Genomic DNA, 57,008 nt, shown 5'->3' on the forward strand with positions numbered 1-57,008 from the left:
GTGGCCCTGTACCGGGGCAACGAGCTGCCGTTCCACCTCAGGACCGCGCTCGGCAACGGTCTGACGGTCGAGGAGCTGAAGCAGGCGATCACCCATCTGGCGTTCTACGCCGGCTGGCCCAACGCCATGACCGCGATGACCGCCCTGAAGCAGATCGTCGAGAACGCCGGGACGGAAGAAGGCTGATCATGGAGGTACTGAAGCGGCCGCCGACGGCCAAGGGCCCGGCCGAGTGGTTCACCGGGGACGTGTGGTTCGACGTGATCCACCGCGGAGAGGAGCCGTCGCGGGCGCGGGCGAACACGGTGAAGTTCGCGCCCGGCGCCCGCACCGCCTGGCATTCGCACGGCCTCGGCCAGACCCTTCTCATCGTGGAGGGTGTCGCCCTGATCCAGTCCCGCGGCGCGAAGCTCGTCGAGGCCCACCCGGGCGATGTGGTGTGGACGCCGCCGGGCGAGGAGCACTGGCACGGCGCGGCCCCCGGCCAGTTCATGATCCACCTGGCGTTGTGGGAGGGCGACGACACCTCCTGGCTGGAGCACGTCACCGACGCCGAATACGGCGCCGCCCCCTCCAGCACCCGCGCCTGACCGACGCATACCGAAGACGACGAGGAGAACCGACCCATGCGTGGAGTAGTGCTGAACGGTCCCGGCGACGTCGCCGTCGTCGACCGCGACGACCCGAGGATCGAAAAGCCGACCGATGCGATCATCAAGATGGCGGCGGCGTGTGTGTGCGGGTCGGACCTGTGGCCCTATCGCGGTATCGAGAAGACCGGCGGCCCGGCGGTGATGGGGCATGAGTACGTCGGCGTGGTCGAGCAGATCGGCGCTGAGGTGAAGAACGTCAAAGCCGGGGACTTCGTCGTCGGGTCGTTCTTCGCCTCCGACAACACCTGCGAAATCTGCCGGGCCGGCTACCAGTCCCGCTGCGTGCACGCCGAACTCATGGGCGCGATCGGCACCCAGGCCGAATACGCCCGCATCCCGCTCGCGGACGGCACCCTGGTCGCCACGCCCGGCATGCCGGACGATGACCTGATCCCGTCGCTCCTGGCGGCCTCTGACGTGCTCGGGACGGGCTGGTTCGCCGCGGTGGCCGCCGAGGCGGGCCCGGGCAGGACGGTGGCGGTCGTCGGTGACGGCGCGGTCGGTCTGCTCGGCGTCCTGGCCGCCAAGCAGCTGGGCGCGGAAAGGATCGTGGTGTTCAGCCGGCACTCCGACCGGCAGAAACTCGCCATCGAGTTCGGCGCCACCGACATCATCACCGAACGCGGCGACGACGGCGTCACGGCGCTGAAGGACCTGCTGGGCGGGCTCGGCGCGCACAGCGTGATCGAGGCGGTCGGCACACAGGAGTCGATGATGCAGGCCATCCGCGCCACCCGGCCCGGCGGCCATGTCGGCTACGTCGGCGTCTCCCACGACGTTCGGCTCCCGGGCGATGAGCTGTTCTTCTCCGCCGTCCACCTGCACGGCGGGCCCGCCCCCGTCCGGCGTTTCCTGCCCGAACTCATCGACCTGATCTGGAACCGGCGAATCGACCCCGGCAAGGTCTTCGACCGGACCCTGCCACTGGAGGACGCCGCCGAGGGATACAAGGCCATGGACGAACGCCGCGCCATCAAGACCCTGCTGCGTCCCTGACCGGCGCAGCCAGGAGCGCGGCCTGACGCCGTTGCAGACCGGGCTGGCGTTCGTGCCGATGACCGTGCTGTCGGCGTTCGTCAATCCGCTGTCGGCCCGCCTGGCCGAACGCCACGGGCCCCGCGTTCCCATCTGCACCGGCCGTGATCTCGGAGGCCGCCGGTCAGGCGATCCAGGGAGGTGTGACCTTGTTGCCGGTGTCGCCGGGGATCCAGGCGTGAGCGTCGGCGGGAGCCGTGACGATGGCGGTGTAGCCCTGAGGGCCGGCGGTGAGCCGGCGGGTGGCGTGGGCGGGCAGGACGGCCGTGTCGCCGGGGCCCGCGGTGGAGATTTCGCCGTCGAGTTCGATGGTCGCCTCCCCTTCGAGGAAGGTCCAGATCTGTTCGGCGTCGAGGATGTGGACGGGGCCCTTCACGTCGGGCTTGCCCTCCGTGCGCCAGACGGAGGATCGCGCACCGCCCAGGGTCGGCGAGGCGAGAGTGGTCATGACCCCGGTCGGGGTCTCGGATCGGCGGCTTTCGGCATGACGGACGAGCGTCACGGTTCACATCCCTAGTATGGACAAGATGGTTGTCTATATAGTTAATGAGGTTGTCCATCTTGTCAAGCGATCTACAGGGTTTCGAACTGCCGCTGCGGCTGCTGCTGGGGTTCCGGGTGCTCATCGACGAACTGCACGAGGAGCTCGCCAGGCAGGGCCATCCGCGGATGCGGCCCATGCACGGGTTCGTCTTCCAGGCCATCATGCGGGCCGGCGGCCGGTACGGGACCACGGCCGCCGACCTGGGCCGGGCACTGGGCGTCTCCAAGCAAGCGGCGGGCAAGACCATCGACATGCTGGAGGGTCTCGGCTATCTGCGGCCCGGGCACGACCCCGGCGATGCGCGCCGCAAGACCTACACGCTTACCCCGCACGCCCACGACGCGCTCGAGCGGTCGGAGCAGATCTTCGAGGACCTGCGCGACCAGTGGGCCGAGACCATCGGCGAGGACCGGTTGCGGGCCATGGTGGAGGACCTGCGCAAGGTCACACCACCCGACGCGTTCCGCCTCGACACCCCGCAGTGGTTCAACGCACCGTAACGAGGCCCTTTGAACGGCACCGGTCCGGTCCCCGACCGGGACTTCCCCGACCACGACCGAGCGGGCTCGGTGATCCTCGGGGCCGTTCCGGTGTGGGTCAGCGGTCAGGATGACTCGCTTTCGGAGGACGTCGAGAATGGTGCGTCCGTACACTCGCCGTCCAAGGGCCTTCAAGCGTCGGACGGCGCGGCCGCCCAGATCCCCTGTCGCAAGAACGGCCTGTCCGATGACCGCGGGACCGCGGACCACATGGCCGTGCACCTGGAGAACCGCTGTCCGCGGAACAGCATGCCCATGCCCTTCCACCAGCGGTTCCTCATGTCTGTTCACACCAGGTCGCGGTACTCGATGCCTATCTTCATGTCGGTCCCGGACGCCGGGCCCCGCTCGTTCGGGCCCGGTGGCACGAGTCCCACCGACACCCCTACGCGGCTGAGTCCGGCGAGACGATGTCCCAGGTCCCGAATCGGGTCAGGCCGGCCGATCCGGCCGCCGCCACCGAGGCGTGGTTGTCGAGCTGGCAGCGGTACTGCGGCTCGTGTCCCCGCGCCAGGGCGTGCCGGGAGATCGCGCGCACGAGGCGCCGGGCGTGGCCCCTGCCCCGGTACGGCGGGAGCGTCAGCACACCGAGGTCGGCCAGCGGCGCGTCGCGCCACGGGTACATGCTCACCACGCACACCAGCCGTCCGTCTTCGAACGCGCCGTAGACCGCCCAGTGGTCCAGCTCGACGGATGCGTCGTCGCGATCCTGCTCCGGCGCCGCCTCCTCGAACTGCCCGAACACGCCCGCGTCGGCCTCGGTGAGCGGGCGGACCGAGGGGTCGTCCGGTTCACCGAGCAACGTCTCCCGGGCCTCGTCGGTGAAGTAGAACAGGTTGTCGGCTCCGTGCAGCGAGATGCCTGACCTCTCCAGCCGCTGCCGGAAGCCCGCCTCGTCGACCGGCTGCCCGTCTTCCAGGCCCATCGTCCCGGCGACCGCCGGGGTGAGCAGAACGCGTGTCTCTCCGTCGGTCGTCGTGAGGATGGTGAGCCGTTCGTCCTCGTCGAGGGCGGCGTCGGCGAAAACCCTGAAGGAGTCGTCACCGTAGAGGAGCCGGCTCGTCGGGGAGGAGGTCAGCCAGAAGTCGGTGATGGCGGGAGGGAACATGTCGGGTGCTTTCTGCTCGTCGTCGTCAGGCTGCTAGGTGATATACCGCAGGTTGCTGGATTCTCCGCCATCACTACCGGAGCCCCCGAGCTGAGACCGCGGCGAGAGTGATGTTCCCGCCGCGCAGGGCGGCGACCTTCGGCGCGGCGCTCATACCGGTCGCCGGGCGAAGCGCGCGTGCTGAGTCCTTGGCCTACACCGGTAGCCGTGATCAGACTGGGCCCTTGGCCTGGCACCGGTAGCCGTGATCAGGCTGGGTCGTTGCCGCCTGCGTCGCGGACGAGCAGCGCGATCTGCACCCGGCTGGCCAGGCCCAGCTTGGCCAGTGAACGGCTGACGTGCGCCTTCACCGTGGTCTCGGTCATGCCCGGTTCGCAGGCGATCTCGGCGTTGGACAGCCCTCGAGCCACCGCCCGCGCGATCTGGCGCTCGCGCTCGGTGAGCCTGGCCAGGCGCTTCCTGGCGGCAGCCGAGTCGGGGGACTCCCACCTGGCGAAGACATCGAGCATGCGCTTGGTCACCGTCGGTGAGAGCATGGCACTGCCCTGAGCCACCACGCGCACGGCGGCGATGAGGTCGCGGGGCGCGGTGTCCTTCAGCAGGAAACCCGATGCCTGGGCTCGCAGGGCGCTGTAGACGTACTCGTCGCGGTCGAAGGTGGTGAGCATGACCACCTTGGGCGGCTGAGGTGAGCGGTTGATCTCCCTGAGCGCCGTCACGCCGTCCATGACGGGCATCCGCACGTCCATGAGAACGACGTGCGGCCGGTAGCGGGCGGCCTCGATCACCGCCTCCGATCCGTTCTGCGCCTCGGCGACCACCTCGATGTCGCCGGCGGCCTCCAGGATCGCGCGCAGGCCCGTACGCACCAGCGCCTCGTCGTCCGCGATGAGCACTTTGATCATGTCGGTAGCCTGACGCTGACCACGAATCCGCCGTCGGGTTCCGTCCCGGCCGTGAATTCACCGCCCAGCAGTTCCACGCGCTCACGCAGCCCCAGCAGCCCGGACCCGCCGCTGGGTAGATCCAGGGCCGGATCCGGCGGGGCGGCGTTGCGCACGTCGACCTGCAACGCGGCGGGCAGGTGACGCAGGACGACCTGGGTCGCGGCTCGTCCCGCGTGTTTGTGGATGTTGGTGAGGGCTTCCTGGACGACGCGGTAGGCAGTGTGCTGGACCATGACGGGCAACGCGCCCGGATCGCCCTCCTCGTGCCGTTCCACCGGTACGCCCGCCGAGCGGGATTGCTCCAGGAGCCCGTCGAGATCGGCCAGTGTCGGCCGCGGATGGTAGTCCCCGCCCTCTTCGCCCAGGACCCCCAGCACCGCTCTGAGCTCGGTGAGCGCGTCCTTACCCGTTGCGCGAATCAGTTCCGCCTCCGCTGCGGTCTTTTCGTCGGTCGCGTTGATCTCCAGCGCTCCCGCCCGCAGGACCATGAGCGAGACCCGGTGTGTCACGACGTCGTGCATCTCGCGTGCGATCCGGGCGCGCTCCTGCGCGCGCCTGCTCGGTTCGCACCTCCTGCTCGCGCTCCAGCCGCCGGGCACGCTCGCGCAGCCCCGCGACCACTTCCTGCCGAGCACCGGCCCACAGCCCGAGCGCCAGGGGGAGCCAGGCGAACAGGGGTGCGCCGCCGAGTGCGGAGACCAGTCCGGCACCGGGCTGCGGGATGACCGCGACCAGACTGGCCGGCACCGCGTACAGCGCGAACGGGGTCGGGCGGCGCAGGGCGGTCGCGGCGACGTACGAGGCCACGGCCAGCAGCAGCCCCGGTGCGCGGAGTACGGCATCAGCCAGCGCGAGCACCAGCAGCGGCCATGGCCGGCCGGGCACCGCCCTGGCCGCCGCCGCGGCCAGCAGCCCCACCACAGCGGCGGGAACGTACGCGGCCGGCCCGCCGGCGGCCGGCAGGTGTGCGGGCGGCCCGGCCAGCGTGGCCGCGTACCCGTACGCCTGCGCGCCGGACAACGCCGCCGGTGCAAAGGCCCCGCAGAAGGCGGCTGCGGGCAGCACCCACGGCAAGAGCCCGGCCCGCACATCCTTCACCCACCACAGAGTAGACACCGCCAAGCGGTGTCCGGAACGACGTGTCACCAGCTGAGCACCCGCAACGGCGTCCTGTCCCCGGCCGGCTGAGTTTGCGTGCGCAGCTCCGGCACGGCATCGCGCAGCACCTTGATCCCGAGCGGCACGAGCACCAGGCACAGCGCAGCGCCCGACAGTACCCCGTCGATCGGCTCGCTCCTCTTCAGCACTCCGGTCCACAGCCAGCCCGAGAACAGGAACAGGACCAGCCGCCCGGTGCCGAACGTGCCCGAGCGGAAGGCGGCCAGGCCGAGGAGCAGTGTCCCGACATAGAGACCGAAGGCCGCCGAGACCGGCACTCGCCAGGGCCCGTAGGAGATGTCCACGTACAGGTCCATCACGATCTCGGTCGTCCGCTCCAGCCCGAGCGTCCCGATGAGCTGCAGGGCCGTCTCGTCCACACCCGCCCAGTACAGGCGCGAGAACAGCCCGACGACCACCATCGCGCCGCCCAGGCGGGCCGGCCAGAGGGAGCGCGTGGCAGCCATCCGGGCCAGGACGACGATGGCCGGGCACAGCACGATGGCTCCCGCCGTGTAAAGGGCGTACCCGGCCGTGGCCGGTTCCGGGTTCACGGTGTAAGCGGCCAGTTGCTCGGGCGCGGCGAACGGCTGCGTGGCGAAATACGCCCGCTGCCGCGACGTGAAGTCCGCCGTGCTCTGCGCCAGGTGGCGCAGAGCACGGCGGACCACAGGAGCGGCCCGAGCACCAGGGCGCCACCTCCGATGAATCGCCCGGGAAACCAGGCGTTGTGGTGAACCGACGCAGGAGTGATGTTGATCGGTGACATGCCATCACCCTGGCGTGCAGAAGAAGGCCACCACACCTGCCGTTCGGCACGTACGGATGTCTCTTTAGTTGCGATGCCGCAGGTCGCTGAGCATGTGATCGCCTTGTGGCGGCCGCCGGCGTTGCGGCGGCCTCGTCATGTGCGCGAAGCATGCTCAGGCGACGCTCACCGCGTCCCGCTCCGACCTGTGGGGTTCCTGCCCACCGCTCACGGCTGCGTCCCGGTGACCCGTGAGGGCCGCCGGCAGATCTGCGCACCCGACCACATCCCGCCCGCCTTGAAGGAGAGCGACTGATGGAAGACACCTCGTTCGACCCGCCCGCGATCGGTGCCGTCGGGCTTGATCATGACGCTGTCGGAGGCGGTGGTCGACGAGCGTGGCCATGTCGAGCGCGTCCTCGTACGGGTTGTGCGCACCGGTGGCGCTGCGTAAGGCGATCCGGCGCCGCGAGATCTGGGTGGAGGGCGTCCCCGCCCCCGCATCCAGTGGCGAGAACACCTGGCCGTCAAGCGAGCTCATCGGGGAGCAGGGCAGCTCTGACGGTACGGCTCATGCTCATACGGAATGAACCGCCGCCATTCCCGCTGGTCGAACGACCGGCCCGCGACGGCGCAGACCGCCCCGACCAGGTCACCGGGCAACTCCACGTCCCAGATCCGCACCATCGTCCCCGCGGTGACGAGCCGGGACCCGTCCGAGCTGAACGCGGCCGAGTGGACCGGCCCTTCATGAGCGGTCAGCGAGTCGCCGATCTGCCGGTGGGTGTCCACGTCCCAGACCCGGGCCGTGCCGTCGCCTCCGGCGGTGGCCAGGCGGGTCCCGTCCGGGCTGAAGGCCACGGTCTGCACCGGGCCTTCGTGCCCGGTCAGCGGGGCTCCGAGCTGCCGGCGGGTGGCCACGTCCCAGAGCCGGACCGTGCCGTCGAAGCCGGCGCCGGCAAGCCGGGATCCGCGTGGATCGAAGGCGACAGAGAAGACCGGGCCTTTGTGCCCGGTGAGCGGGTCGCCCAGCTGCCGGCGCGTTGCCGGATCCCACACACGAATGGTCCCGTCGCCCCCCGCGATGGCCAGGCGCGATCCATCCGGGCTGAAGACGGCCGAGAAGAGCGGGCCTTGGTCTTCACTGACCGGCTTGCCGAGCTGCCGGTAGGTGGTCAGATCCCAGAGCCGGGCGGTCCCGTCGTCACCGGTGGTGGCGAGCCGGGAGCCGTCCGGGCTGAACGCCACGGACTCCACCGGGCCCGCATGGCCGGTCAGCGGCTCTCCGAGCTGCCGATGATTGAGCATGTCCCACACGCGGACGGTCCCGTCGCCTCCGGCGGTGGCCAGGCGGGTCCCGTCCGGGCTGAGGGTGACCGAGAAGAGCTCGCCCACATGGCCGGCCAGCGGGCCTCCCAGGGGACGGCGGGTGGCCAGGTCCCAGAGCCGTGCCGTGCCGTTGCCTCCCGTGGTGACCAGCCGGGTCCCGTCCGGACTGAAGATCGCCTTGCGTACCGAGCCGTCGAGTCTCGCCATCGGGGCGCCGGCCTGTCTATGGACGGTGACGTCCCACAGTCGCGCACCGTCGTTCCCAGAGGTGGCCAACCGCGCCCCGTCGGGGCTGAAAGCCACCGAGGACGGGTGCCGGTGGCTGCTCATCGGGGCGCCGATCTGCCTATGGGCGGCAAGATCCCACACGCGCGCCGTCCCGTCGTCGCCGACCGTGGCGAGATGGGCTCCGTCCGGGCTGAAGGCCACGGAGCGTACGGCCCCTTTGTGGCCGGCCATCGGGCTGCCTGCCTGTTCACGGGTGGCGGTGTCCCAGACGCGTACGGTGCCGTCGAATCCGGCGCTGGCGATACGTGACCCGTCCGGGCTGAAGGCGACCGACCATACCGCGCCATCGTGGCCTTTCATGGGGGCTCCGATCCGCGCGTGAGTGCGGGTGTTCCACAGGTGTACGGCGCCGTCGTCGCCCGCGGTGGCCAGGCGCGCCCCGTCCGGGCTGAAGGCGACCGACCACGTTCCGACCATCGGGGCGCCGACCCGTTCGCGGGTCGCGAGGTCCCACACGTGTGTCTTCCCGCCGCCAGTGGTGGCGAGGCGGGAGCCATCCGGGCTGAAGGCCACGGACTGTACCTCGTCGTCGTGGCCCTTCACGGGGGCGCCAAGCCGTTCGTGCGCGATGAGATCCCACACCCGCGTCGTCCCGTCGCTGCCCGCGGTGGCGAGCCGGGTTCCGTCCGGGCTGAAGGCCACGGACCGTACGGCTCCCTCATGGCCGGTCATGGGGGAGCCCACCTGCTCGTGGGTGGCGGTGTCCCAAAGACGTACGGCGCCGTCGGCTTCCGCGGTGGCGAGCCGAGAGCCGTCCGGGCTGAAGGCCACGGACTTGACCGCGCCCGCGCGACTTGCCAGGACCGCACGTTCGGGCCTGCTGAGAACCGACACCAGGCTCGCCCGCGCCTCGCCGGTCCCCGCGATGGCCCATGCCGCCACGGCCAGCCGGGCCGACGTCACGGGATCGGCGGACAGCGTCTCGCTGTGAGCGGCCAACTGGCGGGACAGGATCTCGTTGCCCCGCTGCTGCACCGTATCGCGCTGTCGGCCGACTTCCTGGTTGGAGCGGATCAGAGACACCGAGACGCCGCTCAATCCCACGACCAGGACGCACAGCACCACGATCACCCTCCGCCACCGGCGCCGGCTCTGCATGGCGGCGGCAGCACCGGCGCGGAGGAACTCCTCGGCCACGGAGGTCAGCCGGAGGCCACGCCGGGGGCCGGCACGCCAGCGCGCCACGGCCGACCCGGCGTTCTCCAGCCGTACGCCGCGATAGAGAAAAGAGGCCTCGCGCTCTTCCGCGTCCCACTTGGCGGCGGCCTTCTCGATCTCTCCGTGCAGAACCCGGTCGGCGCGGTCGTCGTCCAGCCAGTCACGCAGACGACCCCACGCCGTCGTCAGCACGTCATGGGCGAGCTCGACGGTCCCGGCGGTGACCATGAGCCGGGCGTCGGTGAAAGTCGTGACCACCTCTCTGACGGCTTCGGGCCGCTCCGCGCAGAGGGCGGTCAACTCGCCGACACCCAAGCGGCGGCGGGTGACCTGCCCGTCGTCGCTCAGGAGCACGAGCGCCGTGATGACGCGCCTGGATATCTCCTGCTGCTCGGGGCTCAAGCGGGCGTAAACGGCCTCGGCGGCGTCGTGGACGGCGGAGGCCACACCTCCGGAACGGTCGTATCCCTGCCGGGTCAGCCGATCGCCGTCGCGGTTCTCCCAGGTCCGCACCATCGCCATCGACAGCAGAGGCAGCGCCCCCACGTCTGCCGGAGCTCGCAGATGTCCCGCCAGCTCCCGTACCACCTGCTCGGCCAGGCCCTTCTCCACTTCGAGCCCGGCCGCGGCGGCGGGCCCGGTGATGGCCCGCAGCAACTCCGCCTCACTCATCGGCTCGAGCACGAACATGCGCTCTTCCAGGGCCCGCGCCAGCGCTCGGTGGGTGGCGCAACGATCCACGAAATCGCCACGTACGGCCACCACGACCACTCCGGGCCCTCCCATGGTGATCGCGTGCAGCGCGTCCACGAAAGCGGCCCTCTCGGCGGACCCCTCAGCGGACAGGGTGAACAGCTCCTCGAACTGATCGACCACCATCACCACTCTCCGCGGCACCTCGCCGTTCCCGCCCTGCTGCCGCCGGCGGATCACCTCGGCGGACAGCATCTGCCGGGCCCAGACGGCGGCCTGCGCGGGATCTTCTCGCAGCTCGCCGAGGACCGCGCCGGCGTCGGCGCCGCACGGGAGCGCGAGCTGCAGCGCCAGGTGCCGCAAGGGGTTCGTCCCCGGGGTGAAGGTGATCTGAGGCGCGTCGTCAAGATCATGTTGGGGAGACGGAGTCGTGAGCGCGGGCAGCAGTCCGGCATGCAGGAGCGAGGACTTCCCCGCACCGGACGCCCCGGTCACCACGATGAGGCCCCCACCGTTGACCATGGCGACCAGCCGGGAGGTGGCCTGCCCGCGCCCGTGGAAGACCGCCGCCTGCGCCGGTCCGAACGGCGCCAGCCCTTGATAAGGACAACCGCCGATCCACTGCGGTTCCGGCGCCGAGGACGCCCCCGCCGTGAGACGGCGCTCCAGAACGCTCAGCCGATCGCGCACCGTGACCAGCAACGCGGTCTGGTGGCGGCGTTCGGCGTCCTGCCGGTAAAGAATCTCCTGGACCTCCCCCGCCGCCGCATCGAGCCGCTCCAGCATCGGCACCAGCGCCGCGTTCTGCCGGCCCAGTTCGGCGAAGCCCGACGCCATCCGTTCCAGCAGCTCCGCATGCCCACCGGCGAGCGCCTCGCCGAGGGCCGCGCGGGTGGCGTCCACCGCCTCCAGCGTCGCCGCCAGCGTCTTGGTCAGCGCGTCGGCGCGGGCATCCCCCGGCCGCAGGGCCTCTTCCAGCCGTACGGCCAGTTCCTCCTCCAGGTGCGCGGCACGCTCCTCCTCGGTGCCGCCGGTACGGGCGCGGGCGGCGTCCAGGGCGGAGCTGATGACGGTGGCCAGCACGTTACCGCCGACCGATCCGATGACGTTCATCCCGGCCAGCAGCACCGCCGCCCCCGGATCGGCCAGGGCCAGCGGAGTCAGCGCACTGGCGCACAGAGTCGCCAGGAGCGCTCGCGGCGTTGTCCATGCCACCGCACGCCCGGCTGCCCGGCGTACCCAGCTCTGGGCCCCCTGCTGGGCGGCCGCGATCTGCTCCGGAGACAGGGACACTCCGCCCGGTGCCTCCTGGTGCTCCACCTGTCGCTCCTGACCTGAATGCGTGGCTCCCTGCGGGAAAGCAGATCCTCTCTACGGTGTCATCGATACGGAGGGGGCCGGCGCTACTGATCACGACGGATGTTTCAAGAACAGCGCCGTCGCCGGCCTCCACACCGTCCAGGCCCACCCCGACCGCTGCACATCCGGCTGCATCCCCCACGCCGACCCCGACACCATCTGGCACCAGATCCAGGCCCGCCTGAGCGAACTGCCGGCCCGCCACGGCCTGGGCCACGTTTCCATCGAACGCGCCAGCGAGCCACCGCGTCGGAGCGCCGGCGGCACGTACCGCGCCGTCATCCCCGCCACCGCGGCCGCACCTTCGCCTGGCTGCATCAGTTCAAGCGGCTGCGCATCCGCTACGAGCGCCGAGCCGACCTTCATCAAGGTCTGCTTGGGCCGGCATGCGGCATCATCTGCCTTCGCCGACTCCAGACGTCATTCTGAGGTGCTCGACAAGGGATCTCGGCGAGCAGTGCGCAGGTGAGCCATGGCGATCTGCACGTTGCCGGTCAGCGAAGCGGTGGAGTCGAGGACGAGGCGGTCCTCGCGCCAGGCGCCGAAGTTCGCGCGTCGCGCCTCCACTGACGCCCAGGTCGGCTCGACGAAGCCGTCGATGTCGCGCCGGCGACCTTCGAGCCGTCGCCGGTGCAAGGCACGATCGGAGCAGATCACTTCGATGTGGCGCAGCGCCGCACCCCGGCGGCGGGCAAGACCGCGCCACTGCTCCCGTGCCTCCGGCGCATCGTTCACCGCATCGACGATGACGGTCTGCCCGAGCGCGAGGACATCGGAGGCCAGCGCCTCCACCACGACGTAGGCCGCCAGTCCGGTCGGCCGGCCGCGGTCGATTCCCGCTCGCCACATCGCGGCCTCCACCGGATCGACCGACAGCACCGGGGCCGGAAGCAAACGGCCCAGCTCCTGGGCGATGGAGCTTTTGCCGGCACCAGGCAAGCCGCTCATCACGATCAGCATGCCCCGAACACTGTCATACGGGACCGACCGACCATCCGATGCCGAGCAAGGTCTCTCAGCGGTTGTCAGCCTGCGGCGCGATGGTCAACTGGTCCATGTTGCCGTCACGCCGACTTCGTTGTGAAACGCTCAGTAAAAGCCGGAGCTCACGGCGCCAGGCCGGACATCATCGGGCAGCACGGGCGTTCGCCAGTCCTCGATGGGCAGAGGCGTCCAGTCGTGGGCGAAGGGGCCCTGTCGTGATTCGATCAGCCCGACCACTTCCTCGCGCGCCGCGAGGACGCCTTGATGCGACCGATCATCGATCAGCCCAAGCCGGCGACCGTGCTCGTACTCCTCCACATCCTTCCACCGGATGTGTGACAGGTCGGGGTCGGCGACCAGATCCAGCAGAAGGTCGTAGGTGTCGATACCCATGGCAGTGCGCTGCTTCGGCAGGTCGAAGTCGACGTACCAGGCGATTGGGCGTCGATCGGCGTCGAAGTACTGCCGCACCGTGAAGTAGGCGTCCAGGCCGTACCAGCTGCGTACCGTGGTGTCCTGCCACGTCCACCACCCCAGCTGCCACGTGCCCGATGCCAGTTCCTGGATGATCCGATCCCGGCCGCGCCCGTCGTGCAGGAACGCTGTGATCCATGTGGTCGACACCAGAGCACGCAAGCCCGGCCAGCCGGCCACCGTCAGATAGTCCCCGGCGTCCTCCAGCACCCGATACGGTATCGCCGACCACACTTTGCCGCCCCACATATGGCGGCGTACCACGGTCGTCCCCGCCTCGAAGCGTCCCAGCGTGTTGATCGTCATTCGGCGATCTTCCACCATCCGGGACCCGGAACCGGATACGGGCGCGGGGTCCTACAGGATCAGCCGTTGACGAGACCGGGGCGCGGTCGGATGCCTCTCTGAAAGAGCTCTCGCCGACTCCTCACCCCACCGGAACGGGTCTTTCTCACTTCGAGACTCGGGCCAGGAGAGCGCGCACCTCCTTCACGATGACCTCGGGTGCCTCTACCGGCGCCATGTGCCCGCTGCCCTCGGCCCACACGTGCCTGCCCTGGGGGAGCGACCGGGCCAGCCGCCGGTGACTGGCGGCGATCTGGGCCTGCCTGCCGCCGGAGCGCTTCTTGCCGGTGGCCGCGGAGATGAGAGTGACGGGCACATCGGGCAACGGCTTGTTCTCGGTCAGCTGCCGCAGCGCGCGGAAACCCTCCGCCAGGTGCCGCGCCTCGGCCCCGCGGACCCCGCAGCGCGCCGGCGGGCGGTTCGACCTCCTCGGCACCCTGACGGTCACGCTGGCCCTGACAGCCCTGGTGTGGGGCCTGACCACCGCACGCGAGCAGGGCTGGAGCGGCGGGCCGGTCCTGGGAGCGTTCGCCGCCGCCACCGTGTTCGGGGCGCTGTTCGTCCTCGCCGAACGCCGTCACCCTGATCCGCTGATACCGCCGCGGCTGCTGCGAGGCGGCCGGGTGGCCGCGGCCAACACGCTGATGGCCCTGTTCGGGTCGGTGTGGATCGCGCTGTTCTTCTTTCTGCCGCTCTACCAGCAGCAGGTACTCGGGCAAGGGCCTCTGGTCACCGGCCTCGGCCAGCTTCCGCTCGCCGGCGCGGTCATGCTCGGCTCCGCGCCGGCCCGCCGCCTCACCGCGCGGATCGGCACCCCCAGGGCGTTGCCGGCCGCCCTGATCGCGGAGGCCGCCGGACCACTGTGGCTGTCGCGGATCAGCGCCGACGGCTCATACCTCACGGACGTGATCGGCCCGAGCGTCATGATCGGGCTCGGCCTGAGCATCGCCTTCGTCCAGCTCACCGGCCTGTCGATGGACGGTGTCGCCAAGCAGGACGCCGGCACGGCGGGTGGGCTGGTGAACACCACCCGCCAGGTCGGCGGGGCCGTGGGTCCGGCAGTCCTGGCCACCCTGGCAGGCTCCCTCACCGCCCGCTCCTCCCAGCCGTCCTTGCGAGCCCTCACCGACGGCTACCGCGCCGCGTTCGTCGCCTCGGCCGCCGTCCTCATCCTCATGACCCTCCTCGCCGCCTACCTGACCCGCGCCGCCCGTACAACCGAAAGGAAGCTCGCCACGCGCACCGTCGACGAGACCGTCCCGTGATCGTCCGCCTGTCCACCACCATCGACAGCGGCGTTCAGGACGGCTTGGCCTTCCACCGTCCGTGTCGAGGCGTCGTGGGCCGGGGCACCCGTCGCCCAGCTCGGCCAGGCCCTCCGGCAGCCTCTCGAATCCCGGCGCGCGACCCCGAGGCACCGCGCCGAACAGCCCGTCCGATCCCCACACCGCAAGCCCAAGGCATCAATGAAGAGGAATCCGTCATGACCGCCAAGCCCTACCTGACCGGTCACTACACACCCGCCGTCGACGAGATCAGCGCGACCGGCCTCACCGTCGAAGGCCACCTGCCACCGGAGCTGAACGGCGGACTGATCCACAACAGCCACAACCCGAAGCCGGGTGTCACCCCGACCCACTGGTTCAAGGGCAGCGGCATGGTCCACGGGATCAGGCTGCGAAACGGCCGCGCGGAGTGGTACCGCAACCGGTGGGTTCGCACTCCCGCCCTCGAAGACGCCCCCTACATGACCGGCCGCGGGGTGGACCTGACCGCGAGCGTCGCCGGCACCCACGTCATCGAGCACGCCGGACGCCTGCTGGCCCTGTGCGAGACGAACTTCCCGTTCGAACTCGACGCCGAACTGGAGACCGTCGGCGCCTACGACTTCGACGGCAAGCTGCGCAGCGCCATGACCGCGCACCCCAAGACCGACCCCGTCACCGGCGAACTGCACTTCTTCGGCTCCTCGCCGTTCCCGCCCTACCTGATCCACTACATCGCCGGCGCCAAGGGCAGATCATCCACAGCGCCGAGATCCCCGGCGCGACCGTGTCACTCAAGCACGACTTCGCGATCACCCGCCGGCACATCGTCTTCATCGAAGGCTCCGTCACCTTCGACCCGGCGCGTGCACCAGGTCGGCGACGCCCGCCTGCCCAGCGAGGCCGTGTTCGTCCCCGCCGAAGGCGCCACAGGCGAAGAAGGCGGCTACCTCCTCACCGTCATCTCCGACCTCAAGCAGGACTCCTCCCGCCTGCTGGTCCTGGACGCCTCCGGCCTCGAGCAGATCGCCGCGGTTCACCTGCCCCGCCGCGTCACCGGCGGCATCCACGGCTCCTGGATCCCCGACACCGACCTGTAGCCCGCTCCCTCCGGGGCGGCCCCACGAGGGCCGCCCCGCGCCCCGTGCCCCGCGCCTCCAGCACGGCCCCGCCACGCCCCTTCGCCCCGCTCCCGCGAGAAAGGCCACCCGGCATGTCCCTCGACGGAGCTGAAGCGCACCGCCGGCCGCGGTTACGACTACCCCGGCCACCGTCGCCACCTGCGCATACGCGGGATCAGCCCGGTCATCGCCCGCCGCGGCACCCCGCACGGCTCCGGGCTGGGCGCCATCCGGTGGGTGGTCGGGCGCACCTTCGTCTGGCTGCACCGGTTCAAACGGCTACGCATCCGCTACGAACACCGCGCCGATCTCCATCGGGGCCTGCTCGACCTGGAATGCAGCATCATCTGCCTGCGCCGGCTCCGAGCCTCATTCTGAAACCCTCGGTAAGGGGCGCACCCTGGTTGAGCGGTGTTCCGCAGTGGCGGGCCGTGGCCACCCGCTTCGACAAGCTCGCCGGCCGCCATCTCGCAGGTGCCGTCATCGCGTCTCTGATGCTCTGGATCCGCCACGCGGAATTGTCAGACACGGCCTAGGAGTGCCGGGCCGCGACCTGGTCGAGGAGGGCGGCGAGGTGGCCGGGGGCCGAGACCATGGGCCAGTGGCCGGTGTCGATGGTGCGGAAGTCCCAGTTCGGCGCGGTGCGCATGGCCGAGACGTCGGCGGACACCCGGCCGCCGAAGTGCTCCATCGAGCACATGACGTAGGTGGCCCGCTGCTGGGCCAGCGGGCGCGTCAGGACGGCGGACTCGGCGACGGTGCGCCCGGGGTGGCCGACGAAGCGCCTGGCGAGCCAGCCGGCCTGGCGGCGGGAGAGCCCCTGGCCGTCGGCCACGACCGACGCGTCGGGAGCCGGCCAGCGGCCGTTGTTGGCGGCGATGAGCCGCAGTTCCTCGGCGCGCAGGCGCTCGGGGAAGGCGTGCAGCATCGACTTGCCGTCGTGGGGCAGGAACGCCTCGACGAACACCGTGTGCGCCACCCGGTCGCGGGCCCGGTCGGCCACCAGGCCGGCCACGATGCCCGAGTAGCTGTGCCCCACGACGATGACGTCGCGCAGGTCGTCCCTCTCGATGGTCGCCAGGACGTGGCCGACGTGCGTCTCCAGGCCGACGTCGGCGACGTCGGTCTCGGCGGTGGTCAGTCCCGGCAGCGTGACCGCGTGGGCCCGATGGCCGTGGCCGCGCAGGCGCCGCGCCACCGGCTCCCAGGCCCAGGCGCCCATCCACGGGCCGGGGATGAGAACGAAGTTCTTCATGAGGAGTCCGTTTCCCCTGCTTCCGGCCGGTCCGCGCCCCATGGGAGGCGCGTTCCGGCGGTGGGACATCGTCGTTGTCGAAGGTCCGGCGATGGCGACGCCCATCGCCATTCAGCAATCCGGCACCGGGCCCCGTCAAGCTTTCGTCAGGCGGCCTTACCGGATGCCCGCACGAGGGAGGCCCGGTTGAGGACGGCGGCGTCGGACTCCACGACCCGGACGTCGGGGTTCCCGGTGAGGATCGCCACCACCCCGACGTAGCCGTGTCCGGGGTCGAGCGGCAGGAGCCGCACCCCGTCCACGGGGACGTCCAGCGGCCAGCTCAGCAGCGCGGGCCTCTCGTCCGGGCCACTGACCTCGACCCGGTCCGGAGAGATCCGCAGTCCGTGCCCGGTGGCCTTCAGGGCCGCCTCCTTGCGCACCCACGTCCGGGCGAAGGCCTCGTACCGCTCGTCACCGGGAAGCGCCTCCAGGGTCCTGCGCTCGGCCGGCGTCAGCGCGCACCGCGCGAGCTCGTCGACCGAGGTCGTCGGCACCGCCTCCACGTCCACGCCCAGCGGCCCCTCGGCCGTCAGCGCGACCCCGACCCGGTCGCCCGAGTGGGAGATCGAGACGTGCAGCGGGGGCCCGCCGGTGTGGATCCGCGGTTTTCCGTGGTTCCTGGCGCAGTCCGAGCACGACCTGTCGACCGCCACGTCCTCGGGGCGGAGGCCGAGCTGGGCGCCGGCCGTGACCCGCAGCAGCCAGGCCCCGGTGAGGAAGCGGCGCAGGTCCGGCTCGCGCCGGAAGCGCGCCGCCCGCTCCAGCTCGGTGGGGCTCAACACCCCGGTCAGGCCCTCGATCGTCCCCTGTCGCGGATCGGCCCACCACACGTGGCACTCGCCCGCCGACAGAACAGAAGTGATCATCGATCTTCTCCTTGTCGCAGCGTTCTACTCGCGGTGACCGGCGGACAGGGCGCGGCAGGTCACCAGTTCCAGGTGACTGACCTCCGGCCTGGCGAGGATCCGGACCACCTCGGCGCGGATCTGCGCGCTCGTGGCCTCCTCCTCCGCGCGTATCCGGATGACGATGTCACCGGTCGCCTGCCTGAGGTCCTTGTGCCATTCCTCTGGAAGAAGCGCCAGAACCCGGATTCCGTCTACCGGAGAATTCGGTATCGGCCGCCCGTCGATATGGCGCATCGTCAACTGAACCAGCATGAGCCACGGTCCTTCTCCCATTTACCGGCCCATTGGAAGAGACCGGTTCCTCGACGTTTCCCGCCCGTCCGGATGAACGGACGCCCCAGCGAACCTCCCGAATTCACCGGATGACGGCCGGGTCATCGTCCCTTCGATGTCCCCGCCGTCCGGCGTGGTCGGTGATTCGTTCTCACACCCTCAACTCTGCGATGCGGGATGGGGCGGGACCAGGCTTCGGCGAGGCAGCAAGTTGCACGCGGGTAGCCGCATCCTGTCACCGGCCGGCGGGCGTGACGGGGCCGTACGGGCCGCGGCGGGAGGTGCGGGTCAGCGCGCGGGCGGCGGCGGAGCGGGCCGCGGCGGGGTGGGCCGCGACGGGGCGTGCGGGGCGGTGTGGGAGCGGCGTGGGAGCGAGGCGGTGAACGCGAAGGAGCCGTGCCTCGGTGTTCGAGGCACGGCTCCGGGGGTGGGCGCGGCGGACGTCAGAGGGGCACGTTCCCGTGCTTGCGCCGGGCCCCGGCCCTGCGCTTGTCGCGCAGCATCGCCAGCCCGCGGGCGACCGCCGACCGGGTCTCCACGGGGTCGATCACGTCGTCGACCAGTCCCCGTTCGGCGGCGTAGTACGGGTGGACGAGTTCCTCGACGTACCGGCCGAGCAGTTCCGCGCGCAGCGCGGTGGGGTCGGCCGCGGCGGCGAGGTCCTTGCGGTAGACGACGTTCACCGCGCCCTCGGCGCCCATCACGGCGATCTCGTTGGTCGGCCACGCGAGCGACAGGTCGGTGCCGATGGAGCGGGAGTCCATCACGATGTAGGCCCCGCCGTACGCCTTGCGCACGATGACCTGGACGCGGGGCACGGTGGCCTCGCAGTAGGCGTACAGCAGCTTGGCGCCGTGCCGGATGACCCCGGCGTACTCCTGGTCGGTGCCCGGCAGGAAGCCGGGCACGTCCACCAGGGTCACCAGCGGGATGCCGAAGGCATCGCAGAAACGCACGAAGCGGGCGGCCTTCTGGGACGCGGCGACGTCCAGCACGCCGGCGAGCACCATGGGCTGGTTGCCGACCAGGCCGACCACCTCGCCGTCGATCCTGGCGAGCGCGCAGATCACGTTGGGCGCCCAGCCCTGGTGCAGTTCCAGGAAGTCACCGTCGTCCACCAGCTCGGCGATGACCAGGCGCATGTCGTAGGGCTTGTTCGGCTCGACGGGCACGATCTCGGCCAGCCGGGGCCGCGGGTCGTCGGTCGCGCCGCGGGCCGGGTACCGGGGCGGCGGTTCCTGGTTGTTGCCCGGCAGCATCGAGACGAGGTAGCGCACCTCGGCCAGGCAGCTCTCCTCGTCGTCGTGCACGAACGTGGCCACCCCCGACCGGGTGCCGTGCACCTGAGCGCCGCCGAGCTGGGCGTGGGTGACCCGCTGGCCGGTCACCACCTCCACGACGTCGGGACCCGTCAGGTAGAGCTGGGCGTTCTCGCCGGCCATGAAGGTGAAGTCGGCCAGCGCCGTGGAGTAGGCCGCGCCGCCCGCGCAGGGCCCGAGCACGACGCTGATCTGCGGGATGACCCCGGACGCCTGGACGTTGCGCTGGAAGATGCCGCCGTAGCCGTTGAGCGACATCACCCCCTCCTGGATCCGGGCGCCGCCGCTGTCGTTCAGCCCGATGAACGGCGAGCCGGTGGCGATCGCCAGGTCCATCACCTTCTGGATCTTCAGCGCGTGCGCCTCGCCGAGCGAGCCGCCGAAGACGGTGAAGTCCTGGGCGTAGACGAACACGCGGCGGCCGTGGATCGTGCCCGATCCGGCGACCACGCCGTCGGTGTACGGGCGCTGCCGCTCCATCCTCAGGCCATGCGCCCGGTGCCGCCGGTACATGTCCACCTCGACGAACGACCCCTCGTCGAGCAGCAGGTCCAGCCGCTCGCGGGCCGTGCGCTTGCCGAGCCCGTGCTGGCGGGCGACGGCCTCGCCGTTCCCGGCGGCGATGCCGTCCCGCAGGCGGCCGTGCTCCTCGCGCAGCGCGCGCATGGAGCGGGACGCGGGCCGCGCTGACGACACGGCCGGCACGACCGGCGCGGACGGTACGGCCGGCGCGGACGGTACGGCCGGCGCGGACGGTACGGCCGGCGCGACCAGCGCCGCCGGTACGGCCGGCGGCACGTCGTCACGGCCGCCGGCGGGCGCGGCGGGGCCCGCGGGCCGGTCGCCGGCGGGCGCCACGGGGCGGACGGCGAGGTCCTCCCTGGCGGGCGCCGGCGCCGGTATGGATACGGCGTCGAGTTCCGAGATACTCACTGGAGATCCTCCCTCAGGTGTTGCACGCGCCGGCGTGCCGGGTGACCCCGGCCGCCCGCGGCCACGTGGGGCGTCACCTCACGAGCGCGGGCGCCGGGTAGGCGAGGCCGGCGCGACCGGCGGGCAGGTGCCCGCTCTCGCACAGCCACCGCACCGTGTCCCCGACGGTCTCGGCCAGGGGGCGCGGGGTGATCCCGCCCGCGCCGGCGGTTCCGGCGGGGCGTCCGGCATGGGCGCAGGTGTGGATGGCGCCGTACTCGGCGGGAATGTGCCACGGCCACACCCTCTGCACCAGGTCGGCGAGCAGGCCGACCGGGATCATCGCCGCCGCGGGCAGGAAGGCCGCGGGCAGGGCGCGGCCGGTGACCTCGCGCAGCACCCGGACGTACTCCCGGGTCGTCACGTACCGGCCGGGCCCGAAGCGGCGGCCCGCCTCCGGACCACCCGGCCCGGCGGGCGCGGTGTCACACGCGGCGAGCAGGGCGGACCCGGTGGGCGCGGTGGGCCCGATGGACCCGGTGGGCGCGGTGTCCCGTACGGCGGGCGCGGCGCCCGGTGCGGTCAGCAGCCGGGCGTGCAGCGCCGCGGTGTCCCGCACATCGCCCAGCGGGAACCCGCCCACCGGCCACAGCGGCATCAGCCCGCGCAGCGCGTCGCGCAGCCTTGCCGCCTGGTCGCCCAGGTTGGGGTCGTGCGGCCCGAGCAGGGCGGGCGGGTAGGTGATCACCACCGGGGCGCCCTCGGCCTGGTGGCGGCGGGCCACCAGCTCGGCCGCGGCCTTGGTCGCAGCGTAGGTCTCGCGCGGGCGGGCGACAGGCGACCGCTCGTCGATCGTCCCGGGCCGTGCCGGGGACGACGGGTCGCGTGAGGGCTCCGGGGCCAGGGCCACGACGGTGGAGACGTGGATGATCGGCCCGCCGGCGGCGCGCCGCGCGGCGCCGAGGACGACCTCGGTGCCGCGCTCGTTGACCCGGCGCATCCGTGCCCGCATCCTGCTGTCGAAGGAGTAGACCGACGCCGCGTGCAGCACCGCGTCGGCCCCGCGCACGGCCCCGGCCACGCTCCTCTCGTCGGTCACGTCCCCCGCCACCACGTCCACGGCCGACGGCCCGACGTGCAGGGGCGCCAGCGCGCGCTCCACCTTCGAGGGGTCGCGGACCAGCATGCGGACCCGGTGGCCCGCGCTCACCATCGCCGCGATCGAATGGGCGCCGACGAATCCGGTGCCGCCGGTGACAGTTACGAGCATCGGTTCACCTCTCCCAATCCCCACCAGTCAAAGGCGGCGGGCCGTCCGGTGTCACCTCCTGTTGTGCTTGCCGCCGAATGCGCACTTCACGGGCCGTCCGGCCCTTCCCGGAAATGCGTGGCCGATTGCTGTCGCAAGGCCCTTCTCCCGGGGCAGGGGGCTGGCAGGAAGTGGTAACCGACATGCAACTTGCTGCCTCCGGCAAGCCTGGTCCGGGCCCTTCCGGGCACGCAGAGTTGATTGTGCGAGGACGACTCGCCGAGGAAACGAAGAACGAGAAAGAGGCAGTGATATGAAGAACCTGACCGCCTTCCCGGTGAACTACAGGAACATCGTCAGGGGCGCCGTCGCGGTCGCCTCCGGCGCGCTGGTGCTGACCTTCGCGGCCGGTGCCCCCGAGGCGGTGGCCGGGCAGGCCGGCGGGCGGCACGTGACGGTGCTGGCCGACGGCAACACCTGGGGCTCGGCCGCGCAGGGGGCCGGCAACACCTGGGGTGTCCTGGCCGAGGGCCCCGGCAACACCTGGGGCTCCGCCGCGCGGGGTGACGGCAACACCTGGGGCTGACCGCCGGGCACCTCCGGCGGCGCCCAGCGGCGCGGCGCGGCGGCGCCGAAGGCGCGGAAAGGCGAAACGCGGAGAACCGGGACGGGGAAGAACCGGCGCGCGGAGAGGCGGGACGCGGATCGTACGGGGAAGGGCCGGGCCCGCCGTGCGGGAGGAGCGGAAACCGCGAGGAGAGACGAGAAAGGTCCGGAAAGGACCGAAGAGAGCCGGGGTGACGGGCAGAATCCCCGAAGACGTCGAGCGGCGTGTCGACCCCGCCGGCACGACCTCCCCGAGAAACCCCGCCCGGAGCGGCAGGCCCGCTCAACGAACCCTGACACCGCACCCGGCTCGCGCGGCCCCGAACGCCGCAGGCCCTCTCACACGGACCCTGATACCGCACCCCGCTCGCGCGGCCCCGGATACCGCAGGCCCTCTCACGCGACCCCCGATGACGCGGACCCCGAACGCGCGACCCCGAACGCGCGCACCCCGAACGCGCGCACCCCGACACCGCAGATCCCTGATACCGCGCACCCCGAACGCGTGGACCCCCGCGCCACGGTCCTCCCCTCCCCCACGGCCCTCCCACCGATGTCTCCACACGGCCCTCCCGCCGATGGTCTCCATCCGCGGCGGTTCCCCCGGGAGACGCCCACCCACGTCGTCGCGGTCAGTCGATGACCGCGACGGCCTCGATTTCGACCAGGTGGGCGGGAACGTCCAGGGCCGCGACGCCCAGCAGCGTGGCCGGCGGCACCGGGGTGACCCCCAGTTTCGCGGCCGCCCGGGTGATCCCCTCCAGGAGCAGGGGCATCTTGTCGGGGGTCCAGTCGACGACGTGGACTGTCAGCTTCGCGACGTCGTCGAATGAGCCGCCGGCCCCGGACAGGGCGGTGCCGACGTTGAGGTAGCACTGTTCGACCTGGGCCGCGAGGTCGCCCTCGCCGACCGTGACTCCGTCGGCGTCCCAGGCGACCTGCCCGGCGACGAAGACCAGCTTCGACCCGGACGCGATCGACACCTGCCGGTAGACGTCGATTTCCGGCAGTCCGCTGGGGTTCACCATGGTGATGGCCATGCCACTCGTCTCCTCGTCATGAGAGCCCGCGGGCTCACTTCCACCGGACCACGACGCTCGTGGTCTCTTGCAGTTACTGGGGAACTGTAGGAGAGTGTCCGCTGACATGGAAGAACGCACTTTTCAGTGACTGGGGAACCTCATGGTGACCAAGCAGTTCGAGGGCTCGCCCGCGGCCGCGGACCTGACACGCGCCGACTCTCTGGCGCGCGAGATCTTCTCGGACGTCGCCAACAAGTGGGCGTTGCTGATCATCGAGGCCCTGGGGGAAGGCACCCTGCGCTTCAGCGAGCTGCGGAACGGCGTCGAGGGGATCAGCCACAAGATGCTCACACAGAACCTGCGCATGCTGGAGCGCAACGGCCTGGTCGAGCGGAACGTCCACCCCACCGTGCCGCCGCGGGTCGAATACACCCTCACCGAGCCAGGCCGGTCCCTGTGGGAGATGACCAACGCGATGTGCGCCTGGACCCAGCGGTACCTCGGTCACATCGAGGCGTCCCGCCGCCGCTTCGACGCCTGAGCCGCTCGAAACGCCCGGGACACCTGAGACTTCGAGGCGCCCGGGACGTCCGAGGGGTTCGAGGCGTCTGAGACGTCCGGGGCGCCCAAGCGTTCCAGGGACGCCCCCGAGGGAAGGGACGCGCGGTGGCCGGTCAGATCCAGTTCTCCTCCTTGGCGCGCAGCGCGGCCTGGAAGCGGTTGACCGCGCCGAGGCGGGCCATGAGGTCGGCGACGTAGCGGCGATAGGTCCGCACCGAGATGTCCAGCTCGCGGGCGGCGATCTCGTCCTTGTCGGCCGTGGCCATCACCTCCAGCACCCGCTGCTCCATCTCCGAGAGCAACGGCTGCTCGGTGGAGGGCTCGATGAACTCGCGGAGGTCGACGGCGGACTTCCACATCCCCTCGAAGTAGATCACGAGCTGGGACACCAGGCCCGGCTCCCTGACCAGCAGGGCGCCCCTGGCGCTCTCCTTGGGGTCGATCGGCACGACCGCCACGCTCCGGTCGTAGATCAGCATGCGGTCCATGGGCTGCTCGGTGATGCGCACCTCGCCGCCGAGGCTGACCAGCTCGCGGAGGTAGGAGAGCATGAAGGCGTCTTCGAGCGCCTTGGGGTGGTACACCCCTTTTATCGACAGGCCGCGGCGCAGCGAGCGGGTGTCCAGCGGCAGCGCCGACTCGATCATCACCCGGCTGAACGGCCCGCCGGGGTGCAGGCAGAGCGTCTCCTTGTAGGAGAAGAAGGCGAGGTCGTCGAGCCGCTGGCGGACCCGGTCGGCGCCCTCGACCCGTTCGATGTCGAGGGCCGTCGCGGCGCGCTCCCCCTCCTGCTTGTCCTCCATGAAGACCGAGATGGCGTCACGCGCCGCGAGGACGCGCAGGACCTCGGCGTTGAGCTCGTTGAGCCGCTTCTCCACCAGGCGCTCGATGCCGATCCGTGGCTCGGTGGCCACGACCCGGTGCCGGTCGTGCAGGTCGAGCAGGCCCAGCCGGCCGAGTGTCTCGGCGGTGGACTCCACGAGATCCGGATCGAGGCCCAATGCCTCGGGAACGGAGTCGACGCCCTCCCCCCGGTGCCGGAGGAAGTATCGATAGATCTCCACCGCCTCCGGCGAGATGCCGATGACGGACACGTCCACGGCTCACCTCCCGGCCATGCGCACCCGCCCCAAAGGCGGGCGAACCGCCCCGCCATACAGGTGCGCCTGCCTACAATCTAACAACAAAGAGATAATCAGTAAATCGGCATATCTAGCCGATGACCCCCTGATCGGCCAGGTGAGCAAGAACGCGGTCGAGGTGCGCCCGGTCCTCGGCCGCCAGGCCGCCGAGCAGCCGGTCGTGGACCGTCTCGGTCACCGGGCGCAGCACGTCGGCGAGCAGGGCGTGGCCCGCGCCGGTCAGCCGTACGGCGTAGGCGCGACGATCGGCGGGATCACGCGCGCGCTCGACCAGCCCTCTCTCCTCCAGGGCGTCGATGAGGTGGACCATGGTCGAGCGGTCCACCCCCAGGCGGCGGCCGATCTCCTGCTGGGACAGCGGGCCCGCGGCCTGCAGCAGGCCGAGCACGCCGTAGTCGCGCCAGCGCAGGCCCTCGCCCCGCAGCGCCTCCTCCGTCTCGGCGACGACCCGCCGGGCCGTCTCGTGCAGCAGCCAGCCGGTCGTCCCGGCGAGCATCTCCGTGGCGGGGGCCGAGCCTCTCGCGCCGTCCATGGTCACCGCGTCCCCTCCCGGCTCACCGCGTCCGCTCCCGGCGGCGGTCGCGGACCGTCAGGTTCACCGACCGCCGGCCGTCCCGTCAATCGGCGGCGTGTTCCGCACGTCGAGGGCCACCGTACGCCCGGGGAGGAGGGGTCAGTTGACCGGGCATGGCAGCACGGTGCCCGGCGGGACCGGCCGGTGGCAGGCGGCGCCCGGGCAGACCACCTTGACGACCTGGCGGGACGGCCCGGCCGTGACCGCGACCGGCTCGTGCCCGAACCGCCGGGACGCGACGTCCGCCCAGTTGGACGGCCGCAGCCCGCCGGGCTCGCCGAGGAGCCGCGTGCCGGCGTCGACGGCCGACCGCTCCAGGTAGGCGAGGTAGTCGGCCTCACGATGCCAGACCACGAGGCGGCGCAGCGAGTCGCCGGCCGGCAGCTCGTCCCACGGCTGGGCGCGGGACGCCATCGCCCGCAGGAACGCCTCGCCGACCGCCTCCTTGACCGTCCGCGCCGCGGCGACGGCCATGGTCGCCCCCTCGCCGCCCACGCCGACCAGGGCGATCCGGGCGTCGGGGGCGGGCAGCACGAACGCCGACACCCACAGGCCCAGGCCGGACGCGGCCTCGACGACCCCGGGGGGAAGCAGCCGGTCGAGATACCGGGACACCCGGAGGACCCGCTGCCGGGGGTCGGCCCACCAGCGCGTGACCACGTCGTGGGCGAGCAGCTCGGCGACCGCCGCGGAGACCCCGTTGTCGACCACGCCGACCTCGGTGGGCTCGACCGCGCCGTCGCTCTCCCCCAGCCGGCAGACCTCGGCCGGCAGCAGGTAGCGCTCCCCGGTCAGCAGGCCGGTGCCCACGACGACCGGCCCGTCCTCCGGCGGGCCGGGCACGAAGTCGGTCAGCCGCAGCCGCCGCCCGCCGGGACCGGCCACGGGCACGGGCTCGGGTCCGGGCGGCAGGCGGTGCAGGAGGTCGAGGGCGGTGGCGCGGGCCCGCGCCCTGGTCCGGGCCGCGTAGGCGGAGAAGCCCGCGGCGATCACGGCGGGCGCGGCGGGCGACGCCTGCGCGTGCGCCAGGTGGACCGTGCCGCCCAGGCAGCCGGCCACCTCCCCCGCCGTCCCGGACGCCGCCTCCGGCGCCGTGACCGGCCGGGATTCCGCAGATGTGGACGCCATCGGTCCCTCCTCCTCACAGATCCCGGCCCGTGGGGGCCCGGAGTGAAGGCCGTCGGCCCCGCGGCCGCCGCTCACCTCGCGGAAAGGGCTGCGTCGGTCGGCCGCGGGCCGGGGTTTCTCCGCTGACCGGCTTCCCTTCCCGGTGTCGGAAACGGTGCGGGGGCCGGTACGGGACCCAGTACAGCACGCCGGTCCCGTGGGAGGTCAACGCGGCGGAGCCCATCCAGCAATCCGCGAGAAGATATGGCGGGACGTCCTTTTCCGGCAGGGATGCCCGGAGCCGCGCAGGGGGCGCGCGGCGGAGGCGCGGGGTGCCGCTTCGGCTCCTTCGCCTCGGACGGGCCGTGCCCCGCGCGCGGCGGGTGCGCGGGGACACCGCCGCGGGCGCGCGGGGGACGTCGAGCGGGTTCCCCGGGGCGGTCCGGCGGCTGGCAGGAACCTGTCAGCCGCGGCCATTTTGCTGCCTCCGTTTCGCCTGTCCGGCGTTCCGCCCGGAATGCATCGTGGGTGACACGAGGACGAATCACCAGCCACGAGGCAGGTTTTCCCATGGACGTTTCCGTAACCGCGCCGCCCGGCTTCGATGTCCACGGTCGCCATGACGACGCTCCCCGCTTCAACGTCGCCGAGCGTTTCCTGGACCGCAACCCCGGCGAGCGGACCGCCCTCCTCACCGACGCCGGTCCCGTCACCTACGGCGAGCTGCGGGCGCTGGCCGGCCGGGTGGGCAACGCGCTGCTCGCGCTGGGCGTGCGGCGCGGCGACCGGGTGCTGCTCGCGCTCGGCGACGGGGTGGAGTTCGTCGCCGCCTGGTACGGCGCGCAGCGGATCGGCGCCGTCACCGCCGAGGTCTACACCTACCTGCAGCCCAAGGACTACCGCTACTTCGCGGACTACGCCGAGCCCGCGGTCGTGGTGGCCGACGCGGTGACCCTGGGCCGGCTCCGGGAGGCGGGGGTGACGAACCTGCTGGTGGTCGGGGTGCCCGAGGAGGACCTGCGTCCCGGCGAGCGGCATTTCGCCACCCTCGTCGCCGCGCAGCCGGCCGAGCCGGTCCCGGCGGAGACGACGCGCGACGACGTGGCCATCTGGAAGTTCACCACCGGCAGCACCGGCGCGCCCAAGGCGTGCGTGCTGCCGGCGCGCAGCCCGCTGCTGAGCTTCGAGTGGTACGCCCGCGGCGTGCTGGACATCCGGCCCGACGACGTCGTGCTGCCGGTGCCCAAGCTGTTCTTCGGCTACGCCCGCGACCTGACCGCGCTGTTCCCGTTCGGGGTGGGCGCGGCCGGGATCGTCTTCCCCGAGCGCAGCACCGCCGACCGGATCTTCGAGCTGATCGCGAAGTACCGGCCGACCATCCTGGTCAACGTGCCGACCATGATGAGCGCGATGATCGCCCACCCCGAGGCCGCCCGGCAGGACCTCAGCTCGATCCGGCTGTGCACGTCGGCCGGCGAGCCGCTGCCGGAGGAACTGCACCGCCGGTGGCTGGACACCTTCGGCGTCGAGGTCGTCGACGGCATCGGCTCCTCCGAGGCGTACCACATCTACCTGTCCAACCGGCCGGGCCAGGCCCGCCCCGGCAGCCTGGGCCGGGTGGTGCCCGGTTACCGCGCGCGGGTGGTGGACCGGCACGGCCGGACCCTGCCGGACGGCGAGACCGGGCTGCTGGAGGTGACCGGTGAGACGGTGGCCCTGGCCTACTGGCAGGAGCCGGAGAAGTCGGCCGAGACGTTCGTCGGCGAGCACACGGTGCGCTCGGGTGACCTGTTCACCCGCGACGCCGAGGGCTACTTCTACTACCGCGGCAGGGCCGACGACATGCTGAAGATCGGCGGGATCTGGGTGGCGCCCGCCGAGGTGGAGAACTGCCTGCTGGGCCACCCCGCCGTGACGGAGTGCGCGGTCGTCGGCCACCGGGTGGACGGCCTGACCCGGCTTCGGGCCTACGTCGTGGCCGACGGCGAGGTGTCCGCCGAGGAGCTGCGGGCGTTCGCGAAGTCCAGGATCGCGCCGCAGAAGTGCCCGCGCGACATCCGGTTCGTCGCGGAGCTGCCGCACACCGGCTCCGGCAAGCTCGACCGCCGCGCCCTGAGCGACGGCGACGGCGGTGACCGCGGGGGCCACGCGGACCGTGAGAACCACGGTGACCATGAGGACCACGGTGACCGCGAGGACCGCGAGGCCGCTGTCCGGAGCGGCGCGGGCCGTCCGGAGCACCTGGCCGAGGTGGCCTGAAAAGGGGGGCACGGGAGGATGAACATGATCGTTGACCAGTCGCAGGAGACGGCGTACCCCTCCTACCTGGCGCTGGACGAGATCCTGACGCCGCCGCTCAGGGGGCACCCCGGCGGGTCCGGCGAGACGCTGCCCGCCGTCGCCCTCCGGGCGCAGGGCCTGTGGTTCGAGCAGCTCCTGCGGGAGCTCGACGCGCTGCAGCGCGGGCTCGACCGCGGCGACGGCCCCGGGGCGCTGCGCGCCGTGGACCGGTCGCTGCGGATCCTGCGGGCGCTGGTCGCCCAGCTGGAGGTCATCGAGCCGCTGGCCGCGTGGGAGCTGGCCGGCGGTGAGACGGCCGGGCCGGGGTCCTTCGACCCGGCGGGGTTCCGTGAGGCCGAAACGGTGCTGGGGCGGCGCGACCGCCGCCCGCCGCCGCCCGCGGGGCCGTACCCGGCGGACGGCCCCGCGGACGGCGGCGGGCGGGCGGAGGCGGAGGCGGCGACGTACCGGCCGTCGGTCTTCGACTCCCTCCTGGGCTACCTGGCGGCGCATGGCTATCCTGTCCCGTGCGACCTGCTGTACCGGGACGTGTCGGCGCCGGTCGCGCCGTCGCCCGGCCTCCAGGACGTCCTGGTACGGGTCCACCGCGACGACGGCGCGGCGGCCCAGATCTGCGAGCGGCTGGTGGACCTCGACGAGGGCTTCCAGGAGTGGCGTTACCGGCATGCCATGATCGTGGAGCGGGCGGCCGGTGACGAGGCCCCCGATCCCCGCGGAGATGTGTTCGCCCCGGTCTTCCCGGACCTGTGGGCGGTCAGGAGTCTGCTGTGAACCATCGTGAGAACCCGCAGGGCCGACCCGGGCACCGGGACGGCGCGGACCTTCCCGCCCCGGCCGGCGTGAGCCTCCGCGCCCAGGACGGCCCGGACGGCGCGGCGACCGTGCCGGACGGCGACCGGTCGGCGCTGCTCGCGCCGCACTACTCGATGTTCCGGGTGGCGGAGCGGATGCTGCTGACCGGCCACTCGCACCAGGCGTGGCCCGACGTGGCGATGGCCGGCCAGGTGGAGGCGTTCGAGGACGCCGCCCGCGACGTGGACGCCAAGTGGGGCCGGGCGATGGCCAAGGCCGACGAGGTGCGCGCGGGGTTCCGGCGGTTCCTCGGCGCCCCCTCGGCCGAGCTGGCCCTCGGCGGCAACACCCACGAGCTGGTGCTGCGCTTCCTGTCGGCGCTGGACCTGCGGGCCCGGCCCCGGCTGGTCACCTCCGACGGGGAGTTCCACACGCTGCGACGCCAGCTCGGCCGCCTGGCCGAGGAGGGGGTGGAGGTCGTCCGGGTCCCCGCCGAGCCCGCCGGCACGCTGGCGGCCCGGATGGCCGAGGCCGTCGACGACCGCACGGCCGCCGTGCTGGTGTCGGCGGTGCTGTTCGAGACCGCCCGGATCGTCCCCGGTCTCGGCGAGCTGGCCGCCGCCTGCGGGCGGCGCGGCGCCGAGCTGCTGGTGGACGCCTACCACGCCCTGGGCGTCGTGCCGTTCTGCATGGACGGGATCGACACGGCGTGGGTCGTCGGCGGCGGCTACAAGTATCTCCAGCTCGGCGAGGGCAACTGCTTCCTGCGCATCCCGCCGCACGCCGCCGGGCTGCGGCCGGTGATCACCGGCTGGTACGCCGAGTTCGCCGAACTGGCGTCCGACCACCGGGAGGGCACCGTCGGCTACCCCGCCGGGGCCGCCCGGTTCGCGGGGTCCACCTACGACCCGACGAGCCACTACCGCGCCGCCCGCGTGTTCGGCTTCTTCGCCGACCAGGGGCTGACCCCGTCCGTGCTGCGCCGGATCTCGCTGCGCCAGCGGGGCCTGCTGACCGCCCGGTTCGACGCGCTGGACGCCCCGGAGGACCTCGTCACCCGTGACCGCGACGGCTCCCCCGGCGACTTCGGCGGGTTCCTGTCGCTGCGGTCGCCGCACGCCGGGCGGCTGCAGGCCCGGCTGGCGGAGCGGGGCGTCCTGACCGACAGCCGCGGGGAGTATCTGCGGCTCGGGCCGGCGCCGTACCTGTCGGACGCCCAGCTCACCGCCGCCGTCGACGCTCTCGGCGAGGAGGTGGCCGCCCTGCGGCGGGAGGCGGGCTCGCCGGCCCGCACGTCCTGATCGGGGAATCGCCGGCTCGCCGAGGCTTTCGCCGCGGACCTCTCGGAGGAGGAGCCGTACGTCCGGGCGCACGGTCCCCCGCTTGACCTCAAGCCCGGTTGAGGTCGCAGAATCACCGGCGACGCGTGTCACGATCCGGCCCCCTAATGACCAGGAGCTTTCTGTCATGCCAAAAGTCGTCGTCATCGGCGCCACCGGCCGGCAGGGACGAAGAGGTCGCGCAAGGACGCCTGCTCGTCGACACCGCCGCCCGTCTCGACGCCCACCTGGTGTACTCGTCCGTGCGGGGCGGCGACCGCACGGAGACCGCCGGCGTCGACCACGCCGACAGCAAGCAGCTCATCGAGGCGTACCTGCGGCGGCAGCCGGTACGCGCGACGGTGCTCGGCCCGGTGTACTTCATGGAGAACGCGCTCAACCTCGGCTTCAGCGGGCTCGGCGACGGCGTGCTCGCCAGCCCGCTGACCCCGGGCAAGCCGCTCGACCAGGTGAGCGTCCTCGACATCGCCGGCATGGCCGTGCACGCCGTCGAGAACCCCGCCGAGTTCGCCGGCGAGCGGATCGACATCGCCTCCGACCGCGTCACCGGGCAGGAGGCGGCCCGGATGCTCAGCGAGGTGCTCGGCCGGGAGATCCCCTACCGGCAGACGCCCATGGACATGGTGCGGCGGTGGGCCGGCGGGGAGGTGGCCACGATGTTCGAGAACTTCGAGAGGAACACCGACTTCCTCGGCATCGAGGCCCTGCACGCCAAGTACCCCGCCGTGCGCTGGCACAGTTACGCCGACTGGGCCAAGACGGTGGACTGGGACAGGGTCCTGGCGGGCTGACCCGGCCCGCCACCGGACCCTCCCTGTCCACCGCCCGGCCTTCCGGTCAGCGCAGGGCGGGGGCGAACTGGCCCGGGGTACGGCCGGCGCCGGCCGGGCCCCGGTAGCACTGGGCGATGTCCAGCCAGCGGTCGGCCTCGTCGCCGACGGCGGTGACCGCGAGGTCGTCGCGGTGCCGGCGCCGGGTGGCCAGCAGGCAGAGGTCGGTCGCCGGGCCGCTGATCCGCTGCTCGGCGTCCTCGGGGCCGTAGGCCCACAGCTCGCCGGAGGGGCCGGTGATCTCGAAGCGGAACTCGGCGGCCGGCGGCGTCAGGCCCCGGGCGAGGTAGCCGAAGTCGCGGGTGAGGACGATGAACACCACCAGGTGACGCAGGCTGTCGGTCCGCTCCAGCTCCACGCCGAGGGCGTCGGCGATGTCCTGGCCGTGGGCGAACTGCTCCATGATGCCGGCGCAGGCCAGCACGATGGGCGGCAGCGGGTTGACCAGCCAGGGCACGACCTGCCCGGCGGGGACGGCGGCCAGGGCGGGCACCACGGCCTCGCGCTCGGCCCGCCAGCGGGCCAGCAGCACCTCGGGGGTGTCGTTCTCGTAGTCCTTCAGCGCGGCGTTCACCGCGCCGTCGAAGTTCTCCTGGGCCTTGGCGGTCATGGCCTTGAACGCCTCCGCGTCGGAGGCGGCGGTGCCGGCCAGCCGGAAGATGAAGGCCAGGTGGGCGATCTGGTCGGCCACCGTCCAGCCGGGGGCGGGGGTGGGCAGCTTCCACTGGTCGGCGTCCAGACCCGCCACCAGGCGGTCGAGCCGCTCGCCGTCGGCCGTCAGGTCCGCGAGTACGATCTCCAGGTCGGTCACGCGTCCGTCCTCCTACTTGTCGTTTCCGTCGGGTGGCGCATCGGATGTCGTGGGTGGCGCGGCCGGGGGCGGCCGGTCACGCCAGGGCAGGGCGGGCGGCTCGCCGGGCCGCGCGGAGGTGAGGGCCTGTCACCCGGAGTCGGCCGCGGCCGGGCGGGCGGCGGGGACCGGATGGCCGGCGGGAGCGGGGGCCGGTGCCGAGGCGGGTGGCACGGGTATCCAGGAGGCCACCCGGCGCGCCGCGGCCAGGGCGGCCCACGAGGTCAGCTCGACCAGTTCCCGGTCACCCGCCCCGGCGGCCCGGAACTCCTCGACGGCCGCCCGGTCCACCTGGTGGGAGGCGAGCGCGGTGAGCAGGGCCAGGCGGCCCGCGGGACGCTCGGCGGCCGGCAGCCGGTCCGCCGCGACCGTCGCCCACGCCCGGCTGAGGCCCGTCGGCCCGCCGTCCCAGGCGGCCAGTTCGGCGGCGACCAGTTCCCGCACCCGGTGGGGCACCGAGCGCCGGCCGTAGACGCCGGCGGCGGCGGACGCGCGGGCGAAGGCGTCGGCGAAGTGCGGCACGGCGGCCGTCCACGCCGCCGCCACGCCGTGCGGTCCGTCCTCCGTGGTCGCGTCGTCCCCCGGCCCGCCGTACGGCCGGCCGCCCGCCGGGGCCGTGCCGTCCGGCGGGTCCGGGAGCGGCGCGGCGGGGAGCAGGCCGGGTGAGGCGCCGGGTGCGGCGGTCCGGCGCGCCGCCGGCAGCATGAGCATGCCGAGCAGCCGTGAGAGGGGGCCGCGCGCGGCCCCGGGCACCTGCGGCGGCAGCGGGGAGTCGTCGAGGAACACGTTCACCATGCGGTTCAGGTAGTGGAAGGTGACCGCCACCGCGGCCAGCTCCGCCGTCCGCTCCGCCGGGAGCGGGGCCGCGTGCCGCCGGGCCGTCTCGCGGGTCGCGGTCGCCCGGGCCCACCCGGTGATCTCCGGTGGGACCGGGTGGGCGGCGGTCCCGGCCGCGCGGGCCGGCGGGACCAGGCCGCGCAGCGTCTCGGTGTGGACGCCCGTGCAGTACGGGCAGGCGTTGGCCGCCGACACCGCGGCGGCGACCGCCTCCCGTTCCGCCCGGCCGGTCCGCCCGGCGACCAGGAGCGACTCGCGCAGCATCGTCCAGCAGGCGGCCAGCGCCTCCGGTGAGGGCGAGTGCAGCATCACCGGCGGGGCGAGCAGGCCGAAGTCGTCTTCGAGCTGCCGGTAGACCCGGGCGACGAGGCCGCGGGCGGCGCGTGGCCGCACCGGGGAGACGTGCCGGACCTGGATCAGCGTTCCCGGCCGCATCAGCCGCGCGAGAGTCCCACCCATCGCCCGTCTCCTCTCCGTCACCGGCGTCGTCGCCGGTCCTGTCATGAGTCCCGCCGCAAGCCCTGTCACCGGCGCGTCGCCGGTGCGGTCACCGGCGCGTCAGCTCGGGGATCAGCGTGGTGACGCCGCGGCGGCCGGCGGTGGAGCCGTCCGGGGCGGGCGCGCCGTAGGTGACCTCGACACCGCGCTCCCGCGCCGCCTGGACGATGCCGGGGACGGCGCGCTCGGCCAGGGCGGCGATGGTCATCGCGGGGTTGACGGTCAGCGCGCCCGGCACGGCCGAGCCGTCGGTGACGAAGATGCCGGGGTGGCCGCGCAGCTCGTGCCGGTCGTCCAGGGCGGAGGTGTGCGGGTCGTCGCCGATGCGGCAGGAGGCCAGCGGGTGGACGGTGTAGGCGCCGACGAGGTCGTTGGTCCACGGCGTCACCGTGGCGAGCCCGTCGCGCTCCAGGATGTCCTTGACGTCGGCGTCGGCCATCTCCCAGGCACGCAGCGTGTTGGCGGTCGGCTTGTAGCTGAGCCGGCCGATGCCGAGCATCTGCTGCGACAGGCGGTCGGCGTTGCCGCGGGCCGGCGGCGGGCCGAACACGCCCTCGTTGTCGTCCTCGATCATCTGGAAGATGATCAGCCACGACTGCCAGCGCTTCAGCATCTCCTTCTTCCCGACGCCGAACCATCCGGGGTTCGCGCCGGGCGCCTGGGCGAGGATGGTGCCGAGGCCGGGCGGGAAGTAGAGCTGTTCGAGGGAGTAGCGGGTGTACTCGGGCAGCGAGCCGTCCAGCCGGTCCCAGTTGGCCACGGTCGGCCCCTTGCCGATCTGGTTGGCGGCGTAGGCCAGGCCGTCGCCGCGGTCCAGGCCGAGCACCTCGCGCACCCGGTCCTCGTTGAGGACGGCCGTGTTGAGCCGCTCGCCGTTGCCGGAGAAGTAGCGGCCCACGGCGTGCGGCATCGGGCCGAGGCCGGCCTCGCTGCGCTGCAGGATGACCGGGGTGGCGCCGGCCCCGGCGGCGAGGATGACGATCTTGGCGTCGATCGCGCCGTCGCCGGCGGTGATCCGGTAGTCCTCGTCGTCGACGACGCTGTAGTGGACGCGGTAGCCGCCGTCGTCGGTCCGCTCGATCCGCTGCACCTCGTGCAGCGGACGGATCTCGGCCCCGTGGGCGAGGGCCGCGGGCAGGTAGTTGAGCAGCAGCGACTGCTTGGCGTCGAAGCGGCAGCCGGCCATCATCCAGTTGCAGTTGACGCACTTCTCCCGGTCCACGGCGGCCGGGACGGGATTGGCCGTACGGCCGGCGTGACGGCAGGCGGCGGCCCACAGTCCCCCGGCGTACGTGGCGTCCTCCCAGCCCTGGTGGGTAATCGGGATGGACTCGGCGACCCGGTCGTACCAGGGGTCGAGGGTGTCGCGGCTGACGGCGGCGGGCCACATGCGGCGGTTGATGCTGCCGCGGCGCTCGAAGACGAAGCGCGGCGCGCGGGGCATGGCGGCGAAGTAGACGACGCTGCCGCCGCCCACACAGTTGCCGCCGAGCACGCTCATGCCGTCGCCCACGACGAAGTCGAAGGCGCGGGTGTAGGACGAGCCGAGCTTGAAGTCGTGTTCGAAGTCGTCGCTCTTCAGCCAGGGGCCGCGTTCGAGGATGACGACCTTCGCGCCGCCGGCCGCGAGGTGGTAGGCGGTGATCGAGCCGCCGAAGCCGCTTCCCACGACCAGGACGTCGGTGCGTTCCGGGCTGCTCATGCGGGGCTCCCTGAGGGGGTCGTGTCCGGGTGCAGGTCGGCCAGGGGGCGGCCGTAGGAGTAGGCGGGGAACCGCCACAGACCGTCGGCGCCGGGCCGGGTGACGCCCATCGCGGTCAGCCCGGGGTGACCGGCGGCGAGGGCGTCGGCGGTGCTCAGGTGCGCGGCGGAGTCGTAGGCCATGTTGCTGAACAGGGCGAGGCTGACCCACAGGTCCTTCTCGGGGTGGCCGGGGGCGGTGAGCAGCGCCACCAGCGCGGTACGGCCGGCGTGGTCCAGGGCCACGAACGGCGGGACGTCCTCCTCCAGCGCGATCCCGTGCTGGGCGGCGTAGGCCAGGGCGTGCTCGTTCAGCGCCCGGGCGAAGTCACCGAGGCCGCCGGATATGCCGGTCGCGTCCCATTCCAGCAGCTCGATGGCGCCGGCGGCCACCGCGCCGCCGCCCGGCGCCGCGCCCGCGACGGCCCGATCCCCCGGCCAGCGCTTCTCACCGGGGATGATCGTGTCCGCGAACGCCTCGAGCGTCATGGTCCTGTCGTCCTGGGGTTCGTTCTGAGCTGGCGGGCGCATACGCGTTCCTCGCATCTAGTTGAGCTCGGGTTCTCCACATGGTCCGGACAACGCCTCGTCCGGCGCATCTTCCACGTTGCCGTCGCCCTCGGCCTGGAGGGCCGAGCGGAGCGCGGCCAGGCCGCGGACGGTCTGGCTGCGCACGGTCGAGCAGCCGCTGCCCATCGCGCGGGCGGTCTCCTCGACGCTGCGGTCCTCCCAGTAGCGCAGGACGACGGCGGCCCGCTGCCGCGGGCCGAGGCCGGCGAGGGCGTCCATGAGCATCAGGCGGTCGCCCAGGGTGGCGTAGGGGTCGGTGGCGGGGGCGGACTCGGGGAGCGAGTCGTCGAGCACCTCCCGGGACCACCGGTGCGACCTGCGGTCGCTGATGAGCAGCCGTGTCATGACCGTCCGCGCGTACGCGTTGATCTTCTCGTGGTGGTCCAGCCGTTCCCAGTGCCGGTGGAGGGCCATCAGGGTGCGCTGGACGAGATCGTCTGCCTCGTACCAGTCGTCGGAGAGCTGGAACGCGGCGCGCCGCAGGGCGGGCCTGGTCGCCTCGACGAAGTGCGCGAACTCGTCGTCGCGTGTCCCGGCCATTGTTCACACTCCAAGAACGTCCAGTGAATATAGGACGTTAAAAGGGTTTAAATCTGACAAACGGTTGTTTCGGCGCTTCTTGTCCGACCTCCTCACAATTGGCGCACATTTCCTGGTCAACAACCCCTAGAGCCCTCTGACCCGCCCTTATCCGGGGCACCCCGACCCCAGAAAACCGGCGAACCCGTTCTTCGCCCCGCGAAGCAGGCATACGCTCGCCAGGTGACCAGCTCGCAGACCGGCGGCGAAGGGTCGCCGGCGGGCCGCCCCCGGGCCGCCTGCACCACCGGGCGGCCACCGGACCGCCCTGCCCGCCGCCCCTTCCCCGATCCGCCCGGCCCGCGGGGCCGGTCGCGATAGAAGCGCGATAGGAGCGCGAAGGAACGCGGGGGGACGCTAGGGGAAAGGCGCCCGGACGGGGCGCCGCCGCGGAAGAAGAGAGCCGCTCCGGCGGTCTTTTTCCGCCGCCCGCAGACGGCGGTGGAGATATCGGCAAGGCACCCGTGACCTGCCGGGGAGAACCCCGGACACGCTCCGCGCACACGCCGTCACGGATATATCGCCCGCGTATCGGGGCGAATTAATCGGCGTCGCGATGCAGCGCCGGACGGCCCCCACCGCGTGTACAGGTCGACGAAGAAAAAGGACGCAGGAAATAGATCCCAGGCCACTCCGGAGAAAGCGCTCGACAGCGCCGTCCGGACGCCGCCGAGCCTGGATGGATTCCGGCCTATTTCGAAGGCCCGTTCGTCCGGGCCTGTCCACCAGAAAGCCTCCGGACCCCAGGAGGAGCAATGGATGACGTAATCGAGCGAGCCGTTCTGCGGGTGATCGAGAGTATGCACGAGAACCTCGGCGATCAGATCACCGTCGACGACATGGCACGGACCGCGATGTTCAGCAAGTTCCACTTCTCCCGCGTCTTCCAGCGGGTGACCGGGCTGTCCCCGGGACGCTTCCTGTCCGCCGTACGGCTGGGCGAGGCCAAGCGGCTGCTCGCCTCGACCTCCCTGAGCATCACCAACATCAGCCACCAGGTGGGCTACTCCAGCGTCGGCACCTTCAGCTCCCGGTTCACCAGCAGCGTGGGCCTGTCCCCGAGCCGGTACCGGCTGCTGAAGAGCGTGACCGCGCAGTCCCTCGACGACGGCCGCGCCCGGGTCGCGCCGGGCCCGGCCGTGACGGTCCGCGGGACGGTCACCTCCCCGTTGAAGGACCGGCCGATCTTCGCGGGACTGTTCCCCGACCGGATCCTGGAGGGCCGCCCCGTCTGCTACACGCTGCTCGACGGCCCGGGACCGTACGTGCTGGAGAACGTTCCCGAGGGCCGCTGGCACCTGATCGCGCAGTCCGTCGCCCCCGGATACGAGGACGCCGTCCGGCACCGGCCGGGTGACGGCGACGCGCTCTGCCTGGCGCGCCGGCCGGTCACCGTGGGACCGGACGCCGGGCCCCAGCTCGCCGACGTCGAGCTGCGGCCGATGCGGCCGCTCGACCCGCCGGTGCTGCTGGCGCTGCGCGACCTGCTGTCGGCGTCGGACCCGGCGAGGACGGGCCGCCCGGCCGGGGAGGAGGAGCCGGACCGGCCGGCACGCGCGGTGTGCCCGGCGCACCCGGCGGGCACGCTGACCGGCGGTGGCAGGTACTGACCGGAGCGGAACGCGGCGGCCCCCGGGTGGTGGAGACACCACCCGGGGACCGTCGCGTTCCGCGTCCGCCGCGTCCCGCGCCCGTACGGAACGGCCCAGAGCACGCGGAAACGCCCGTGTGGCGGGCCCCCCTTCGCAGGGGCCCGCCGTACGGGCTCGTCACACCGCGCGGACGGTCATCGGCAGGCCGCCGCGGACCCGCAGGGAGAGCATGGCCTCCGGGAACGCCTCGCGGCCTGGCAGGCCGGCCAGGCGCAGCTCACGGGCGACCATGGCGATGACGAACGTCGCCTCCATCATCCCGAGGTGGTTGCCGACGCAGAAGCGCGGCCCCGCGCCGAACGGGATGTAGGCGTACCTGGGCCGGGCGGCCGGCCGCTCCGGGTCGAACCGCTCCGGGTCGAACCGGTCGGGGTCGTCCCAGAAGGCGGGGTGCCGGTGCAGGGTGTAGGTGCTGACCACGACGTCGGCGCCGGCGGGCACGTGGTAGCCGCCGACCTCGTCGGCGGCCAGGGCCTTGCGGGTCAGGGCCCACACCGGCGGGTAGAGGCGCATGACCTCCTCGACGACCATCGCCGTGTACCGCAGCCGGTGCAGGTCCTCGTAGCGGGGCAGCCGGTCGCCCAGCACGGCGACGGCCTCCTCGCGCAGCCGCTCCCCCACCTCCGGGTGGCGGTCGATGAGGTGGAAGGCCCACGACAGCGTGCTCGCCGTCGTCTCGTGCCCGGCCAGCAGCAGCGTGACCAGCTCCTCGCGGAGCCGCTGGTGGGCGGCGCGCGGGTCGCCCGACGGCGGCACGCCTGAGCCCAGCAGCCGCGCCACCAGGCCGTCGCCGTCCCCGCCGCCCCCGCCGTTCCCGGCGCTCCGGAGGTGGGAGGCGAGGAGGTGGTCGGCCACCCGGTACAGCTCCCGGCGGGCCCGGCGGAACCGCAGGTGACCGGGGAGCGGCAGCCACAGCGGCACCATGCTCAGCGACACCATCTCGAACATGGCCTGGTCCTGGACCGCCTCGAAGGAGTGCCCGATCGAGCCGAAGGCGCCGAGGTCGGCGTCGAGCAGGGTACGGCCCAGCACACCGAGGGTCAGTCCGGTCATCTCCTCGGCGATGTCCACCGGCGGCCCGCCCGCGTGGGCCCGCAGCCGCGCGACCAGGCCCGCCGCCTCCTGGGCGACGGCCTCGTCCTGGTGGGTGATCCGCTTGTTCTGGAACATCGGCTGGATGGTGCGGCGCTGCGCGCGCCACAGCTCGCCCTCGCTGGTCAGCAGCCCGTCGCCGATGACCCGGCGGGCCTCGGACAGGCCGATGCCCTTGTGGTAGTTGCCGCTGTTGTCGGCCAGGACGTGCTTGGCGTGGTCGGGATGGTTGAACAGGTAGATCGACTTCGGGCCGATGGACAGCCGGACCGCGTCGCCGTACCGGGCGGTGGCGTCGGCGAACAGCCCGATGCGGTCGGTCACGAGCTTGGCGAACAGGCCCGGCGTGGCGCTGAACGGGGGGCCGGGCGGCACCGCGCCGGTGCCGCCCGGGCGCGTGCCCCGCCGTGCCGCGGGGGCGGCGGGGCGGGTGCGCTCCCCGATCAGGCTCATGCCGGGACCTCCCGCCAGTAGGAGGTGACCTCCTGGAACTGGCCCCGGTAGACCAGCAGGCCGTCGCCGTCGGCCTGGTGCTCCATGCCCAGGACCTTCCCGATGAAGATCGTGTGATCGCCGCCGTCGTAGGAGCGCCACAGCTCGCACTCGAAGCGGGCGACCGTGCCGGCGATGAGCGGCACGCCGGTCAGCTCGCCGGTCAGCCACTCGACGGGGTCGAACTGCGCCATGCCCATCGGCCGGTAGCGGTTGGCGAAGTGCCGCGCCTCCTTCTCCTGGCGGGCTCCCAGCACCGAGACCCCGAAGAACCCCGTCATGCTGAGGCACTGGTGCATGACCGTCCCCCGGTCGATGCAGACCAGCACCAGCGGCGGGTCGAGCGAGACCGAGGTGAAGGAGTTGGCGGTCATGGCGTGCGGGACGGGCCCTCCCGTCGTCACCACGGTGACACCGGTGGCGAAGGCGCCGAACGCCCGCCGCAGCGCCTTGGCGTCATCCACCGTGGAAGACGTCATGGTTTGGTCGACTTTCACGCTGACCTCCTGGATCCGCGCCTAGTTGGCATACGGTTCGAGCGCCCGGACGAGCGGCTCGGGGACCCTGGCTGGTGCCGTGCGGGTGTTGGGTCCGCGCATGCAGGCCACCCGCTGTCTGCCGCGGGCGATGAGGATCTCGCCCTCGCCGTCGCCCTTGCCGAGCCGTACGTAGTCGAAGCCGAACTCCACCTGGGTCTGTCCCAGCTCCAGCAGGCGCATCCTGATGGACAGCTCGTCGAACGCGGTGATCTCGGCGAAGAACTCGCAGTCGACCTTGAGGGTGAACAGCTTCAGGTCGTCCTGCAGGTCGGCGAGGACCTCCGGGGCGCGTTCCTTGAGGAACATCTCCCGGCAGCGTCCCTGCCAGCGCAGGTAGTTGACGTAGTAGACGTTGCCCACGAGGTTGGTCTCCTCGAAACCGACCGTGTGCAGGTATTCGTAGTACTTGCTCATGGCCTATGACCGCCCTTCGGGCTGCTCGCTCGCGGCCGGCGTCCGTTCCCCGGCGCAGATCGCGAAGACGACGGGGTCGGGGGCGTCCCGCAGGGTCGTGACGAGCGTCGCGACCCGCACGCCCTCCGCGGCGAAGACGGCCCAGGCGCCGCTCCCCTCCCCCGTCAGGGTCAGGGACGACTCCCGGGGCAGGCCGGCCCGCGTCAGGGACGCGGCGGCCGCGGCGACGCGCGCGGCGGCGGTGTCGGGGCCGTCGCCGGTGGCGGCGGCGACCCGTTCGGCGAGCGGGGCGTGCGGGCCCAGCAGGGCCGTCCACTCCGCGGGCGTCCGCCCGGCGGCCGGCGTGACGTCGCAGCCGAGCGTGCCGGGGGCGGCGACGCAGAGCGTCACGCCGGGGCCGTGGGCGACGGAGACCGTCGCGCCGCCGGCCTCGCCGCCGATTTCACCGCCGGTCCCCGGCTCGCCGGGCGCGACCGGGCGGCCGAGCGCCCTGCCCAGCCCCACGGCCGCCCGCTCCCGGGCCGCCTCGTCGTCCGCCGCACCGGCACCGCCGACTGTGTCGGCAGTGCCGGCCGCGAAGGGCTCGACGGCGACCGCCACCCGGGCGCCGACGAGGTCCTCGACGGTCCGCTCCAGGTAGGAGCCGAGCAGCGGCGCCACCCAGGGGCCGCGTCCGTCCTTCTTCCGTACGGCCTGCAGCCGCAGGCCGTCCCAGCGCTCCACGACGTCGCCGGCCGGGGTTCGCACCGCGATGTCGTAGACGTACGTGTCGCCCTCGCGGCTGCGCTCGGTGGCGCAGTAGCGCAGCTCCCCGGCCGCGGCGAGCGCCGCGCCGCCCGCGTGCACCCGCTCGATCGCGGTGGGCAGCAGCGTGGCGTCCGGCACGCAGACCTGGTTGCCGTGCATGAGCGCGTCGCGCATGCCCGGGTCGCCGAGGAGCAGGTCTCCGGGGAGGTACCGGGCGAACCAGTCGCCGGACTCCAGCGCCGCGACGTCGGCGTCGACGTGGCGGGCCGCGGCCCGGTGGTAGCGGCGCAGCCGGTGGAAGCGCCGCCCCTGGAACAGCACGTCGCCGTACATCTCCGCCTCCGGGTCCAGCGGCACCGCGGGCAGGCCGTCGGCGACCTGTCCGGGCGGGCCCTGCGGCGCGGGTTCGTCGGTGTAGGCGAGCCGGGCACGGAAGTGGTCCACGTCGAAGCCGGTCTCGGCGCTGCGGATCGTCACCGCGACGGTGTCGTCGTCGGTGACGGCCGCGGCGATCCGGAGCGTGGTGCTGCCGTCCGGCGGCACGATGATCGGCCGCAGGAACTCGGCGTGCTCGATGACCGGCGCGCCCTGCCGTCCGGTGGCGGCGTGGGCGACCTGGGCCATGGCCTCCATGCCGATCACCGCCGGGAACAGCAGGTTGCCGTCGAGGAGGTGGTCGGCGAGGTAGAGATCGGTGCCGGGGTTGACCTCGACGTCGGTGACGAGCTCGACGTCGTGGTAGTGGATCAGCGGCTTGCCGACGAAGCGCAGCAGCGGCAGCGGCGGCAGGTCGTAGCGGACGGTGTCGATGCCCTCGGTGCGGCCGCTGATCACCACGACGGGCGGGACGTCGGGGTCGGCGACCAGGCGGCGCATGATCTGCACGCCCTGCTGCGGGGTGATCGGGCTGATGCCCTGGCGGGCCAGCCCCTCCACCACCGACAGCCGCTCGCCCATGCCGACGTCGGACCAGACCGACCACTCCATGCAGACGGCGCGGCAGCGGGGATGCTTGTCGGCCACCTCCCTGGTGAGTTCGGCCAGCCACTCGTTGGCGGTGGCGTAGTGGGCCTCGCCGTGCAGCCCGGCGCGGCCGATGATGCTGCCGAAGGTGACGAGCAGTCGCAGCCCGGCGGCGTCGACGGCGTCGAGCACGTTGCGCAGGCCGTCCACCTTGGGGGCGAAGGTGCGGGCGAAGGCCGCCATGTCGAGGCCGGTCAGCGCGGCGGGCTCGTTGCGGCCGGCGCCGTGCAGCACGGCGGTGACCGGCCCGAGCGCCGCCTGGACCTCGGTGACGGCGCGGCGGACCTGCTCGGCGTCGGTGACGTCGGCCCGGGCGTAGCGGACGGTCACCCCGGCCTCGGCCATCCGGCGGAGGTTGGCGGCCAGTTCGGCGTCCCCGGCCGGGTCGGACCGGCCGAGCACGGCCAGTCTGGCGCCGCTGTCGGCGGCGACCGCCAGGGCGCACTCGGCGGTGATGCCCTTGCCGCCGCCGGTGACCAGCAGGACGTCCCCGGAGCCGAGCGGCTGCTCGGTGCGGGCCGGCCGTACCGGAAGGGCGCGCATGGTGGGCACCCGCCGCACGCCCGCGGCGTCGTAGTACGCCTCGGCGTAGCCGGTGGTGGCCGCGACCTCGTCTACCACCCAGCCGACGGCCTCGGCGGCCGCCGGTACGTGCACGATGGTGACGCGGAGCTGCGGGGTCTCCAGCTGGAGCGTCTTGGCCAGGCCGGCCGCGCCCCGGCCGTGCTGCACCAGCACGAACCGGGTGCCCGCGGGGCCGGCGACGGCCGCCTTGGCGCCGAGCAGCGCCTGCTCCAGGTCTTCCCGCCGGCACTCCGGCGGTAGGCACACCAGGACACCGGATCCGACTCTCCCGTTCTCAAGGGCCTGGCGCAGCGGTTCGGCGATCGGGGAGCCGGCGCCGGCGAACAGCCGCCACCTGCCGCTCTCGCGCACCGCGGGCCGCTCCGGCAGCGGCATCTCGTCCAGGTCGAGGGCGAACGGCCGGGCCCAGGCCGCGGCGCCGGCCACGATCTTCGCGGGCTGCGCCTGGGGGGACTTGGCCAGGCCGTCGAGCGCCTCGCCCAGCTCCCGGAGGCTGGCGGTGGCGAGGTTCGTCGGGGCCTGCGCGGCGGGCACGCCCATCCGCTGGGTGGCCTGGTCGATGATGTGCATCACCGTGACCGAGCTGAGGTGCAGCTCGTCCAGCGGACGGCTGTCCTCGGTGACCATCTCCAGCGGCAGCTCGGCGCGCTCGGCGGCCAGGCGGCGCAGCAGGTCGATGGTCGACTCGCCGTTCTGCCCGGCCCCGCTCTGGCCGTTCTGCCCGTGCTGCCCGTTCTGGCCGGGTCCGGCGGTCCGCTCCGCGGCCGCCGGCGCCGTCGCCGGGTCCGCGACGCGGTGGGCCGCGCCGATCCCGATCTGCGGCGCCTGCTCGGTGGGGCTGGCGAAGAAGGAGAACTCCGCGCCCACCTCCAGGGGCCGGACGAGGCGGCCGTGGAACAGCTCCTCGTGGGCGAGGGGCACACCGGTGACGTAGGCGGCGCCGGCCACGCGCAGCAGCGAGGTCAGCGACTCGTCGTCGGTGTCCAGCGCGACCACCGGCACGTCGGTGATGTTCGCGGCCAGGCCGCTGAGCACCCGTCCCGGGCCGACCTCGACGAACAGGTCGACGTCGGGGGCGGCCTGCCGTACGGCCTGGGTGAACCGCACGGGCTCGGTGATCTGCCGCCGCAGCAGCGCCGGGACGTCGGTGTCCGGCGCCAGGTCCTCCCCGGTGACGGTGGAGACGACGCGGCGGTCCATCGGCCCGAACTCCTCGTCGGCCAGGCGGGCGCCGAGGACCTCGGCCGCCGGGGCGACCAGCGGCGAGTGGAAGGCGTGCGACACCCGCAGCCGGGTCCAGGTCAGGCCGGCCTCGGCGGCCCGGCGCCCGACCGCCTCGACCGCGTCGACGGGCCCGGCGACGACGGTCTGGCCGGGTCCGTTGTAGCCGGCGATGACGACGGGCAGGTCACCGATCAGGCCGGTCACCGTGCCGGGGGTGGCGCGGACGCCGGCCATGGTGCCCGAGGCGCTGTGCTCGGTCATGGCCTGCCCCCGCACGGTCGCCACGCGCAGCAGGGTGTCCTCGTCCATCGCGCCGGCCCAGTGCAGGGCCGACAGCTCGCCCAGGCTGTGGCCGAGCGCGACGTCGGCCTCCACGCCCAGCAGGGCGAGGGCGCGCAGGCCGGCCATCGAGCCGGTGACGATGCGCGGCTGGGCGACGGCGGTGGCCACCATGTCGCCGCCCGTGGGCAGCGCGGCCCGCAGGTAGATCTCCTCGACCTCGGTGAAGCGGCGGCGCAGCGCGCCGCCGCTGGTGCCGCGGCCCGACCCCTGGCCGGGGAAGAGGTAGCCGACCCGGGCCGGGCCGCCGGCCCGGCCGAGGAAGGCGCGGCCGTCCGGGGCGAGCATGGTGGTCTCGCCCGCCTCCAGCGCGTTGATCAGGCGCTGGAGCTGCCGCTCGGCGTCCTCCGGCGAGGTGACGACCACCGCGGCCCGGTACGGCAGGTCGCGCAGCTCCCGCTGGAGCGTCGCGGCCAGGTCGGCGAGCTGGGCGTAGGACACCTTCGGCGCGAAGTCCGCCAGCTCGGCGAGCCGCTCGCGCAGCGCCTGCGGCGAGGCCGCGTCGGCCAGCAGCAGCTCGGCGTCCTGCAGCGAGGCGGCCAGGGCGCGGGTGCGGCCCGGCAGCGGGGAGCGCCGCCGGGGGGCGGCGTTCTCCAGCACCACGTGGGTGTTGATGCCGCCGAAGCCCATGGCGGTGACGCCGGCCCGCAGCGGGGCGCCGTCCGGCCAGGGCTCGGCCTTGCGCAGCACGCGCAGGGCCGCGCCCTCCTCGGCCAGCACCGGGTGCGGGTCGACGCAGCCGACGGTGGGGGGCAGCACCTGCCCGTGCACCGCCATCACGGCCTTGATCAGGCCGGCCACGCCGGCCGCGGCCTTGGCGTGGCCGATCATGCCCTTGATCGAGCCGACCGCGGCGGGCGCCGCCGAGGGGTCGGCGGCGGCCCGGGCGCCGGACAGCGCCTTCAGCTCCGTCGCGTCGCCGAGGGCGGTTCCGGTGCCGTGGCCCTCGAACAGCGCGACGGTCTCGATGCCGAACCCGGCCCGTTCGTAGGCGCGGCGCAGGGCGAGCTGGTAGCCGCTGACCTCCGGCCGGGTCATGCCGCCCCGGCCGTCGGAGGAGATGCCCCAGCCGGCGACGGTGGCGTAGATCCGGTGCCCGGCGGCCAGCGCGTCGCTCTCGCGCATCAGGACGACCATGCCGCAGCCCTCTCCCGGCCAGAAGCCGTTGGAGTGGCGGTCGTAGAGGCGGAAGTCGTTCTTGGCCAGCGCCCCGGTCTTGGCGAAACCGACGATCTCGAACGGGTCGATGGACAGGTCCACCCCGCCGGCGACGGCGACGTCGATGTCGCCGTCGGCCAGCGCCTTGCCGGCGGTCACCACCGACAGCAGCGACGACGAGCAGGCGCCGTCCACGGTGTAGCCGCCGCCGTTGAGGTCGAAGTGGTTGCAGATCCGCCCGGCGATGGTGTTGGACAGGCCACCGGCGAGGGTGTCCTCGTCGATGGGCGGGAACGGGCTCTTGTAGGCGGCCTCGTAGTCGGCGAGGAACGCCTCCAGCCGCTCGTCGTCCCAGCCCTGCTCCTTCAGCGCCGCGGCGAGGGTCCGGCGCACGTACGGCCAGCGCAGCCGCAGCACGTTGGCCCGGGTGAACTCGCCGGTGAGGGTGTTGCCCACCACCACGCCGGTGCGTTCGCGGGGCAGGCCCTCGGCGTCGGGGAAGCCGGCGTCGGCCAGCGCCCGGCCGGCCGTGTCGAGGGCGAGCCAGTGGGTCAGGTCGGTGGAGCGGTAGGTGCTGCCGGCGACGCGGTAGGCGAGCCGGTCGAACTCGTAACCCTCGATGACCGCGGCGGTGCGGGCGTAGAAGCGGTCCGGGGCCGAGGGGTCGGGATCCCAGTAGTCGTCGAGCCGCATCCGCACGTCGGGCAGCCGGCGGAAGGCCCGCCGGCCGGCGACGGCGTTCTCCCACAGCTCCCGCGGCGAGGTGGCATCCGGGTAGCGGCATGCCATGCCGACGATGGCGAGCCTGGTCATACCTTCGCGACCTCTTTCCGGGCCGGGGCGAGGGCCTGCTCGGCCGCCGCGCTGACCTGGGCGGCGTCCCGCTCGCGGGCCTTGGCGACGATGTGCAGGGACCACAGGAAGGCGCCGCGGATCAGACAGACCGTGGCGGTGGCGAAGAAGATGCCGTAGGGGATGCTCATGCCGGTCAGCAGGCCGTACACCAGTGCGACGCCGCCGCCGAAGGCGACCTGCGACAGCGGCTTGGACGGCGTGGTGCCCGGGTCGGTGATCATGTAGTTGGTGAACAGGACGAACGCCACGCCGGTCATCATGGCCAGGCCGCCGAGGAGGGCGACGTCGTCGAGGATGACGCTGCGCACGACGGCCTGCAGGGCGAAGCCGATCACCCAGGCGCCGATCAGCCACATGCGGTTGGTCAGCTTGGCGTTCAGCATGGTGCCGAAGACGATGATCACGCAGGGGATGATCCAGTCGATCGGGTTGGTGACGTTCTCGCTGAAGTGGTACGGCGGCGCGATGCTGGCCCACGGGAACAGCAGCAGGATGACGGCGATGCCGAAGTTGGAGGGGTTCATCACGTGGCGCAGCCGGCCGCGGACGGGTGCCCGGATGACCCACTTGGTGCCGACGGCGACGACGACGCCGAACATCATCACCAGGATCTGGTCGTTGACGTAGATCAGCATGTTCATCGCGACGCCGCTGATGTGCGCCGGGTAGAGGAACTCCACCAGGCCGCGCAGGCCGTTGCCACGGAAGCGCGGGGTGCGGCCCTCGACCTTGGCGCCGATCAGCTCCAGGACGATCTCGGTGGTGTAGGCGGTCGCCAGGGCGGCGAAGGGCCACGTCCAGGGCTGCTCGAATCCGAGGACCGTGTAGCCGAGGATGTTGAAGACCGAGATCGAGATGGCGAACCGGCGCAGGGCCGTGATGACCTTCGGGTCGTGCCGCGGGGGCGTCTTGGCTTTCTCGGTCATGTCGTCACTGCTCCTTCGCTTGCGAGCCGAGCTGCACGGTGTGCCGGCCCGGGGTCAGCTGAAGATCCTGCTCGTGGACCTGTCCGGTCCGGTCGCGCCAGGTCAGGCGCACCGGCAGCGGGCCGGTGACGTCCCGGCCGAGGCCGATGTGCACCTCGTGGCCGCGCCGGCCGGAGTGGCCGCTGCCGCCGTCGACCTTGCCGATGGCGACGCGGCCGCCGGGGAGGGTCACCTTCACCTCGGCGCCGATCACGGGCGAGGCGGCGGACGGGGCGGCGCCGGCGGCGTTCTCGTGGTTCAGCCGCAGCTCCAGGAACGCGCCGGGGGACGGGCTCTGGTTGTGGTAGAAGACCGGGGCGTCCCACTGGCGGGCGACCGCGATGTCGAGCCGGCCGTCGCCGTCGGCGTCGCCGGTGGCGATGCCGCGGGTGGGCACGGGCACGGCCATGCCGAGCTGCGGGGACAGGTCGGCGTAGCGGCCGGTCTTGGCGTCCTTGACGAAGAAGGCGAGCGTCTGGTTGCCGCCGATGTCGGCGCCCTCGTGGACGGTCGGCCAGGAGTGCGGGTTGCGCAGCACGCCGTCGTTGGCGGTGGCGAGCTCCTGCAGCTGCGGCCAGCGGTTGACGTCGCCCTTGACGAAGCCGGTGGCCTGGACGATCGCCGGGACGCCGCCGTTGTCGAAGTCGTCGATCTTGACGTCCCAGCCCCAGCCGGACCACGCGGTGTGGCTCGGGGCGCTGCGGTCGGCGAACGGCGCGACGCCGCGCTTCAGCTCGGAGGCGACCTCGGCCCGGTCCTTGGCGGTGGACATGAACTGGAAGTTGCTCTCCTCGATGCCGAAGGAGGTGGTGATGTTGCTCACGAAGATGTCGTAGAGGCCGTCGCCGTCCAGGTCGCCGAAGTCGGAGCCCATGCCCTTGAAGGAGTCGTGGCCCAGGACCTTGGACTTGGGCACGATCGGCGAGGACTCGCCCTCGGCGAGGGAGAAGGCGATGTGACCGGGGGTGGAGCGGTTGTACAGCAGCCGGTCCCGGCCGAAGTCGTTGTTCAGGAACAGCTCGGGCAACTGGTCGCCGTCCAGGTCGGCGGTGCTGGCGCCGAGCTCCCAGCCCTTGGAGACGTTCTTCGGCAGGACGTCGTCGAGCTTGGTGAAGGCGACCGTCGGCCGCTCGCCGGCGGTGGCGCCGGTCCAGCGGAAGAAGTAGTTCTCACCGCCGTTGACGGCCGCCGACATGGAGTCGTTCATCTCCACGCCGCCGTTGACCTTCGGGTCCAGGACGGGGCCGTGCGGGAAGTAGTTGCCGATGAAGACGTCCACGTGGCCGTCACCGTCGAAGTCGGCGGCGGTGGCGGTGTTGCTGTTCCACTGCGGACCGGTGTACTTGGCCGTGCCGACGCCCGGCACCAGCTCGGTGGGCACGTAGGCGTCCGCGGCGAGCTGCGTGGCGCCGCTCTTCGCGAGGTAGACGATCGGCGTGCGGCCCCAGAAGTAGACCAGCAGGTCGGTGCGGCCGTCCTCGTTGTAGTCACCGGGCAGGCAGCCCATGGGGGCCATCGTGTCGCTCATCGGCAGCGAGCCGGGGTTCAGCGCGAACGGCCGGTAGCGGTCGGAGCGCGCGCCGGGGGTGGGGGTCACCACGACCTGGTCGATCCGGGTGTCGGTGACGCACAGGTCGTTGGACAGGCCGTCCATGTCGAGGTCGTTCATGGCGATGCCGGCCCCGACCGAGGAGATCCAGGCGTCGATGTTGCTGTAGCGCTGGTTCACCTGGCGGATCGTCTTCTGCGGGTACCCGGCGGGCAGCGCGATGCTCATCGGCTCGAACGCGTAGGCGCTCGCCAGGCCGTCCTTCTCCTCGTCCGAGGCGAAGGACGGGCGGCCCGCCGCGAAAAGGGCCGCCATCATGACGAGGGCGACGATTCCCGGCAGTTGCCTGCGCAGCCAGCCAGCTGTCGTGGTCACGGAGTAACACCTCCAGCAAATGCGAACTCATTGGCGATACGGCGCCGCCACACCTCGTAGGCGGGCAGGTCGCCCGTAACGGGCCCGTCGGGGCGGGTCCGGCGGCTGATCAGGGCGGCGTCCTCGGGCGTGGTGCCGCACAGCACCCGGGTCGCGACCTCGTTGTGCGGCACCAGCAGGCCGGCGCGGACGCGGGCCTCGGCCGCGAACGAGCTGCCCTGGGCGAGCTGCGGCCGGTACGTCCCGGCCCGCTCGCGCAGCTCCAGCAGCTCGTCCTCGGGCGCGCCGCCCGCGTAGGTCGCGGCCAGGCCGACGCCGGCGTACAGGTCGGCCCGGCGCGAGCGGGGGAACCGCTCGACCAGCGAGACGACCTGCTCGACGTCGGTGCCGCCGACGAACCACAGCGCGCGGCCGATGCCCTGGTCGATGGCGCGGGCGGCGTACGCCTCGGGCCCGCCGGCCGGCCAGGGGAAGCGCGTCTCGCGGTACTGCTCGTGCACGTACCGCTGCGTGTGGAAGTAGGCCTGGTGGAAGCCGTAGCCGTCGTGGACGAGCCACAGCAGCAGCGGGTCCAGCCCGCGGCTGTCCGGCCACAGGAAGCGCGGCAGCCGCGCCATGGCCCAGCCGATGCCGACGTAGATCATGTAGTTGTGGGCGTCACCCCGTCCGGCGAGGGAGTCGGCGGTCCGGTGCCCGCCGCCCGGCGTCAGCCGGTCGAGGATGGCGAAGGCCATGCCGGCGCCCTCGTAGGCGAAGCCGCGGAAGCGCCGGGGGATCTCCTCCAGGCGTTCCTCGGCCTCGGCCGCGGAGCGGGTCTCGGCTGCGAAGGCGTAACCGGTGAGAAAAGTCTCGCCGACCGTCTCCAGCAATTCCCGGGACGCGTCGTCCTTCACGTGGAAACCCCGGGTGGCAAGTTTCGTCTCTGATATGTCCGGCGTCAGGACGCGACGCCTCAATGACCGGAACATGCTGGTCAACCCAACCCCTCCACCCCTCGTCAATGGATGTCCTTCATAAATTCACGCATATGCCGAGCTGCGCTCTCCACTTCGGAAGTGCTGATCCGGAGCGCTTTTCCCGAGAGCACGTCCTTTCTCCGAAAACCGGAAAACGGGCCGGGAAAACCATTCATGAATCACGCTGTGAGTTCATCGGGCGTCACCGCCGGACGCCACGGCGGGCGGTGGGGCCCGGCGCCCGGCGGCCCGGTGATCCGGTGGCGCGGGCCCGGTGGCCGGGGCCCGGCGGCGCGGTGGCGCGGGCCCGGTGGCCGGGGTCCGGTGCGGTCGCCCGAGCGCTGCGGCCCGGCGTCAGCGCCCGACGCGGTCGGCCGCGAAGCGGGCGTGGATCCGCCGCCGCCACACCTCGTACTGCGGGACCGGGCCGGAGCCGTAGGGATCGACGGCGGTGTCGTCGGCGAGCGCGACCGCGTCGGCGACCGACAGGCCGGTCAGCGCGGCGGTGGCGGCCGCGGTGTGCTCGGGGACGAACCCGGCGTGGTCGCGGGCCTTGACCGCGAAGACCGCGCCCAGTGCCAGTTCGGCCCGGTGCTCGCCGGCCTCCTCCCCCATCGCGGCGAGTTCCCCGGTCCCGCAGCCGCCGGCGAACGTCGCCGCCAGGCCGACGCCGCTCCACAGGTCGGCCTGGCGTCCGTCGGCGAAGCGGCGCACCGCGGCGGCGACGTCCGCCGTCCGCGCGCCGTGGATGAACCACAGGGCGCGGCCGATGCCCTGGTCGACGGCCCGGGGGAAGTAGCCGGGCGACCCCTCCCAGGCGTAGGGGGCGGGCACCCGCTGCTCGTCCACCCAGCGCCGGGTGTCGAAGTAGGCCCGGTCGAATCCGTAGCCGTCCACCGCGAGCCAGCTCATCGTCGGGTGGTACGGCGTCTCGCCCAGGTCGGGGACGACCTTCTTCCACAGCGGCCGGGGCAGCCGCGCCATGGCGAAGCCGATGCCGATGTAGGTGAGGAAGATGTGCGGGCGGCCGGGGCCGAGCAGCAGGTCGCGGGTACGGTGGCCGCGGCCCCCGCCCATCGCGTCGAGGACGGTCAGCGCCATCGTGGCTCCCTCGTAGGCGAAGCCGCGCAGCTCCACGTCGATCATGCCCAGCCGCCGCTCGACCTCCCACTGGTTCCGCGCGTCGATGCCCCACTCGAAGCCGCACACGACGGACTGCGGGATGGCCTCCAGCCGTTCGGCCGCCGGTGACGACGCGCCGGGGAAGCCGCGTACCGCGAACGTCACGTCCGCCAGGGACGGTGCCAGCAGCAACCGGCGGAACGAGCCGAAGAATGTCGACATGGCGCTCTCCTCAACCGCCCGGGAGGCCCGGGGACCACCGCCGCGGGCGTCCCCGGCGTGCGGGGAGACGCCCGCGCACACCACTCAGGATGCGACCGGCGGCCCGCTCGGGCTTTTCGCAGAATGCGGGGCCGGTGCACGCGGTGGCGGTCCGCACGAACGGAGAAGGGCACGCGGGGCGGGGCCGCCTCCCGGGCGGGGACGGAGAGGGTGGATCCGGCGGAGCCCGGGGCCGCCTCCCAGGCGGGGGGCGGCGGTGGGGCGAGCGGCGGGGAGGCTCCCGGCGGTCAGGAGGCGAGCATGTCGAGGATGCTCCCGACGAAGAAGAGCGCGAAGGCCGCCTTCCGGAACCCGTGGAACGGCCGGGCGCTCCGCAGTGTGGCGGCGAGCCGCCGCAGCGCCCGTCCGAGGAGCCATCGCCAGGCCGCGGCGGCTCTCAGGCGCGACACGGTGGAGAGGGTGAACAGGAGCAGGACGGTCGCGGCGATCATGACCATGAACGCCCACGGCATGGCCGCCGAGCTCGTCCTGACGGCGCCGAAGACGAACACCATCGCGATGAGCACGCCGGCCAGGGCGACCAGGACACAGCCCTCGTTTCTGCCGGCCCGCTCCGCCTCGGTGAACAGCGCGCGGTCGGGACCGCTGAGGTGACTCGACAGGAACTCGGCGGCACGGTCCCTCGCGTGCGTGTACTCGTTCTCGTCTCCGGCGTAGACGCGCAGCTCGTCGATGACCGTGCGGTGGAAGCTCCGGTAGACCTCCAATGTGACGTCGAGTCCCTCGGGCACCCGGCCGGGGGGCGTGGCGTGGACGGAGATGCCGCTGATCGTGCCGCCGGCGGTCGACGCCGACCACACGGTGGCCATGTCCTCGGTGACGGTCTTGTGGAGCGCGGACAGCCGGGCCACGTCGCGTTTGTGGCGGCCTTGGGCGAGGGTTCGCCCGGCGCGTTCCTGGTTCGCCTCGCCGCGCCGCCTGACCTTGTCGGGGTCCAGCAGGTCCAGGCCGACGGAGAGCCCCGCGAGGAACAGGAGCCCCTTCCCGAACCGGCCGACCGTCAGCATCCTGATCCCGTACAGGTCCATGCCGGTGGTCGACTGTCCGTCCAGCCAGGTCGAAAGGACGGTCGCCAGATCGCTCATGGGGCGTATTCAACCGGAATGATCACCGATCGGACTGCGGATCGGGATTTTCCCGCCGAAACGACCGGACCGTCGGCTTTACCGCGGGCACGACCGGGCCATCGGCTTTACCGCGGGCACGACCGGGTCTCCGGCCGGGGGGCGCGGCGGACCGCGCCCGGGCGGGTCAGCGGGCGGCCGCGGCGGGCAGGGCCGGCCCGGTGCTCCAGGCGCCCCAGACGCTCCAGGCGGAGCCGGCGTCCCAGTTCGTCCCGGCGCTCCAGGCCGGTTCGGCGTGCCAGGCGGACCGCGGGCGGCCGGCCCCGGCGATCTCGGCGATCTCGGCGGCCTCGGCTGCCGCCGCCGCGGCGGCCGCGGCCCGCGCGGTGAGGACCGCGACGACCGCCGCCAGCTCCTCCGCTGTCGGGTTGCCCCGCACGACGGTCAGGACCGGGTTCTCCTCCACGGCGCACCTCCGGCTACGAAGGTCGCACCCGGCGGCGGCGGCGCGCACCTTCGGAAATGCCCTCCCGGGCCCGGCGGGTTTCGGGGTCCGAACGGACCCGGGAGGGGTTCGAGGGCCCGCACGGGCCGGGGCGGGCCGCGCGGGCCTCCGGCGGACGCCGCACGGCGGTGCGTACGGCGGTGCGTACGGCGGGCGCCGTACGCACCGGAGCGGGGTCTCAGACGACGAGCTGGTCACCGAACTCCAGGACGAGCGGCAGGTCGGCGCGGCGGCTGATGTTGAGCTTGCGGTAGGTGCGCGTGAGGTGCTGCTCGACCGTGCTGATCGTGATGTAGAGCTTGGCGGCGATCTCCCGGTTGGTGTAGCCGGCCGCGGCCAGGGCGGCGACCCGCCGCTCCGCGTCGCTCAGCATGCCGATCATGTCCCCGGCGGGCACGGCCGGCGGCGAGCCGGGGTCGTCGGCCCGCGACAGCGTCCCGGCCAGCGGCTGGGCGTGGCACTCCATGGCCACGGCCCGCGCCCGCCCGGCGATCGTCTTGGCGCGGCGGTGCTCGCCGAGCGCCTCGTAGACCTCGACCAGGTCGAACAGTGCGCGGGCCAGCTCGTACCTGTCCCCCGCGGCCTGGAGGTACTCGGTCGCCTGGCGCAGCAGCGGGGGGCGGCGGCGCAGCTCGGAGGCGGCGGCCAGCAGCCGGAGCGCGGCGCCCCGGCCCCGGGTGGCGCCGGGGCCGCACAGGTCGAGCTGGGCCTGGACGAGCTGCCGGGCCTCCTCCGCCTGGCCCATCCGCAGGCACGCCTCGGCGGCGTCGGCCCGCCAGGGGATCAGGCCGGGCGTGTCGAGGTTCCAGGCGGCCATCAGGTCGCCGCACCGCTGGAAGTCGCGCAGCGCCAGCGCGAAGTAGTCGGTGGCCAGGCTGTGGCGGCCCCGGGCGTGCAGGTAGTGCAGGCCGTAGCGGGTCTGGAACATCGCCTCGGGCACCGGCCGGTCCAGGTGCTCGCGCACCGCGTCGTACTTGCCCATCGCGGTGAGCGCGAGGATCAGGCTGCTCAGCGGCCCGCCGATGGCGACGCCCCAGCTGCTCACCGGGATGATGTCCAGGGCCAGGCGCGCGTGGTGCTCGGCGGCGGGCATGTCGCCCTGGCGGACGGCGATCTCGGCGCGGATCGCGGCGAGCCGGGCCTGGCGGCTCGGCGCCTGCCGGGACGACGCCTCGACGCTGAACAGGTCGCACCAGGGGGCCACCCGCTCGCAGCGGCCCGCGTAGGTGAGGGCCAGCAGCGAGTTCTCGACGGTGTCGAGCGTCATCTCGTCCAGGCGGGAGTCCTCAAGGATCCGCTCGACGGCGTCCATGTCCTCCTCGCGCGGGCCCCGGGTGAGGACCTCGGCCAGCGCGAGCGCCGACTCCAGCCGCCGGCTGACCGACACCGAGACCATGGTCGCCAGGCCCTGGTCGCCGGCGAGGTGCCGCAGCCGGTCGAGGAAGGGCGGGTGGGTGGCGCGCAGCCACAGCTGGCTCACCACGAGCTCGGCGGCCGTCTCGGGGTCCGCCGCGGCGCCCGGCCGGTTGAGCTGTTCGAGCACGTCGCGCGCGTCGTCGAAACGGCCGTACCACAGCAGCGCCCGGGCCAGCACGACGGCGTCGACGCCGCGCAGGCTGCCCCGGTTCATCGCCTCGGCCAGCTCGGCGAGGTGCCCGGTCGGCGCGGCCGGGTTGATCCGCCACTCGGCGCGCACCAGCATCGTCATGATCTTCGCGCGCTGGGTCTCGTCGGCGCACTCGCGCCAGGCCATGCGCAGGTAGTCGACCGCCGCCTCCACCCGCCCGGTGCGCAGGGCGCTCCTGGCGGCCTCCTCCAGGATCGGCACGACCCAGGGGGCCTCGACCCGGCCGGCCCGCAGCAGGTGCCCGGCGATCACCGCCGGGGAGGAGCCCAGGTCGTAGCCCAGCTCCGCGGCCCGGCGGTGCAGGTCCGCCCGTTCCTGGGCGTCCGTTCCGGCGAGGACGGCCTCGCGGACGGCGTCGTGCCGGAACCTGCCGAGGGTGAGCAGACCGGCGGCGCTGAGGGAGTGCAGTTCCCTGCCGACGTCGGGGCCGGGCAGGCCGAGCAGCCGGTCGAGCGACTCCGGCTCGCCGAGGATCGCCAGGCCCCGGGCGACCCGCATGGTCTGCTCGTGGCCGCGCTGCAGGCACGACAGCACGGCCTGGCCGTAGTGGTCGCCGGCGGTGACCCCGTCCGGCGGCTCGTCCGCGGCGGACCGGGCGAGCTGCCGGTAGTCGTCGGCCAGGGCGCCGGCCAGCAGGGGGTTGCCGCCGCTGAGGGCGTACCACTCGTCGGCGAGCCGGTCGGCCGTCTCCCGGCCCGCCTCCTCCTCGACGAGGGCGGCCACCCCGGCCCGTGACAGCCGGGTGAGCTGGATGCGGCGGCAGTGCGGCTGGCGGACCAGCTCGGTCTGGAAGAAGCCGTCGGCCCAGCGGCCGTGGTCGGCGTGGCCGAACACCATCACGATCCGGGCGAGCCGTACCCGCCGCGCCAGGTACGCCAGGCAGAGCAGGGAGGCGCGGTCGGCGTGGTGCACGTCGTCGACGATGATCATGAGCGGGTACCGCTCCGACAGCTCCAGCAGGACGGTGCACAGGACGTGGACGGTCTGGGCGTCGATCTGCCGGCCGCCGGTGTCCTCCGGCTCGGCCGCGAGCACGGTGCGCGCGCCCTCGCTCAGCAGCGCCAGCGCCCGGTCGCGCTCCTCGGGGACCAGCGGCGCGTCCTGGATGAGCTGGCCGAGCACGCCCAGGGGCAGGTCCCGTTCCATGCGGGAGCCCGTCGCGGTGACGGCCAGCGCGCCCCGCTCGATGGCCTGCTCGGCGAACACGTGCAGCAGCGCGCTCTTGCCCGTCGCGACGGCGCCGCCGACCAGCGCCACCTTGCCCCTGCCCAGCACCGCGCTGTCGAGGAGGGCCTGCAGGCAGGCCAGCTCCTCCTCCCGCTCGACCAGTTTCATCGTCGCTTCCCTCCTCGGCCCCGCCCTCACCGGGGTTCTCCGTCTCGTCGCGC

The 57,008-nt window shown here is 72.9% G+C and carries 48 protein-coding genes and 2 pseudogenes (1 of these 50 only partly in view); 15 read left to right on the forward strand and 35 right to left on the reverse strand.

Annotated elements, in window-relative coordinates; translation table 11 throughout:
• The 3 genes in view from IEZ10_RS27400 to IEZ10_RS27410 are tightly spaced (at most 36 nt apart) and all read left to right on the forward strand, a layout consistent with a single transcriptional unit that may run on beyond the window.
• On the forward strand, positions 1-186 hold the 3' portion of the coding sequence (locus tag IEZ10_RS27400) for a carboxymuconolactone decarboxylase family protein (protein WP_189249395.1). It extends 156 nt beyond the left edge of the window; the window shows 186 of its 342 coding nt (coding positions 157-342); its start codon lies off the left edge, out of view; its stop codon occupies positions 184-186.
• A 2-nt stretch (positions 187-188) separates the two neighbouring features.
• Complete coding sequence (locus tag IEZ10_RS27405) at positions 189-590, forward strand: (R)-mandelonitrile lyase (protein ID WP_189249396.1); 402 nt, start codon at positions 189-191, stop codon at positions 588-590.
• 36 nt (positions 591-626) lie between these two features.
• Positions 627-1,649 (forward strand): zinc-dependent alcohol dehydrogenase family protein, encoded by a 1,023-nt coding sequence (locus IEZ10_RS27410; protein ID WP_189249397.1) that lies wholly within the window; start codon positions 627-629, stop codon positions 1,647-1,649.
• Positions 1,650-1,812: 163 nt separating this feature from the next.
• Here the strand turns inward: IEZ10_RS27410 and IEZ10_RS27415 are convergent, their stop codons facing one another.
• Complete coding sequence (locus tag IEZ10_RS27415) at positions 1,813-2,136, reverse strand: cupin domain-containing protein (RefSeq protein ID WP_229811697.1); 324 nt, start codon at positions 2,134-2,136, stop codon at positions 1,813-1,815.
• A 104-nt stretch (positions 2,137-2,240) separates the two neighbouring features.
• On the opposite strand from IEZ10_RS27415, the gene IEZ10_RS27420 reads away from it, so the two are divergent.
• The gene (locus tag IEZ10_RS27420) at positions 2,241-2,732 is read left to right on the forward strand and encodes a MarR family winged helix-turn-helix transcriptional regulator (RefSeq protein ID WP_229811698.1); all 492 of its coding nucleotides are present in this window, start codon (positions 2,241-2,243) and stop codon (positions 2,730-2,732) included.
• Positions 2,733-3,156: 424 nt separating this feature from the next.
• Here the strand turns inward: IEZ10_RS27420 and IEZ10_RS27425 are convergent, their stop codons facing one another.
• The 6 genes from IEZ10_RS27425 to IEZ10_RS27450 form a co-directional block, all read right to left on the reverse strand.
• A complete protein-coding gene (locus tag IEZ10_RS27425; RefSeq protein WP_189249400.1) occupies positions 3,157-3,879 on the reverse strand; it encodes a GNAT family N-acetyltransferase in 723 nt (240 codons plus the stop codon).
• Positions 3,880-4,127: 248 nt separating this feature from the next.
• Positions 4,128-4,784, reverse strand: a complete 657-nt coding sequence (locus IEZ10_RS27430; RefSeq protein WP_189249401.1) for a response regulator — start codon at positions 4,782-4,784, stop codon at positions 4,128-4,130.
• Positions 4,781-5,314, reverse strand: a complete 534-nt coding sequence (locus tag IEZ10_RS27435) for a sensor histidine kinase (protein WP_229811699.1) — start codon at positions 5,312-5,314, stop codon at positions 4,781-4,783. Before IEZ10_RS27435 ends, IEZ10_RS27430 begins: the two co-directional genes overlap by 4 nt.
• Positions 5,229-5,942: a hypothetical protein gene (locus tag IEZ10_RS27440; protein ID WP_189249403.1), complete on the reverse strand. Its 714-nt coding sequence runs from the start codon at positions 5,940-5,942 to the stop codon at positions 5,229-5,231. The genes IEZ10_RS27435 and IEZ10_RS27440 overlap by 86 nt, the downstream gene beginning before the upstream one ends.
• Positions 5,943-5,968: 26 nt before the next feature.
• Positions 5,969-6,655: a hypothetical protein gene (locus IEZ10_RS27445; RefSeq protein WP_229811700.1), complete on the reverse strand. Its 687-nt coding sequence runs from the start codon at positions 6,653-6,655 to the stop codon at positions 5,969-5,971.
• 614 nt (positions 6,656-7,269) lie between these two features.
• The gene (locus IEZ10_RS27450) at positions 7,270-11,520 is read right to left on the reverse strand and encodes a WD40 repeat domain-containing protein (RefSeq protein WP_189249404.1); all 4,251 of its coding nucleotides are present in this window, start codon (positions 11,518-11,520) and stop codon (positions 7,270-7,272) included.
• A gap of 336 nt (positions 11,521-11,856) precedes the next feature.
• On the opposite strand from IEZ10_RS27450, the pseudogene IEZ10_RS27455 reads away from it, so the two are divergent.
• A pseudogene (locus IEZ10_RS27455) lies at positions 11,857-11,988 on the forward strand (IS5/IS1182 family transposase); the annotation flags it as partial.
• Here IEZ10_RS27455 and IEZ10_RS27460 read toward each other — a convergent pair.
• The 3 genes from IEZ10_RS27460 to IEZ10_RS27470 all read right to left on the reverse strand — a co-directional run bounded on the left by IEZ10_RS27460 (position 11,980) and on the right by IEZ10_RS27470 (position 13,678).
• Positions 11,980-12,519 (reverse strand): P-loop nucleotide/nucleoside kinase family protein, encoded by a 540-nt coding sequence (locus IEZ10_RS27460; protein WP_189249405.1) that lies wholly within the window; start codon positions 12,517-12,519, stop codon positions 11,980-11,982. The pseudogene IEZ10_RS27455 and the gene IEZ10_RS27460 sit on opposite strands and share 9 nt — an antisense overlap.
• 129 nt (positions 12,520-12,648) lie before the next feature.
• Positions 12,649-13,323, reverse strand: a complete 675-nt coding sequence (locus IEZ10_RS27465; RefSeq protein WP_189249406.1) for a ribonuclease FAU-1 family protein — start codon at positions 13,321-13,323, stop codon at positions 12,649-12,651.
• Between the two features lie 145 nt (positions 13,324-13,468).
• Entirely contained in the window at positions 13,469-13,678 is a 210-nt protein-coding gene (locus IEZ10_RS27470; protein ID WP_189249407.1) for an alpha/beta fold hydrolase, read from the reverse strand.
• Between IEZ10_RS27470 and IEZ10_RS27475 the strand changes: the two genes are divergently transcribed.
• From IEZ10_RS27475 to IEZ10_RS27485, 3 genes and pseudogenes are all read left to right on the forward strand, one after another.
• Positions 13,668-14,627, forward strand: coding sequence for an MFS transporter (locus IEZ10_RS27475; RefSeq protein ID WP_229811701.1), 960 nt, complete (start codon positions 13,668-13,670; stop codon positions 14,625-14,627). The two genes, IEZ10_RS27470 and IEZ10_RS27475, sit on opposite strands and share 11 nt — an antisense overlap.
• Positions 14,628-14,845: 218 nt before the next feature.
• Entirely contained in the window at positions 14,846-15,727 is an 882-nt protein-coding gene (locus IEZ10_RS27480; RefSeq protein ID WP_189249409.1) for a carotenoid oxygenase family protein, read from the forward strand.
• A 141-nt stretch (positions 15,728-15,868) separates the two neighbouring features.
• Positions 15,869-16,126 (forward strand): annotated as a pseudogene (locus tag IEZ10_RS27485) (IS5/IS1182 family transposase); the annotation flags it as partial.
• A gap of 154 nt (positions 16,127-16,280) precedes the next feature.
• Here the strand turns inward: IEZ10_RS27485 and IEZ10_RS27490 are convergent.
• The 5 genes from IEZ10_RS27490 to IEZ10_RS27510 form a co-directional block, all read right to left on the reverse strand.
• Complete coding sequence (locus tag IEZ10_RS27490; RefSeq protein ID WP_189249410.1) at positions 16,281-17,003, reverse strand: alpha/beta fold hydrolase; 723 nt, start codon at positions 17,001-17,003, stop codon at positions 16,281-16,283.
• A 146-nt stretch (positions 17,004-17,149) separates the two neighbouring features.
• Entirely contained in the window at positions 17,150-17,911 is a 762-nt protein-coding gene (locus IEZ10_RS27495) for a 4'-phosphopantetheinyl transferase family protein (RefSeq protein WP_189249411.1), read from the reverse strand.
• A 24-nt stretch (positions 17,912-17,935) separates the two neighbouring features.
• Positions 17,936-18,205: a hypothetical protein gene (locus IEZ10_RS27500; RefSeq protein ID WP_189249412.1), complete on the reverse strand. Its 270-nt coding sequence runs from the start codon at positions 18,203-18,205 to the stop codon at positions 17,936-17,938.
• 464 nt (positions 18,206-18,669) lie between these two features.
• On the reverse strand, positions 18,670-20,211 hold the full coding sequence (locus IEZ10_RS27505) for an acyl-CoA carboxylase subunit beta (protein WP_189249490.1): 1,542 nt from the start codon (positions 20,209-20,211) through the stop codon (positions 18,670-18,672).
• A 340-nt stretch (positions 20,212-20,551) separates the two neighbouring features.
• Entirely contained in the window at positions 20,552-21,727 is a 1,176-nt protein-coding gene (locus IEZ10_RS27510) for an NAD-dependent epimerase/dehydratase family protein (protein ID WP_189249413.1), read from the reverse strand.
• A 292-nt stretch (positions 21,728-22,019) separates the two neighbouring features.
• On the opposite strand from IEZ10_RS27510, the gene IEZ10_RS27515 reads away from it, so the two are divergent.
• On the forward strand, positions 22,020-22,292 hold the full coding sequence (locus IEZ10_RS27515; RefSeq protein WP_189249414.1) for a hypothetical protein: 273 nt from the start codon (positions 22,020-22,022) through the stop codon (positions 22,290-22,292).
• Between the two features lie 652 nt (positions 22,293-22,944).
• On the opposite strand, the gene IEZ10_RS27520 is transcribed toward IEZ10_RS27515, so the two are convergent.
• Positions 22,945-23,352 (reverse strand): RidA family protein, encoded by a 408-nt coding sequence (locus IEZ10_RS27520; protein ID WP_189249415.1) that lies wholly within the window; start codon positions 23,350-23,352, stop codon positions 22,945-22,947.
• Between the two features lie 142 nt (positions 23,353-23,494).
• Here IEZ10_RS27520 and IEZ10_RS27525 point away from each other — a divergent pair, with 142 nt between their 5' ends.
• Positions 23,495-23,875 (forward strand): winged helix-turn-helix transcriptional regulator, encoded by a 381-nt coding sequence (locus IEZ10_RS27525; protein ID WP_189249416.1) that lies wholly within the window; start codon positions 23,495-23,497, stop codon positions 23,873-23,875.
• A gap of 133 nt (positions 23,876-24,008) precedes the next feature.
• Here IEZ10_RS27525 and IEZ10_RS27530 read toward each other — a convergent pair whose 3' ends face one another.
• The 3 genes from IEZ10_RS27530 to IEZ10_RS27540 form a co-directional block, all read right to left on the reverse strand.
• Positions 24,009-24,995, reverse strand: coding sequence for a helix-turn-helix transcriptional regulator (locus IEZ10_RS27530; RefSeq protein WP_179817955.1), 987 nt, complete (start codon positions 24,993-24,995; stop codon positions 24,009-24,011).
• Positions 24,996-25,107: 112 nt separating this feature from the next.
• Positions 25,108-25,569 (reverse strand): MarR family winged helix-turn-helix transcriptional regulator, encoded by a 462-nt coding sequence (locus IEZ10_RS27535; protein WP_189249417.1) that lies wholly within the window; start codon positions 25,567-25,569, stop codon positions 25,108-25,110.
• 141 nt (positions 25,570-25,710) lie between these two features.
• Positions 25,711-26,739, reverse strand: coding sequence for a hypothetical protein (locus IEZ10_RS27540; protein WP_189249418.1), 1,029 nt, complete (start codon positions 26,737-26,739; stop codon positions 25,711-25,713).
• Between the two features lie 549 nt (positions 26,740-27,288).
• Between IEZ10_RS27540 and IEZ10_RS27545 the strand changes: the two genes are divergently transcribed.
• From IEZ10_RS27545 to IEZ10_RS27560, 4 genes are all read left to right on the forward strand, one after another.
• Positions 27,289-28,977, forward strand: a complete 1,689-nt coding sequence (locus IEZ10_RS27545) for a benzoate-CoA ligase family protein (protein ID WP_189249419.1) — start codon at positions 27,289-27,291, stop codon at positions 28,975-28,977.
• A gap of 18 nt (positions 28,978-28,995) precedes the next feature.
• Positions 28,996-29,790, forward strand: coding sequence for a tryptophan 2,3-dioxygenase (locus IEZ10_RS27550; protein ID WP_189249420.1), 795 nt, complete (start codon positions 28,996-28,998; stop codon positions 29,788-29,790).
• Positions 29,787-31,112 (forward strand): aminotransferase class V-fold PLP-dependent enzyme, encoded by a 1,326-nt coding sequence (locus tag IEZ10_RS27555; protein ID WP_229811702.1) that lies wholly within the window; start codon positions 29,787-29,789, stop codon positions 31,110-31,112. The genes IEZ10_RS27550 and IEZ10_RS27555 overlap by 4 nt, the downstream gene beginning before the upstream one ends.
• A gap of 146 nt (positions 31,113-31,258) precedes the next feature.
• Positions 31,259-31,942 (forward strand): NmrA family NAD(P)-binding protein, encoded by a 684-nt coding sequence (locus IEZ10_RS27560; protein WP_189249421.1) that lies wholly within the window; start codon positions 31,259-31,261, stop codon positions 31,940-31,942.
• Between the two features lie 46 nt (positions 31,943-31,988).
• On the opposite strand, the gene IEZ10_RS27565 is transcribed toward IEZ10_RS27560, so the two are convergent.
• The 5 genes from IEZ10_RS27565 to IEZ10_RS27585 all read right to left on the reverse strand — a co-directional run bounded on the left by IEZ10_RS27565 (position 31,989) and on the right by IEZ10_RS27585 (position 37,016).
• Positions 31,989-32,792: a TIGR03084 family metal-binding protein gene (locus IEZ10_RS27565; RefSeq protein WP_189249422.1), complete on the reverse strand. Its 804-nt coding sequence runs from the start codon at positions 32,790-32,792 to the stop codon at positions 31,989-31,991.
• Positions 32,793-32,921: 129 nt separating this feature from the next.
• On the reverse strand, positions 32,922-34,127 hold the full coding sequence (locus IEZ10_RS27570) for a carboxymuconolactone decarboxylase family protein (protein WP_189249423.1): 1,206 nt from the start codon (positions 34,125-34,127) through the stop codon (positions 32,922-32,924).
• An 88-nt stretch (positions 34,128-34,215) separates the two neighbouring features.
• Positions 34,216-35,868, reverse strand: a complete 1,653-nt coding sequence (locus tag IEZ10_RS27575) for an FAD-dependent oxidoreductase (RefSeq protein WP_189249424.1) — start codon at positions 35,866-35,868, stop codon at positions 34,216-34,218.
• Entirely contained in the window at positions 35,865-36,437 is a 573-nt protein-coding gene (locus IEZ10_RS27580) for a DUF5987 family protein (RefSeq protein ID WP_189249425.1), read from the reverse strand. Before IEZ10_RS27580 ends, IEZ10_RS27575 begins: the two co-directional genes overlap by 4 nt.
• A 15-nt stretch (positions 36,438-36,452) precedes the next feature.
• Entirely contained in the window at positions 36,453-37,016 is a 564-nt protein-coding gene (locus tag IEZ10_RS27585) for a SigE family RNA polymerase sigma factor (protein WP_189249426.1), read from the reverse strand.
• Positions 37,017-37,810: 794 nt separating this feature from the next.
• On the opposite strand from IEZ10_RS27585, the gene IEZ10_RS27590 reads away from it, so the two are divergent.
• A complete protein-coding gene (locus IEZ10_RS27590; protein ID WP_189249427.1) occupies positions 37,811-38,665 on the forward strand; it encodes a helix-turn-helix domain-containing protein in 855 nt (284 codons plus the stop codon).
• Between the two features lie 159 nt (positions 38,666-38,824).
• Here the strand turns inward: IEZ10_RS27590 and IEZ10_RS27595 are convergent, their stop codons facing one another.
• The 11 genes from IEZ10_RS27595 to IEZ10_RS27645 all read right to left on the reverse strand — a co-directional run bounded on the left by IEZ10_RS27595 (position 38,825) and on the right by IEZ10_RS27645 (position 56,955).
• Positions 38,825-40,252 (reverse strand): cytochrome P450, encoded by a 1,428-nt coding sequence (locus tag IEZ10_RS27595; RefSeq protein WP_189249428.1) that lies wholly within the window; start codon positions 40,250-40,252, stop codon positions 38,825-38,827.
• Entirely contained in the window at positions 40,249-40,788 is a 540-nt protein-coding gene (locus IEZ10_RS27600) for a flavin reductase family protein (RefSeq protein WP_308426314.1), read from the reverse strand. Before IEZ10_RS27600 ends, IEZ10_RS27595 begins: the two co-directional genes overlap by 4 nt.
• 21 nt (positions 40,789-40,809) lie before the next feature.
• On the reverse strand, positions 40,810-41,244 hold the full coding sequence (locus IEZ10_RS27605; RefSeq protein ID WP_179817973.1) for an acyl-CoA thioesterase: 435 nt from the start codon (positions 41,242-41,244) through the stop codon (positions 40,810-40,812).
• Between the two features lie 3 nt (positions 41,245-41,247).
• Complete coding sequence (locus IEZ10_RS27610) at positions 41,248-47,133, reverse strand: type I polyketide synthase (RefSeq protein ID WP_189249429.1); 5,886 nt, start codon at positions 47,131-47,133, stop codon at positions 41,248-41,250.
• On the reverse strand, positions 47,130-48,101 hold the full coding sequence (locus tag IEZ10_RS27615; protein WP_189249430.1) for an enediyne biosynthesis protein: 972 nt from the start codon (positions 48,099-48,101) through the stop codon (positions 47,130-47,132). Before IEZ10_RS27615 ends, IEZ10_RS27610 begins: the two co-directional genes overlap by 4 nt.
• 4 nt (positions 48,102-48,105) lie before the next feature.
• Positions 48,106-50,064: an FG-GAP repeat domain-containing protein gene (locus IEZ10_RS27620; protein WP_189249431.1), complete on the reverse strand. Its 1,959-nt coding sequence runs from the start codon at positions 50,062-50,064 to the stop codon at positions 48,106-48,108.
• Positions 50,061-51,032, reverse strand: a complete 972-nt coding sequence (locus IEZ10_RS27625) for a DUF1702 family protein (RefSeq protein WP_189249432.1) — start codon at positions 51,030-51,032, stop codon at positions 50,061-50,063. The genes IEZ10_RS27620 and IEZ10_RS27625 overlap by 4 nt, the downstream gene beginning before the upstream one ends.
• Positions 51,033-51,374: 342 nt before the next feature.
• Entirely contained in the window at positions 51,375-52,364 is a 990-nt protein-coding gene (locus IEZ10_RS27630; RefSeq protein ID WP_189249433.1) for a DUF1702 family protein, read from the reverse strand.
• A gap of 287 nt (positions 52,365-52,651) precedes the next feature.
• A complete protein-coding gene (locus IEZ10_RS27635; protein ID WP_189249434.1) occupies positions 52,652-53,509 on the reverse strand; it encodes a hypothetical protein in 858 nt (285 codons plus the stop codon).
• 166 nt (positions 53,510-53,675) lie between these two features.
• Positions 53,676-53,954: an acyl-CoA carboxylase epsilon subunit gene (locus IEZ10_RS27640; protein ID WP_189249435.1), complete on the reverse strand. Its 279-nt coding sequence runs from the start codon at positions 53,952-53,954 to the stop codon at positions 53,676-53,678.
• A gap of 217 nt (positions 53,955-54,171) precedes the next feature.
• Positions 54,172-56,955 (reverse strand): helix-turn-helix transcriptional regulator, encoded by a 2,784-nt coding sequence (locus IEZ10_RS27645; protein WP_189249436.1) that lies wholly within the window; start codon positions 56,953-56,955, stop codon positions 54,172-54,174.
• Positions 56,956-57,008: the final 53 nt, after the last annotated feature.

Source organism: Streptosporangium pseudovulgare (assembly GCF_014648055.1).
Classification (GTDB): domain Bacteria; phylum Actinomycetota; class Actinomycetes; order Streptosporangiales; family Streptosporangiaceae; genus Streptosporangium; species Streptosporangium pseudovulgare.

Coding starts and splice junctions, on each gene's coding strand:
- IEZ10_RS27405 (WP_189249396.1), top strand. CDS start 189: ATGGAGGTACTGAAGCGGCCGCCGACGGCCAAGGGCCCGGCCGAGTGG.
- IEZ10_RS27410 (WP_189249397.1), top strand. CDS start 627: ATGCGTGGAGTAGTGCTGAACGGTCCCGGCGACGTCGCCGTCGTCGAC.
- IEZ10_RS27415 (WP_229811697.1), bottom strand. CDS start 2,136: ATGACCACTCTCGCCTCGCCGACCCTGGGCGGTGCGCGATCCTCCGTC.
- IEZ10_RS27425 (WP_189249400.1), bottom strand. CDS start 3,879: ATGTTCCCTCCCGCCATCACCGACTTCTGGCTGACCTCCTCCCCGACG.
- IEZ10_RS27430 (WP_189249401.1), bottom strand. CDS start 4,784: ATGATCAAAGTGCTCATCGCGGACGACGAGGCGCTGGTGCGTACGGGC.
- IEZ10_RS27435 (WP_229811699.1), bottom strand. CDS start 5,314: ATGGTCCTGCGGGCGGGAGCGCTGGAGATCAACGCGACCGACGAAAAG.
- IEZ10_RS27460 (WP_189249405.1), bottom strand. CDS start 12,519: ATGCTGATCGTGATGAGCGGCTTGCCTGGTGCCGGCAAAAGCTCCATC.
- IEZ10_RS27465 (WP_189249406.1), bottom strand. CDS start 13,323: ATGACGATCAACACGCTGGGACGCTTCGAGGCGGGGACGACCGTGGTA.
- IEZ10_RS27480 (WP_189249409.1), top strand. CDS start 14,846: ATGACCGCCAAGCCCTACCTGACCGGTCACTACACACCCGCCGTCGAC.
- IEZ10_RS27490 (WP_189249410.1), bottom strand. CDS start 17,003: ATGAAGAACTTCGTTCTCATCCCCGGCCCGTGGATGGGCGCCTGGGCC.
- IEZ10_RS27495 (WP_189249411.1), bottom strand. CDS start 17,911: ATGATCACTTCTGTTCTGTCGGCGGGCGAGTGCCACGTGTGGTGGGCC.
- IEZ10_RS27500 (WP_189249412.1), bottom strand. CDS start 18,205: ATGCTGGTTCAGTTGACGATGCGCCATATCGACGGGCGGCCGATACCG.
- IEZ10_RS27505 (WP_189249490.1), bottom strand. CDS start 20,211: ATGCGCGCGCTGCGCGAGGAGCACGGCCGCCTGCGGGACGGCATCGCC.
- IEZ10_RS27510 (WP_189249413.1), bottom strand. CDS start 21,727: ATGCTCGTAACTGTCACCGGCGGCACCGGATTCGTCGGCGCCCATTCG.
- IEZ10_RS27515 (WP_189249414.1), top strand. CDS start 22,020: ATGAAGAACCTGACCGCCTTCCCGGTGAACTACAGGAACATCGTCAGG.
- IEZ10_RS27520 (WP_189249415.1), bottom strand. CDS start 23,352: ATGGCCATCACCATGGTGAACCCCAGCGGACTGCCGGAAATCGACGTC.
- IEZ10_RS27525 (WP_189249416.1), top strand. CDS start 23,495: ATGGTGACCAAGCAGTTCGAGGGCTCGCCCGCGGCCGCGGACCTGACA.
- IEZ10_RS27535 (WP_189249417.1), bottom strand. CDS start 25,569: ATGGACGGCGCGAGAGGCTCGGCCCCCGCCACGGAGATGCTCGCCGGG.
- IEZ10_RS27540 (WP_189249418.1), bottom strand. CDS start 26,739: ATGGCGTCCACATCTGCGGAATCCCGGCCGGTCACGGCGCCGGAGGCG.
- IEZ10_RS27545 (WP_189249419.1), top strand. CDS start 27,289: ATGGACGTTTCCGTAACCGCGCCGCCCGGCTTCGATGTCCACGGTCGC.
- IEZ10_RS27550 (WP_189249420.1), top strand. CDS start 28,996: ATGAACATGATCGTTGACCAGTCGCAGGAGACGGCGTACCCCTCCTAC.
- IEZ10_RS27560 (WP_189249421.1), top strand. CDS start 31,259: ATGACCAGGAGCTTTCTGTCATGCCAAAAGTCGTCGTCATCGGCGCCA.
- IEZ10_RS27570 (WP_189249423.1), bottom strand. CDS start 34,127: ATGGGTGGGACTCTCGCGCGGCTGATGCGGCCGGGAACGCTGATCCAG.
- IEZ10_RS27575 (WP_189249424.1), bottom strand. CDS start 35,868: ATGAGCAGCCCGGAACGCACCGACGTCCTGGTCGTGGGAAGCGGCTTC.
- IEZ10_RS27580 (WP_189249425.1), bottom strand. CDS start 36,437: ATGCGCCCGCCAGCTCAGAACGAACCCCAGGACGACAGGACCATGACG.
- IEZ10_RS27585 (WP_189249426.1), bottom strand. CDS start 37,016: ATGGCCGGGACACGCGACGACGAGTTCGCGCACTTCGTCGAGGCGACC.
- IEZ10_RS27590 (WP_189249427.1), top strand. CDS start 37,811: ATGGATGACGTAATCGAGCGAGCCGTTCTGCGGGTGATCGAGAGTATG.
- IEZ10_RS27595 (WP_189249428.1), bottom strand. CDS start 40,252: ATGAGCCTGATCGGGGAGCGCACCCGCCCCGCCGCCCCCGCGGCACGG.
- IEZ10_RS27605 (WP_179817973.1), bottom strand. CDS start 41,244: ATGAGCAAGTACTACGAATACCTGCACACGGTCGGTTTCGAGGAGACC.
- IEZ10_RS27610 (WP_189249429.1), bottom strand. CDS start 47,133: ATGACCAGGCTCGCCATCGTCGGCATGGCATGCCGCTACCCGGATGCC.
- IEZ10_RS27615 (WP_189249430.1), bottom strand. CDS start 48,101: ATGACCGAGAAAGCCAAGACGCCCCCGCGGCACGACCCGAAGGTCATC.
- IEZ10_RS27625 (WP_189249432.1), bottom strand. CDS start 51,032: ATGTTCCGGTCATTGAGGCGTCGCGTCCTGACGCCGGACATATCAGAG.
- IEZ10_RS27630 (WP_189249433.1), bottom strand. CDS start 52,364: ATGTCGACATTCTTCGGCTCGTTCCGCCGGTTGCTGCTGGCACCGTCC.
- IEZ10_RS27635 (WP_189249434.1), bottom strand. CDS start 53,509: ATGAGCGATCTGGCGACCGTCCTTTCGACCTGGCTGGACGGACAGTCG.
- IEZ10_RS27645 (WP_189249436.1), bottom strand. CDS start 56,955: ATGAAACTGGTCGAGCGGGAGGAGGAGCTGGCCTGCCTGCAGGCCCTC.